Source organism: Cupriavidus basilensis (assembly GCF_000876015.1).
Lineage (GTDB): Bacteria > Pseudomonadota > Gammaproteobacteria > Burkholderiales > Burkholderiaceae > Cupriavidus > Cupriavidus basilensis_B.
Map to the genome: position 1 here is coordinate 222664 of NZ_BBQM01000022.1, position 56361 is coordinate 279024.

General features: G+C 69.2%; 48 protein-coding genes and 1 pseudogene (2 of these 49 cut by a window edge). 31 read left to right on the forward strand and 18 right to left on the reverse strand.

All coding sequences use genetic code 11. The features are described from left to right. Both KF708C_RS34835 and KF708C_RS24405 read right to left on the reverse strand, forming a co-directional pair. Nucleotides 1–194, reverse strand: the 5' portion of a protein-coding gene (locus tag KF708C_RS34835; protein WP_020201732.1) for a hypothetical protein. The gene continues 25 nt to the left of window position 1, outside the view; 194 of the gene's 219 nt are visible here — the first part of the coding sequence; it begins with the start codon at nt 192–194; the stop codon falls past the left edge of the window. A gap of 118 nt (nt 195–312) precedes the next feature. Next, the gene (locus KF708C_RS24405; RefSeq protein ID WP_020201731.1) at nt 313–972 is read right to left on the reverse strand and encodes a pseudouridine synthase; all 660 of its coding nucleotides are present in this window, start codon (nt 970–972) and stop codon (nt 313–315) included. A 320-nt stretch (nt 973–1292) separates the two neighbouring features. On the opposite strand from KF708C_RS24405, the gene icd reads away from it, so the two are divergent. Next, nucleotides 1293–2543: an NADP-dependent isocitrate dehydrogenase gene (gene icd, locus KF708C_RS24410; protein ID WP_020201730.1), complete on the forward strand. Its 1251-nt coding sequence runs from the start codon at nt 1293–1295 to the stop codon at nt 2541–2543. A 379-nt stretch (nt 2544–2922) separates the two neighbouring features. Here icd and KF708C_RS24415 read toward each other — a convergent pair whose 3' ends face one another. Next, a complete protein-coding gene (locus KF708C_RS24415; protein ID WP_020201726.1) occupies nt 2923–3132 on the reverse strand; it encodes a cold-shock protein in 210 nt (69 codons plus the stop codon). Between the two features lie 496 nt (nt 3133–3628). On the opposite strand from KF708C_RS24415, the gene clpS reads away from it, so the two are divergent. The 4 genes from clpS to KF708C_RS24435 all read left to right on the forward strand — a co-directional run bounded on the left by clpS (nt 3629) and on the right by KF708C_RS24435 (nt 8330). Further along, the gene (gene clpS, locus KF708C_RS24420; protein ID WP_006157525.1) at nt 3629–3955 is read left to right on the forward strand and encodes an ATP-dependent Clp protease adapter ClpS; all 327 of its coding nucleotides are present in this window, start codon (nt 3629–3631) and stop codon (nt 3953–3955) included. Beyond that, nucleotides 3952–6255: an ATP-dependent Clp protease ATP-binding subunit ClpA gene (clpA, locus tag KF708C_RS24425; protein WP_059413550.1), complete on the forward strand. Its 2304-nt coding sequence runs from the start codon at nt 3952–3954 to the stop codon at nt 6253–6255. Before clpS ends, clpA begins: the two co-directional genes overlap by 4 nt. Nucleotides 6256–6415: 160 nt before the next feature. After that, nucleotides 6416–7429: a Bug family tripartite tricarboxylate transporter substrate binding protein gene (locus tag KF708C_RS24430; RefSeq protein ID WP_020201724.1), complete on the forward strand. Its 1014-nt coding sequence runs from the start codon at nt 6416–6418 to the stop codon at nt 7427–7429. 58 nt (nt 7430–7487) lie between these two features. Then, nucleotides 7488–8330, forward strand: coding sequence for a VOC family protein (locus KF708C_RS24435; protein ID WP_059413551.1), 843 nt, complete (start codon nt 7488–7490; stop codon nt 8328–8330). A gap of 52 nt (nt 8331–8382) precedes the next feature. On the opposite strand, the gene dut is transcribed toward KF708C_RS24435, so the two are convergent. From dut to coaBC, 3 genes are all read right to left on the reverse strand, one after another. Beyond that, complete coding sequence (dut, locus tag KF708C_RS24440) at nt 8383–8883, reverse strand: dUTP diphosphatase (protein ID WP_059413552.1); 501 nt, start codon at nt 8881–8883, stop codon at nt 8383–8385. Between the two features lie 75 nt (nt 8884–8958). Continuing rightward, nucleotides 8959–9981 (reverse strand): LLM class flavin-dependent oxidoreductase, encoded by a 1023-nt coding sequence (locus KF708C_RS24445; RefSeq protein WP_020201721.1) that lies wholly within the window; start codon nt 9979–9981, stop codon nt 8959–8961. A gap of 53 nt (nt 9982–10034) precedes the next feature. Next, complete coding sequence (gene coaBC / locus KF708C_RS24450; RefSeq protein WP_020201720.1) at nt 10035–11228, reverse strand: bifunctional phosphopantothenoylcysteine decarboxylase/phosphopantothenate--cysteine ligase CoaBC; 1194 nt, start codon at nt 11226–11228, stop codon at nt 10035–10037. Between the two features lie 203 nt (nt 11229–11431). Between coaBC and KF708C_RS24455 the strand changes: the two genes are divergently transcribed. After that, nucleotides 11432–12025 carry a YdcF family protein gene (locus KF708C_RS24455; protein WP_081651342.1) on the forward strand — a complete coding sequence of 198 codons (594 nt, stop codon included), beginning with the start codon at nt 11432–11434 and terminating at the stop codon, nt 12023–12025. 23 nt (nt 12026–12048) lie between these two features. On the opposite strand, the gene lspA is transcribed toward KF708C_RS24455, so the two are convergent. The 3 genes from lspA to KF708C_RS24470 form a co-directional block, all read right to left on the reverse strand. Further along, nucleotides 12049–12576, reverse strand: coding sequence for a signal peptidase II (gene lspA / locus KF708C_RS24460; protein WP_020201718.1), 528 nt, complete (start codon nt 12574–12576; stop codon nt 12049–12051). Continuing rightward, the gene (gene ileS, locus KF708C_RS24465) at nt 12576–15455 is read right to left on the reverse strand and encodes an isoleucine--tRNA ligase (RefSeq protein WP_059413553.1); all 2880 of its coding nucleotides are present in this window, start codon (nt 15453–15455) and stop codon (nt 12576–12578) included. The genes lspA and ileS overlap by 1 nt, the downstream gene beginning before the upstream one ends. Before the next feature lie 142 nt (nt 15456–15597). Then, nucleotides 15598–16605: a bifunctional riboflavin kinase/FAD synthetase gene (locus tag KF708C_RS24470; protein WP_059413554.1), complete on the reverse strand. Its 1008-nt coding sequence runs from the start codon at nt 16603–16605 to the stop codon at nt 15598–15600. Between the two features lie 148 nt (nt 16606–16753). Between KF708C_RS24470 and KF708C_RS24475 the strand changes: the two genes are divergently transcribed. Continuing rightward, nucleotides 16754–18583, forward strand: coding sequence for a hybrid sensor histidine kinase/response regulator (locus tag KF708C_RS24475; protein WP_059413555.1), 1830 nt, complete (start codon nt 16754–16756; stop codon nt 18581–18583). Between the two features lie 50 nt (nt 18584–18633). On the opposite strand, the gene KF708C_RS24480 is transcribed toward KF708C_RS24475, so the two are convergent. Continuing rightward, complete coding sequence (locus tag KF708C_RS24480; RefSeq protein WP_020423701.1) at nt 18634–19293, reverse strand: response regulator; 660 nt, start codon at nt 19291–19293, stop codon at nt 18634–18636. A gap of 241 nt (nt 19294–19534) precedes the next feature. Between KF708C_RS24480 and purN the strand changes: the two genes are divergently transcribed. Then, on the forward strand, nt 19535–20191 hold the full coding sequence (purN, locus tag KF708C_RS24485; protein ID WP_029043323.1) for a phosphoribosylglycinamide formyltransferase: 657 nt from the start codon (nt 19535–19537) through the stop codon (nt 20189–20191). Continuing rightward, entirely contained in the window at nt 20188–21597 is a 1410-nt protein-coding gene (locus tag KF708C_RS24490) for an RsmB/NOP family class I SAM-dependent RNA methyltransferase (RefSeq protein ID WP_059413556.1), read from the forward strand. The genes purN and KF708C_RS24490 overlap by 4 nt, the downstream gene beginning before the upstream one ends. A gap of 32 nt (nt 21598–21629) precedes the next feature. Here the strand turns inward: KF708C_RS24490 and KF708C_RS35895 are convergent, their stop codons facing one another. Beyond that, on the reverse strand, nt 21630–21923 hold the full coding sequence (locus KF708C_RS35895; RefSeq protein ID WP_156173936.1) for a hypothetical protein: 294 nt from the start codon (nt 21921–21923) through the stop codon (nt 21630–21632). 215 nt (nt 21924–22138) lie between these two features. Here KF708C_RS35895 and KF708C_RS24495 point away from each other — a divergent pair, with 215 nt between their 5' ends. The 6 genes from KF708C_RS24495 to nadC all read left to right on the forward strand — a co-directional run bounded on the left by KF708C_RS24495 (nt 22139) and on the right by nadC (nt 30957). Then, nucleotides 22139–23782 (forward strand): amino acid adenylation domain-containing protein, encoded by a 1644-nt coding sequence (locus KF708C_RS24495; RefSeq protein WP_059413557.1) that lies wholly within the window; start codon nt 22139–22141, stop codon nt 23780–23782. 63 nt (nt 23783–23845) lie between these two features. Beyond that, nucleotides 23846–25615 (forward strand): serine aminopeptidase domain-containing protein, encoded by a 1770-nt coding sequence (locus tag KF708C_RS24500; protein WP_197090419.1) that lies wholly within the window; start codon nt 23846–23848, stop codon nt 25613–25615. A 178-nt stretch (nt 25616–25793) separates the two neighbouring features. Then, a complete protein-coding gene (locus KF708C_RS24505; protein WP_059413559.1) occupies nt 25794–27197 on the forward strand; it encodes a mechanosensitive ion channel family protein in 1404 nt (467 codons plus the stop codon). Nucleotides 27198–27568: 371 nt separating this feature from the next. Continuing rightward, nucleotides 27569–28759 carry a DesA family fatty acid desaturase gene (locus KF708C_RS24510; protein WP_020201708.1) on the forward strand — a complete coding sequence of 397 codons (1191 nt, stop codon included), beginning with the start codon at nt 27569–27571 and terminating at the stop codon, nt 28757–28759. Nucleotides 28760–28915: 156 nt separating this feature from the next. Continuing rightward, the gene (gene nadA / locus KF708C_RS24515) at nt 28916–30067 is read left to right on the forward strand and encodes a quinolinate synthase NadA (RefSeq protein WP_059413560.1); all 1152 of its coding nucleotides are present in this window, start codon (nt 28916–28918) and stop codon (nt 30065–30067) included. A 23-nt stretch (nt 30068–30090) separates the two neighbouring features. Further along, nucleotides 30091–30957 (forward strand): carboxylating nicotinate-nucleotide diphosphorylase, encoded by an 867-nt coding sequence (nadC, locus tag KF708C_RS24520; RefSeq protein WP_020201706.1) that lies wholly within the window; start codon nt 30091–30093, stop codon nt 30955–30957. 81 nt (nt 30958–31038) lie between these two features. Here nadC and nadB read toward each other — a convergent pair whose 3' ends face one another. The 4 genes from nadB to radC all read right to left on the reverse strand — a co-directional run bounded on the left by nadB (nt 31039) and on the right by radC (nt 34189). Further along, entirely contained in the window at nt 31039–32637 is a 1599-nt protein-coding gene (gene nadB / locus KF708C_RS24525; RefSeq protein ID WP_059413561.1) for an L-aspartate oxidase, read from the reverse strand. 216 nt (nt 32638–32853) lie between these two features. Beyond that, nucleotides 32854–33024 (reverse strand): 50S ribosomal protein L33, encoded by a 171-nt coding sequence (gene rpmG / locus KF708C_RS24530; RefSeq protein WP_017227115.1) that lies wholly within the window; start codon nt 33022–33024, stop codon nt 32854–32856. A 13-nt stretch (nt 33025–33037) separates the two neighbouring features. Continuing rightward, nucleotides 33038–33271, reverse strand: a complete 234-nt coding sequence (gene rpmB, locus KF708C_RS24535) for a 50S ribosomal protein L28 (RefSeq protein ID WP_006575661.1) — start codon at nt 33269–33271, stop codon at nt 33038–33040. Nucleotides 33272–33514: 243 nt separating this feature from the next. Then, on the reverse strand, nt 33515–34189 hold the full coding sequence (gene radC / locus KF708C_RS24540) for a RadC family protein (RefSeq protein WP_020201704.1): 675 nt from the start codon (nt 34187–34189) through the stop codon (nt 33515–33517). A 110-nt stretch (nt 34190–34299) separates the two neighbouring features. Between radC and KF708C_RS24545 the strand changes: the two genes are divergently transcribed. The 7 genes from KF708C_RS24545 (at nt 34300) to KF708C_RS24575 (ending at nt 41564) form a co-directional block, all read left to right on the forward strand. Continuing rightward, on the forward strand, nt 34300–34791 hold the full coding sequence (locus KF708C_RS24545; RefSeq protein WP_020201703.1) for an FKBP-type peptidyl-prolyl cis-trans isomerase: 492 nt from the start codon (nt 34300–34302) through the stop codon (nt 34789–34791). A gap of 48 nt (nt 34792–34839) precedes the next feature. After that, nucleotides 34840–35796, forward strand: coding sequence for a 4-hydroxy-3-methylbut-2-enyl diphosphate reductase (gene ispH, locus KF708C_RS24550; RefSeq protein WP_059413562.1), 957 nt, complete (start codon nt 34840–34842; stop codon nt 35794–35796). A 730-nt stretch (nt 35797–36526) separates the two neighbouring features. After that, nucleotides 36527–37732, forward strand: a complete 1206-nt coding sequence (locus KF708C_RS24555) for a branched-chain amino acid ABC transporter substrate-binding protein (RefSeq protein WP_020201701.1) — start codon at nt 36527–36529, stop codon at nt 37730–37732. Nucleotides 37733–37938: 206 nt separating this feature from the next. Then, nucleotides 37939–38874: a branched-chain amino acid ABC transporter permease gene (locus tag KF708C_RS24560; protein WP_020201700.1), complete on the forward strand. Its 936-nt coding sequence runs from the start codon at nt 37939–37941 to the stop codon at nt 38872–38874. 11 nt (nt 38875–38885) lie between these two features. Further along, on the forward strand, nt 38886–40043 hold the full coding sequence (locus KF708C_RS24565) for an ABC transporter permease subunit (protein ID WP_020201699.1): 1158 nt from the start codon (nt 38886–38888) through the stop codon (nt 40041–40043). Between the two features lie 13 nt (nt 40044–40056). Continuing rightward, entirely contained in the window at nt 40057–40833 is a 777-nt protein-coding gene (locus KF708C_RS24570) for an ABC transporter ATP-binding protein (RefSeq protein ID WP_020201698.1), read from the forward strand. A gap of 14 nt (nt 40834–40847) precedes the next feature. Continuing rightward, nucleotides 40848–41564 carry an ABC transporter ATP-binding protein gene (locus KF708C_RS24575; protein ID WP_020201697.1) on the forward strand — a complete coding sequence of 239 codons (717 nt, stop codon included), beginning with the start codon at nt 40848–40850 and terminating at the stop codon, nt 41562–41564. Between the two features lie 361 nt (nt 41565–41925). Here KF708C_RS24575 and KF708C_RS24580 read toward each other — a convergent pair whose 3' ends face one another. After that, nucleotides 41926–43113 (reverse strand): acetylornithine transaminase, encoded by a 1188-nt coding sequence (locus tag KF708C_RS24580; protein WP_029043321.1) that lies wholly within the window; start codon nt 43111–43113, stop codon nt 41926–41928. 317 nt (nt 43114–43430) lie between these two features. Beyond that, nucleotides 43431–44486, reverse strand: coding sequence for a CDP-6-deoxy-delta-3,4-glucoseen reductase (locus KF708C_RS24585; protein WP_029043320.1), 1056 nt, complete (start codon nt 44484–44486; stop codon nt 43431–43433). A gap of 9 nt (nt 44487–44495) precedes the next feature. Between KF708C_RS24585 and KF708C_RS24590 the strand changes: the two genes are divergently transcribed. From KF708C_RS24590 to hutG, 7 genes and pseudogenes are all read left to right on the forward strand, one after another. Continuing rightward, complete coding sequence (locus KF708C_RS24590) at nt 44496–45476, forward strand: NAD-dependent epimerase/dehydratase family protein (protein WP_020201694.1); 981 nt, start codon at nt 44496–44498, stop codon at nt 45474–45476. 338 nt (nt 45477–45814) lie between these two features. Then, nucleotides 45815–46000, forward strand: a pseudogene (locus KF708C_RS24595) (UTRA domain-containing protein); the annotation flags it as partial. Between the two features lie 78 nt (nt 46001–46078). Then, on the forward strand, nt 46079–47656 hold the full coding sequence (hutH, locus tag KF708C_RS24600; RefSeq protein WP_059413564.1) for a histidine ammonia-lyase: 1578 nt from the start codon (nt 46079–46081) through the stop codon (nt 47654–47656). Between the two features lie 213 nt (nt 47657–47869). Then, nucleotides 47870–48454 (forward strand): HutD/Ves family protein, encoded by a 585-nt coding sequence (locus tag KF708C_RS24605; RefSeq protein WP_059413565.1) that lies wholly within the window; start codon nt 47870–47872, stop codon nt 48452–48454. Continuing rightward, nucleotides 48451–49701 (forward strand): imidazolonepropionase, encoded by a 1251-nt coding sequence (hutI, locus tag KF708C_RS24610; RefSeq protein WP_059413566.1) that lies wholly within the window; start codon nt 48451–48453, stop codon nt 49699–49701. The genes KF708C_RS24605 and hutI overlap by 4 nt, the downstream gene beginning before the upstream one ends. Beyond that, complete coding sequence (locus KF708C_RS24615) at nt 49698–51098, forward strand: formimidoylglutamate deiminase (protein WP_020201689.1); 1401 nt, start codon at nt 49698–49700, stop codon at nt 51096–51098. Before hutI ends, KF708C_RS24615 begins: the two co-directional genes overlap by 4 nt. Before the next feature lie 189 nt (nt 51099–51287). Then, complete coding sequence (hutG, locus tag KF708C_RS24620) at nt 51288–52100, forward strand: N-formylglutamate deformylase (RefSeq protein WP_059413567.1); 813 nt, start codon at nt 51288–51290, stop codon at nt 52098–52100. Between the two features lie 102 nt (nt 52101–52202). On the opposite strand, the gene KF708C_RS24625 is transcribed toward hutG, so the two are convergent. Continuing rightward, nucleotides 52203–52988 (reverse strand): TetR/AcrR family transcriptional regulator, encoded by a 786-nt coding sequence (locus KF708C_RS24625; protein WP_059413568.1) that lies wholly within the window; start codon nt 52986–52988, stop codon nt 52203–52205. Nucleotides 52989–53340: 352 nt separating this feature from the next. Here KF708C_RS24625 and KF708C_RS24630 point away from each other — a divergent pair, with 352 nt between their 5' ends. Together KF708C_RS24630 and KF708C_RS24635 are read left to right on the forward strand one after the other, a co-directional pair. Then, nucleotides 53341–54633, forward strand: a complete 1293-nt coding sequence (locus KF708C_RS24630) for an MFS transporter (RefSeq protein ID WP_082079809.1) — start codon at nt 53341–53343, stop codon at nt 54631–54633. An 86-nt stretch (nt 54634–54719) separates the two neighbouring features. Beyond that, nucleotides 54720–56361: the 5' portion of a hypothetical protein gene (locus KF708C_RS24635; protein ID WP_059413569.1), read on the forward strand. The gene runs 593 nt beyond the window's last position; the window shows 1642 of its 2235 coding nt (coding positions 1–1642); its start codon is at nt 54720–54722; the stop codon falls past the right edge of the window.

A 56361-nucleotide genomic window follows, 5' to 3' on the forward strand; every position in this document is an offset into this window, starting at 1 on the left:
TTGGCAGCCGCAGCAGCCTTGGCCTTGCGAGCGTGCTTGGCGTGGCTCTTCTTGGCGCTCTTGGCCGGCTTGGCAGCCGGAGCTTCCGCTGCGGGCGCCGCGGCGGCCGGAGCAGCCGGTGCGGGAGCGGCGGCTTGAGCGAAAGCGCCGGTGGCGAACAGGCCGGCGACCAGAGCAGCGATCAGTTTGTTCATGCTATCTACCTCGGAAGGTTGAATCGATTCGAAAGAGTGACTCGTGTGCGACGTGTCACTGTCAAAAACGAAGCGCGGCGGCGGGCCGTTGACCCGCGATCTGTTAATTTTTGTAACTTTATCGCCGCGGGCGCCCCGGACTCCGGGTTTGCCGCCCGGCCGGCGCGCGTGCCGTGTCCGCGCGCGGGGAGGGATGCGGGCGCGGCGCGGCGGCGGCGGGCAGGCCCAGATCCGCGGCCGAGACCTCGCACCACTGCCCGGGTGCCAGCCCGAGCGCGCGCAGGTCGAGCGCGCCGATCTTCACGCGCACCAGGCGCAGGGTGGGAAAGCCGACCGCCGCCGTCATGCGCCGCACCTGCCGGTTCTTGCCCTCGCGGATCTCCATTTCCAGCCATTGCGTCGGGATGGCGGCGCGGAACCGCACCGGCGGCTGGCGCGGCCACAGGAAGCCGGGCTCCTCGATCAGGCGCGCCTGCGCGGGCCGGGTGCGGAAGTCGCCGAGGTCCACGCCCGCGCGCAGGCGCGCGAGCGCGTCCGCGCCGGGCACGTTTTCCACCTGCACCAGGTACGTCTTCGCCAGCTTGTGGTGCGGATCGGCGATGCGCGCCTGCAGGGCGCCGTCGTCGGTCAGCAGCAGCAGGCCCTCGCTGTCGGCATCGAGCCGGCCGGCCGGGTACACGCCGGGCAGCGCCACGCAGTCGGCCAGCGTCGGGCGCGACGGGTGCGCGGAAAACTGGCTCATGGTGCCGAAGGGTTTGTTCAGGGCGATCAGGGTCATGCGGAGGCTGGAAGACGATGCCGGCAACGCGCCGACGGGCGCCAGTATGCCGCAGCCGCGCGCCCGGCCGGCGGCCCGGCGCCGCGGCAGGGCGCCGTGGCGATGGCGGATCGCGGGATTTTGTTGCATAATGAAAGGCAGTCTTATGTCTTATATAAGACTGGAACGCATTTGGCGTGCCACCGGCCGGCGGCTGTGTGCAACGCACCATCGCAGCTTCGGCGATCCCGCTAAAATGCCCCCGCGCTTCCCCATATCCCGCCGCCCGGCCCGCGCGCCTGGCGGCCTGTCCCATCCCCCCGTTCCGTACTGGAGACGTCATGTACCAACACATCAAGGTTCCGGCCGGTGACAAGATCACGGTCAACCAGGATTTCTCGCTGAATGTTCCGGACAATCCGATCATTCCCTTCATCGAGGGCGACGGAACGGGCCTGGACATCACCCCGGTGATGATCAAGGTGGTCGACGCCGCGGTGGCCAAGGCCTACGCCGGCAAGCGCAAGATCTCGTGGATGGAGATCTACGCCGGCGAGAAGTCGACCAAGGTCTACGGCCCCGACGTGTGGCTGCCCGAGGAGACGCTGCAGGCCCTGAAGGAATACGTGGTGTCGATCAAGGGCCCGCTGACCACGCCGGTCGGCGGCGGCATCCGCTCGCTGAACGTGGCGCTGCGCCAGCAACTCGACCTCTACGTCTGCCTGCGCCCGGTGGCCTACTTCAAGGGCGTGCCTTCGCCGGTGCGCGAGCCGCAGAAGATCGACATGGTGATCTTCCGCGAGAACTCGGAAGACATCTACGCCGGCATCGAGTGGGAAGCGGAAAGCGAGCAGGCCAAGAAGCTGATCGCCTTCCTGCAGAACGAGATGGGCGTCAAGAAGATCCGCTTCCCGGAAACCTCGGGCATCGGCGTCAAGCCGGTCTCCCGCCAGGGCACCCAGCGCCTGGTGCGCAAGGCCATCCAGTACGCGATCGACAATGACAAGCCCTCCGTGACCATCGTGCACAAGGGCAACATCATGAAGTTCACCGAAGGCGGCTTCCGCGACTGGGCCTACGAGCTGGCGCAGAAGGAATTCGGCGCCGAGCCGATCGACGGCGGCCCGTGGTGCAAGTTCAAGAACCCCAAGACCGGCCGCGAGATCGTCATCAAGGACGCCATCGCCGACGCCTTCCTGCAGCAGATCCTGCTGCGCCCGGCCGAATACTCGGTGATCGCCACGCTGAACCTGAACGGCGACTACATCTCGGACGCGCTGGCGGCCCAGGTTGGCGGCATCGGCATCGCCCCCGGCGCCAACCTGTCCGACTCGGTGGCCATGTTCGAAGCCACCCACGGCACCGCGCCGAAGTACGCCGGCAAGGACTACGTGAACCCGGGCTCCGAGATCCTGTCCGCCGAAATGATGCTGCGCCACATGGGCTGGACCGAGGCCGCCGACCTGATCATCTCGTCGATGGAGAAGTCGATCCTGTCGAAGAAGGTCACCTACGACTTTGCCCGCCTGCTCGAAGGCGCCACGCAGGTGTCGTGCTCGGGCTTTGGCCAGGTGATGATCGACAATATGTAAGCGCTAGCTGCCAGCCGCCCCTTCTGGCTTGGGGGCGCGAGCTGGCTGGCCCCCGGGCTTCCGCGAGGAGGTGCCGGGGGTTTTTCATTGGTGCGCGCAGTCAGGATGAAACCGGATGGGATCGTGGCAGGCGGGGCTGTCGGCGGCGCTGCCGCGATGTGGCAGCCAAACAAAAAGCCCGGCATTGACCTGACCGGGCTTTTTGACGGATGCGTCGCGTACTGCTGTTCAGCCTGTCTTTCCGGACACGGCACGCCGGCAGCCAGGGCCGGGCGGTATCCGGGGGGCTACAGGCCGATCCCGTTCCGGGGAGGACTCCCCCGCATCCTTTCGTGGCCGCCGCGCGCTCTGCCGGCGGGTGCGGCCATGCACAGCGTCTTCAGGCAGCAGCGTCCTGGATATTGGTGGCTTGCTTGCCCTTGGGACCCTGGATGATTTCGAAGGATACGCGCTGACCCTCTTTCAGGGTCTTGAAGCCACTCATCTGGATGGCCGAAAAGTGCGCAAACAGTTCTTCTTCGCCGTCGTCCGGCTTGATGAACCCAAAGCCCTTGGCGTCATTGAACCATTTGACGATACCGCTTGCCATAAACTCCCCCAACAAAAAAAGCAGGATACGAGCGGGGGAAAGCGCCGCGGCCAGCCGGCGCCCGGCATGTGGCTTCGCGCCGGGCCGGTCAGACCGGGCCGGGCGCTGTGGCACGACTTGCGGGGCACCGCGTGGCGGCCAGTTTCTCGATGCTGACTCGCCGCCGCCGGATTCGTGGGCCTCCCTGCTCACGGATCACCCAGGTCCGGCATATTGCTTGGCTCGCGTAACCAGACTGAATGTGTGAACGATTCTTCTGGCAAACATGGTCACTGTCAAGCTGGCAGATTCCCCACTCGCCGTAGGGTGTGGCGGGAAAGGAACGGCGGTCGGTGGTATTTTGGAGGGGTTTGGGTCCTGGCGGCGCGCCCGCGCTTCCGGGTGTCCCCGGATGCATTCGGCATCTCCGGAATTTCGATGGCCGCTGCATCGGCCTCTTGAATCCCGTGTCTTTTCCCCAAATTGCAGAGTTGTGCGTAAGGGTTAGAATAAAGCCATGGCTACACGGCTGGCAAATGTCCCACAACGCGAAGCAGGCACCGTACTGGAGCGGAAAGAGCAGGCGCTCAAACCGCCCGCCATGTACAAGGTCCTGCTGCTGAATGACGACTTCACCCCGATGGAGTTCGTCGTGATGATCCTGCAGCAGTATTTCAGCAGGGACCGGGAGACGGCGACGCAGATCATGCTCACCGTCCACCGGGAAGGCAAGGGGGTCTGCGGTATCTATACCAGGGATATCGCGGCGACGAAGGTCGAGCTGGTGTCAACGCACGCACGGCAGGCGGGTCATCCGTTGCAGTGCGTGATGGAGGAAGCATGATTGCGCAAGAATTGGAAGTCAGCCTGCACATGGCGTTTGTTGAAGCGCGGCAGGCACGCCACGAGTTCATCACCGTGGAGCACCTGCTACTGGCGTTGCTTGACAACCCCACGGCAGCGGAAGTCTTGCGCGCCTGCGCAGCCAATATCGAGGACCTGCGCACCAGCCTGAAGAATTTCATCGCGGACAATACCCCGGTGGTGCCCGGCACCGACGAGGTGGATACCCAGCCCACGCTGGGCTTCCAGCGCGTGATCCAGCGCGCCATCATGCACGTGCAGTCCACTTCCAACGGCAAGAAGGAAGTGACGGGCGCCAACGTGCTGGTGGCGATCTTCGGCGAAAAGGACTCGCACGCGGTGTACTACCTCCAGCAGCAGGGCGTGACCCGGCTGGACGTGGTCAATTTCATCAGCCACGGCATCCGCAAGGACCAGGCCGAGCCCGCCAAGCATGGCGAGGGCGCGGCCGAGGGCGAAGGCGGCGATGGCAAGGAAAGCCCGCTCGAGCAGTTCACCCAGAACCTGAACGTGCTGGCCAAGGCCGGCAAGATCGATCCGCTGATCGGCCGCGAGAGCGAAGTCGAGCGCGTGGTCCAGGTGCTGTGCCGCCGGCGCAAGAACAACCCGCTGCTGGTGGGCGAGGCCGGCGTCGGCAAGACCGCCATCGCGGAGGGCCTGGCCTGGCGCATCACCAAGAACGAAGTGCCCGACATCCTCGAAAAGGCGGTGGTGTACTCGCTCGACATGGGCGCGCTGCTGGCCGGCACCAAGTACCGCGGCGATTTCGAGCAGCGCCTCAAGGGCGTGCTCAAGTCGCTCAAGGACAATCCGAACGCGATCCTGTTCATCGACGAGATCCACACGCTGATCGGCGCGGGCGCTGCCTCGGGCGGCACGCTGGATGCCAGCAACCTGCTCAAGCCGGCGCTGTCGTCGGGCCAGCTCAAGTGCATCGGCGCGACCACCTTCACCGAGTATCGCGGCATCTTCGAGAAGGACGCGGCGCTGTCGCGCCGGTTCCAGAAGATCGACGTGGTGGAGCCGTCGGTCGACCAGACCGTGCAGATCCTGCGCGGCCTGAAGTCGCGCTTCGAGGAGCACCACGGCGTCAAGTACGCGGCGGCGGCGCTGACCGCGGCGGCCGAGCTGTCGGCGCGCTTCATCACCGACCGCCACCTGCCGGACAAGGCCATCGATGTGATCGACGAGGCAGGCGCCGCGCAGCGCATCCTGCCGAAGTCCAAGCAGAAGAAGACCATCGGCAAGGGCGAGATCGAGGACATCGTCTCGCGCATCGCCCGCATCCCGCCGCAGAGCGTCAACCAGGACGACCGCAGCAAGCTGCAGACGCTGGACCGCGACCTGAAGTCGGTGGTGTTCGGCCAGGACCCGGCCATCGAGGCGCTGGCCTCGGCCATCAAGATGTCGCGCGCGGGCCTGGGCAAGACCGACAAGCCGATCGGCTCGTTCCTGTTCTCCGGCCCGACCGGCGTGGGCAAGACCGAGGTCGCCAAGCAGCTCGCCTTCATCATGGGCATCGAGCTGCTGCGCTTCGACATGTCCGAATACATGGAGCGCCACGCGGTGAGCCGGCTGATCGGCGCGCCTCCGGGCTACGTGGGCTTCGACCAGGGCGGCCTGCTGACCGAGGCCGTCACCAAGAAGCCGCACTGCGTGCTGCTGCTCGACGAAATCGAGAAGGCGCACCCGGACATCTTCAACATCCTGCTGCAGGTGATGGACCACGGCGCGCTGACCGACAACAACGGCCGCCGCGCCGACTTCCGCAACGTGATCATCATCATGACCACCAACGCGGGGGCGGAGACCATGAACCGCGCCACCATCGGCTTCACCTCGGCGCGCGAGCAGGGCGACGAGATGGCCGACATCAAGCGCATGTTCACGCCGGAGTTCCGCAACCGGCTGGACGCCATCATCAGCTTCCGCTCGCTGGACGAGGAAATCATCCTGCGCGTGGTGGACAAGTTCCTCATGCAGCTCGAGGAGCAGCTCCACGAGAAGAAGGTGGAAGCCAGCTTCAGCGAGAAACTGCGCAAGTTCCTCGCCAAGAAGGGCTTCGATCCGCTGATGGGCGCGCGGCCGATGCAGCGCCTGATCCAGGACCTGATCCGCAAGGCGCTGGCCGACGAACTGCTGTTCGGCAAGCTGGTCTCGGGCGGCAAGGTCGTGGTCGACCTCGACGAGCAGGACCAGATCAAGCTGGACTTCACCGAAGCCGCCGCGGAGCCGCCGGAACCCCCGGAGGCGCCCGAGAACGAGAAGGCGGAGGTGTAAGGCGCCCGCCGGGCGGGAAGGCTGGCGGCAGTCCTGCCGCCAGCAATTCGTGCTATCCTCGGGCAAAATACAGGGCGGCAGCAATGCCGCCCTTTTTTGTTGTGGCCGGGTGCGGCTGCCACGGTAGCTGCGTCGAGCCCGCCATTTGCCTGAGTACCCGATGTCCCTGACCGAACGCTCGCGGCTGCGCCGCCTGCTGCTCAAATCGCTGCCGCTGGGCGCGATGCCCCTGATTCCCGCGCCCGGCCATGCCGCCCAGGGCGGCGATGCCCCCGTCGGCGGCGCCGGCCGGCCCATTTCGATGGTGCTGCCGTTCCCGCCCGGCGGCAGCGTCGACATCGTCGCGCGCCAGTTGCAGCCCGGCCTCAAGAGCGGCCTCGGCCAGACCGTGGTGATCGACAACAAGCCGGGCGCCGGCGGGCTGATCGCCTCCAGCATGGTGGCGCGCGCCAAGCCCGACGGCACCACCCTGCTGATGGCGTTCGACACCCACGCCATCAACCCGTTTGCCTACAAGCACCTGCCTTACGACACCTTCCGCGATTTCACGCCGATCTCGCAGCTGGTACGCTTCCCGCTGGTGATCGCCGCCAATCCCTCGCTGCCGGCTTCCAACGTGAAGGAACTGGTGGCAATGGCGCGCGAGAAGCCGGAGAGCATCCACTACGCCTCGTCGGGCGTGGGCAGCCTCAACCAGCTGGCGGCCGAGGCGCTGGCGACCGAGGCCGGGGTGCGCTTTCTCCATGTTCCATACAAAGGCGGCGGCCCGGCGGTGCAGGCCGTGCTGTCCAACGAAGTCGACGTCTTTTTCTCGAGCTACGCGGCCGTGCAGGCGCACGTGGCGGCCAAGACGGTCAAGCTGCTGGGCGTGACCGGCAGCGCTCGGCTGCCCCAGTTCCCGCAACTGCCGACCGTGAGCGAGCAGGGCTATCGCGGCTTCGAGGCGTATTCCTGGATCGGCGTGTTCGGCCCGGCCGGCCTGCCCGAGCCGCTGGTGGGCCGCCTGCACGACGCGCTGGTGCGCGCGCTGCGGCAGCCGCGCGTGATGGACGCGCTGGCCATGCAGGGTTTCGAGGTCGTCGGCGGCAGCCCGGCCGAACTCGCCAGCCTGGTCCGCCATGAGCACGACAAGTGGCAGGCGGTGGCGCGCAAGGCCAACATCCAGTTCGACTGACCGGCCGATTGCGGCCGGTCGACCGATTCGATTGATTGCAGGACTTGCAGAGGTAGCGATGACGACGGAACCGCTAGACCATGCCGTGATGGTGTGCCCCGATCTCGACGCCGCCGCGCAGGCGTGGCGTGGGTTCGGCTTCACCCTGACGCCGCGCGGCTACCACACGCTCGGCTCGCAGAACCATTGCGTGATGCTGGAGCGCGACTACCTGGAGCTGCTGCACGTCACCGCGCCGAGTCCCGCGCGCCAGTATTACTGGGACGCCCAGCAAGCCGGCGGCGGCTGCGCGGCGCTGTCCTGCAAGAGCGCCGACAGCGCCGCGGCCGCGACGCAGCTGCGCGCGGACGGATGGCATGCCTCGGAGGCGGTCAGGTTCTCGCGCCCGGTGCGGCTGGACGACGGCAGCGAGCATCCCGCCACGTTCTGCGTCACCGCCATCGACGATGCGCCCGGCGCGCGCTTCTTCCTCTGCGAGCACGTCACGCCGGAGCTGCTGTGGCGCCCCGAGTGGACCGCGCACGCCAACGGCGCCACCGGCATCGCCACCATGTTCCTGGTGGTGGCGCCGGCGCTGGTCGACGCCGCCGGCCGGGCCTATGCCGAGCTCACCGGCGGCGAGATGACGCAAATCAACGAGCACATCTGCAGCCTGGCGCTGGACGGCGCGGCGCTGGTCGTGACCACGCCGCAGGCGCTGGCCGCGGCCACCGGCACCGAGCAGGTGCGGCGCGCGGTGCCCGGGTATGCCGCCATCCGGCTGCGCACCGCGGACCTCGCCGCGGCCCGCGCGCATTGGCGCGCCGCCGGCGTGGACGCGTTCGACCTGGGCCCGGCGCAGAGCCTGATCCCGGCCGCGCTGGCCGGTGGCGTGGCGCTGCTGTTCGAGCAGGCGCACTAACAGGCTTACCAGGAGGCGCGCCGCGCGCGCCTGCTTTCCCGGCCCGTGGCGCTCAGGCGCTCTTGCCGGCGTGGTGCACGCCGGTCGAGCCGAACCCGCCCGCGCCGCGCGCGCTGTCCGCGGAAAAATCCTCCACCGTCCTGAACACGGGCCGCAGCACCGGCACGAACATCATCTGCGCGATGCGCTCGCCCGGCTCGATCACGATCGGCGCGGTGCCGGGCGCGTTGCGGTTCCACACGCTGACCATGATCGGGCCCTGGTAGTCGGCATCGATCACGCCGATCGAATTGCCCAGCACCAGCCCCTTCTTGTGGCCCAGGCCCGAGCGCGGCGCGATGGTGGCCGCCATGTACGGATTGGCCATGTGCACGGCGATGCCGGCCGGCACCAGCTGCGCCGGCGTGCCGGGCGCGATCGCGAGCGGCGCGTCCAGGCAGGCGTGCAGGTCGATCGCCGCCGCCATGTCGCTCTGGTAGGCGGGCAGGCCCCATTCGTGCAGGCGTGCGTCGAGCACCTTGATTTCGACGGTCGGATTGGCTTCGATGGTCATGGCTGTCGGTCCCGGAAAACGAAAAACGTTGGCAACCCGGGATGATAGCCGAACGGGCCGCCGCGCCGGCCCGCCTCAGTCCGCCGAGAGATCGAAGGCCTGCGCCAGCAGTTCGTAGGTGCGCAGCCGCGCCGCGTAGCTGGCGGCCACGCTCAGCACCACCAGTTCGTCGGCCTGGAAGCGCTCGCGCAGGTCCAGCATGCGCTGCGCCACCTGCTCCGGCGTGCCGCAGATGGTGCGCGGGCGCTCGCGCTCGACGATCAGGCGGTCGCGCTCGGTGGGCTCGTGCTGCGCGGCCTGCTCCAGCGACGGGATCGGCGCGTTGACGCCATAGGCCATCTGCAGCCGGCGCAGGTCCACGGCGCGCTCCAGCGCCGCCGCCTCGGCCTCGGTATCGGCGCAGATCACGAAGATCGCCGCGGCGCTGTACGGGCGCGCGTCATACGCGGGCGCGAAGTCCTCGCGGTAGTGGCGCGCCACGGCGTGGCCCATGTGCGGGTTGATGAAGTGGGCGAAGGCGAAGCGCAGGCCGAGCCGGGCCGCCAGCGCGCCGCCGTAGTCGCTCGAGCCCAGCACCCACAGCTCGGGCCGGGTATCGATCTCCGGCTGCAGCACCACGCCCTCGGCGATGTGCCCGGGCGGCACCTCGCCGCGCAGCAGCCAGGACAGGTCCTGCACCTGCTCGGCGAAATGGTCGCCGCGATTGTAGTCGCCCATCGCCACGGCCTGCGCGGTGCGCAGGTCGCCGCCCGGCGCGCGGCCCACGCCGAGGTCGATGCGGCCCGGGAACAGGCCTTCGAGCATGCGGAACTGCTCGGCCACCTTGAACGGGCTGTAGTAGGGCAGCATCACGCCGCCCGAGCCCAGCCGGATGCGCCGCGTGACGCTGCCCAGGCGCGCCAGCATGACTTCCGGCGCCGGGTTGCACACGCCGCGCAGGCCGTGGTGCTCGGCGCACCAGTAGCGCGTGTAGCCGAGCGCGTCGGCGGCCTGCGCCAGCTCCACCGTGGCGGCCAGCGCGTCGCGCGCGCTGTGGCCGGCGATGACCGGGCTCTGGTCCAGCACCGAGAGGCGCAGCTTGGGTTTGCTTTCAGGCATGTGGGGTTCGTGCCAAGGGGAGGGGTCGCGTGAAAGGGACGCCGGCGCGGGCTTCAGCGCGCCGGCAGGCGCTGGCCGATGGCGGCCACCAGGTGGCGCGCCAGCGTGAGCTTGTCCGCGCGCGGCAGGCGCGTCACGCCCCTGGCGTCGAACAGCACGATCTCGTTGTCGTCGAGGCCGAAGGTCTGGTGGCCGATATTGCCGACCAGCAGCGGCACGTTCTTGCGCTGGCGCTTCTGCTCGCCGTATTGCTCGAGCTTCTCGCTCTCGGCGGCGAAGCCCACGCAGTAGGGCGCGTTCGCGCGCGCCGCCACGGCGGCGAGGATGTCCGGGTTCTGCACGAACCGCAGCGTCGGCGTGTCGGTGTCGTTGGCCTTCTTGAGCTTCTGCGTGGCCACCTCGGCCGGGCGCCAGTCGGCCACCGCCGCCACGGCGATGAACACGTCGGCGCCGGTCAGGTTCGCCAGCACCGCATCGAACATCTGCTGCGCGCTTTCCACGTCGGCGCGCGCCACGCCGCGCGGCGTCGGCTGCGCGGTCGGTCCCGCCACCAGGATCACGTCGGCGCCGGCCTCGCGCGCCGCGCGCGCGATGGCGAAGCCCATCTTGCCCGAGGAGCGGTTGGTGATGCCGCGCACCGGGTCGATCGCCTCGAAGGTCGGCCCGGCCGTGATCACCACGCGGCGGCCCGCCAGCGGCTTGGGCTGGAAGAAGGCGACGAGGTCCTCGACGATCTCCTCCGGCTCCAGCATGCGGCCGTCGCCGATCTCGCCGCAGGCCTGGTCGCCGCTGCCGGGGCCGAGGATCGCCACGCCGTCGGCGCGCAGTTGCGCGGCATTGCGCTGCGTGGCCGGCGCGCCCCACATCTGGCGGTTCATGGCGGGCACCACCAGCAGCGGGCAGTCGCGCGCGATGCACAGCGTGGAGAGCAGGTCGTCGCACAGGCCGTTGGCCAGCCGCGCGAGGAAATCGGTGGAGGCGGGCGCGATGACGATGGCGTCGGCCTCGCGCGACAGGTCGATGTGGGCCATGTTGTTGCCCACGCGCGCATCCCACTGGGACGTGAATACCGGCCGGCCCGACAGCGCCTGCATCGTGACCGGGGTGATGAAGTGGGTCGCGGCCTCGGTCATGACCACCTGCACGGTCGCGCCGGCCTTGGCCAGCAGGCGGACCAGCTCGGCCGACTTGTAGCAGGCGATGCCGCCGGTCAGGCCAAGGACGAGATGCTTGCCTCGCAGATCCATGATGCTCTTTGCTCGAAGGTGTGGTCCGGGTGCCGGGGCTCGGTTGCCTTGCGATTGTCCCGCAATGGCATGCCGCTGCGCCGGAGAAACGTCAATAATACCGGCTTGCCCGCGCGCGCGTTTGCCGCGCCGCCGCTCGCGGCCGCGCCGGCCTCCGCGGCCTCCCCATCCCGCTCATCCTCTCACCTTTGCCCGCCAACCTCATGTCGCCACGTCCCTTGTTTCGCCAGCACCGCACGCCGCGCCCGCTGCGCCCGCAGAACCTGATCCTGCTGTTGCTGGCGGGCGTGTTCGCGCTGGCCCTGCTGCTGCTGGCCTTCGCCAAGGTCTGGCTGCCGCGCGAGGACGTGCCGGCGCGGGCGGACTGGATCGTGGTGCTGGGCGGGGAATCGGGCGAGCGCGTGATCGGCGCGGCGGAGCTGTATCACGCCGGCGTGGCGCCGTTCGTGTTCGTCACCGGCGCCGGCGACTGCCTGCTCAACGTGCGGCGCCTGGTCATGGCCGGCGTGCCGCGCGGGCGCATCGGCTACGAATGCACTTCGCGCAGCACCTGGGAAAACGCCCGCATGACGCGGGCGCAGCTGGAGCGGTTCGCGCCGCGCCGGGCGGTGCTGGTGACCAGCTGGTACCACACCGGCCGGGCCCTGCAATCGTTCCGCCAGGCCTGGGGCGAGGTCGAGTGGGGCGCCCACGGCGTCCATCCCGGCGTGAGCCTGGACAGGTCGCTGGTGGTCTACGAAGCGGGCGCGGTGCTTGCCGAATATCTCAAGCACGCCTGGTACGCCGTGCGCCACTGAGCGCGCGGCGCGCCCGGCGCCGTTCAGTGCCGGCGCACGCGCCGCAGCTCGTCCACGATCAGCAGCACCGCGCCGACCGTGATGGCGCAGTCCGCCACGTTGAACGCGGGCCAGTGGTAGTTGCGCGCGTGGAAGTCGAGGAAGTCGATCACGTGGCCGTAGATCACGCGGTCCACCACGTTGCCGATGGCGCCGCCCAGGATCAGCGAGATGGCGAAGCAGAACAGGCGCTGGCCAGTATGGCGGTACAGCATCCACACGATGAACAGGCCCACCACCACGCCCAGCGCGGTGAAGAACCAGCGCTGCCAGCCGCCGGCGTCGGCCAGGAAGCTGAAGGCGGCGCCCTTGTTGTAGACCAGCACCAGGTTGAAGAAGCCGGTCACGGGGCGCGATTCGCCGTAGGCGAAGGTCCTGACGATGACGATCTTGAAGAACTGGTCGAGCACGATCACCAGCAGGGCGAACGCCAGCCACAGCAGCGGCGTGGTGTGGCTGGCCTTGCTGGCGCGCTTGCCGGCGCGCGCGCCGCGTGTGGTGGTGGCGGCCATCAGGCGTGGCTCCTGTGTTCGCCGGCGCCGAACAGGTTGCTGTCGCAGCGCCCGCAGAGGGTGGGATGGGCCGGGTCGCGGCCGACGTCGGCGCGGTAGTGCCAGCAGCGCTCGCACTTGGCGTGGGCCGACGGCGTCACCGTGACCATCAGGTCGCCGCCTTCCGGCGCCGGCGCCACCTTGGCGGCCGAGGTCAGCAGCACGAAGCGCAGGTCGTCGGCCAGGCTTTGCAGCGCGGCCAGCACCGGGCCGCCGGCCTGGATGGTGACTTCGGCCTGCAGCGACGAGCCGATCTCGCCGTCCACGCGCACCGCTTCGAGCTGCCTGGTCACTTCCGCGCGCACGTCGCGGATGGTCTGCCACTTCTGCAGCAGGTCGTCGGCGTCGTCGACCGCCGGCACCTCGTAGTAGGTGCTGGTGAAGATGGTGTCGCGGTGCTCGGTGCCGTGGCCGAAGATCTGCCACGCTTCCTCGGCGGTAAACGAGAGGAACGGCGCCATCCAGTGCAGCATGGCCTGGGTGACGTGGTAGACCGCGTTCTGCGCGGCGCGGCGCGCCTGCGAGCCGGGCGCCGTGGTGTAGAGGCGGTCCTTGAGCACGTCGAGGTAGAAGCCGCCGAGGTCTTCCGAGCAGAAGGTCTGCAGCTTGGCCACCACCGGGTGGAATTCGTAGGCCTCGTAGTGCGACAGGACCTCGCGCTGCAGGCGGCCGGTCAGCGCCACCGCGTAGCGGTCGATCTCCAGCCATTCCGACACCGGCAGCGCGTGCTGCGCGTGGTCGTAGTCGGCCAGGTTGGCCAGCAGGAAGCGCAGCGTGTTGCGGATGCGGCGGTAGCCTTCCACCACGCGCTTGAGGATCTCGTCGGAGATCGACAGCTCGCCCGAGTAGTCGGTCGAGGCCACCCACAGGCGGATGATCTCGGCGCCCATCTTGTTCGACACGTCCTGCGGCGAGACCGTGTTGCCGACCGACTTCGACATCTTGCGGCCTTCGCCGTCGACGGTGAAGCCGTGCGTGAGCAGCGCCTTGTAGGGCGGCTTGCCGTACAGCATCGAGGCGGTCAGCAGCGAGGAATGGAACCAGCCGCGGTGCTGGTCCGAGCCTTCCAGGTACAGGTCCGCCAGGCGGCCCTCGGGCAGGTCGGCCGACGGGTCGTACAGATCCGCGCGGTGCGAGCCGCGGATCACGGTCCAGTGCGTGGTGCCGGAGTCGAACCAGACGTCGAGCGTGTCGCGGTTCTTCTCGTAGAACGCGGCCTCGTCGCCGAGCAGCTCCTGCGGGTCCAGCGTCTGCCAGGCCTCGATGCCGTGCTGCTCCACGCGCCTGGCCACTTCCTCGAGCAGCGCCGGCGTGCGCGGATGCAGCGCGCCGGTTTCCTTGTGCACGAAGAAGGCCATCGGCACGCCCCACTGGCGCTGGCGCGACAGGGTCCAGTCGGGCCGGTTGGCGATCATGTTGTGCAGGCGCTGCTTGCCCCAGGCGGGGTAGAACTCGGTGGCCTCGATGCCGGCCAGCGCGGTCTCGCGCAGGGTCGGGCCGTCGTCGACCGGGTCCACGTCCATGCCCGCGAACCACTGCGAGGTGGCGCGGTAGATGATCGGCGTCTTGTGGCGCCAGCAGTGCATGTAGCTGTGGGTGTACTTGTGCGAGTTGAACAGGTTGCCCGAGGCTTCCAGCACCGCGACGATCTTCGGGTTGGCGTCCCAGATCTTCTCGCCGCCGAACAGCGGCAGCGTGCTGGCGTAGACGCCGTCGCCCATCACCGGGCTGATGATGTCGGCGTCGCTCATGCCGTGCGCCTTGCACGACTGGAAGTCCTCCACGCCATAGGCCGGCGCCGAGTGCACGATGCCGGTGCCGGTATCGGTGGTGACATACTCGCCCAGGTAGACCGGCGAGAGGCGGTCGTAGCCCGCGTCGGTCTTCGCCAGCGGATGGTGGAAGCGGATCTCCGACAGCGCCGCGCCCGTGGCGGTGGCCAGCACGCTGCCTTCGAGTCCGTAGACCTTGAGCTGCTCCTCGACGCGCTCGGTGGCCAGGATCAGGTGGCCGCGCGGCGTGTCGACCAGCGCGTATTCCACTTCCGGGTGCACGTTGAGCGCCTGGTTGGACGGGATGGTCCACGGCGTGGTGGTCCAGATCACGACCCAGCCCGGCCTGGCCGCCAGTTGCGCGGCCGGCAGCTTGAACGCATGGGCCAGCTTGTCGGTCTCGGCGAACGGGAAGCCCACGTCGATGGAGAGGTCGGTCTTGTCCTTGTACTCGACCTCGGCCTCGGCCAGCGCCGAGCCACAGTCGAAGCACCAGTTCACCGGCTTGAGGCCGCGGAACACGTAGCCCTTTTCCATGATCTTGCCCAGCGCGCGCAGCTCGTCGGCTTCGTTGCTGTGGTTCATGGTCAGGTAGGGATGGTCCCAGTCGCCGAGCACGCCCAGGCGCTCGAAGTCCAGCTTCTGGCGGGCGATCTGCTCGGTGGCGTAGGCGCGCGCCTTCGCCTGGACTTCCTGCACCGGCAGGCCCTTGCCGAACTGCTTCTCGATCTGGATCTCGATCGGCATGCCGTGGCAGTCCCAGCCCGGCACGTAGACGGCGTCCAGGCCCGACAGGCCGCGCGCCTTGATGATCATGTCCTTGAGGATCTTGTTCACCGCGTGGCCGATGTGGATGTCGCCGTTGGCGTACGGCGGGCCGTCATGCAGGATGAACTTCTTCGCGCCCTTGCGGGCGGCCCGGATCTTCTTGTAGATCTGCTTGTCCTGCCACTGCTTGACCCACAGCGGCTCGCGCTTGGGCAGGTCGCCGCGCATCGGGAACGGGGTGTCGAGCAGGTTGACCGGGTACTTGCTTTTTTCGGGCTTGGCGCGTTTGTCGTTGGACATGTCGATTCTCGGGGCAATTCGGTTGGCGCGCGGGGCGCCAGCTCGGCTGGCTGCGGGCGCGCGGTACGGCGTGGGCTGGCTGCGGGGAAGCCTCGGGTTTGAAGGGGTAGCGACCCGGGTCCCGCTGCGCGGGAACGGGGCGCTAGCTAATTCGGTCGGTGGCGGAGGTGGCGAAGTCGCGGCTGCCCGCGGCCGGGGGCGTGCCCGCGGGCGAGCCCGGCACGGTCAGGCCGAAGAACGCGCGCGCATCCGCGCAGTCCTTGGCGATGGCCGCGGTCAGCGCTTCCAGGCCGTCGAAGCGGGCCTCGTCGCGCAGCTTCTTCATGAACTCGACGCGCACCAGCTTGCCGTAGATGCTCTGGTTGAAGTCGAACAGATGCACCTCCAGCAATACCCGGCCGGCGTCCTCGATGGTCGGGCGCACGCCGATGCTGGCCACGCCGGGCACCGGATGCTCGCCCAGGCCGTGCACCTGCACCACGAAGATGCCGCTGACCGCCGGCCGCTTGTGCGAGATGCGCAGGTTGATGGTGGGGAAACCGAGGTCGCGCCCCAGCTTGCGCCCGTGCACCACGTGCCCGCTGATGGCGTAGCCGTGGCCGAGCAGGCGGCGCGCATGCTCGAGGTCGCCGCCGACCAGCGCCTGGCGCACCGCGGAGCTGGAGATGCGCACGCCGCCTTCGGAGACCGAGCCCATCTGCTCGACGTCGAAGCCGAACTGGGCGCCGGCCTGCTGCAGGTAGGCGAAGTCGCCGGCGCGGCGCGCGCCGAAGCGGAAATCGTCGCCGACCAGCAGCCAGCGCGTGTGCAGGCCGTGCCATAGCACGTTCTCGACGAAGGCCTGCGGCGACTGGGCGGCGAAATGGGCGTTGAAATGCTCGACCACCACGCGGTCGACCCCGTTGCGGCGCAGGCTCTCGAGCTTGTCGCGCAGCAGCGCGATGCGCGCGGGCGCCTTGTCCGGGGTGAAGAACTCGCGCGGGTGCGGCTCGAAGGTCATCACGCACAGCGGCAGGCCGCGCGCGTCGGCCGCCGCGCGCGCGCGCGCGAGCAGCGACTGGTGGCCGCGGTGGACACCGTCGAAATTGCCGATGGTCAGGGCGCAGGGCGCCCGGCTCTCGGCATTGGGCAGGCCACGGAAGACTTTCACGAGGACGGCGTCGAGCGTTTGGGTAAAGCGGGCATTATAAGGCGAATGGGGGACGAGTTTCGCCCGGCGGTACCGGGCCCGGCGCGCGGGCTGGCGTTTTTGTGCACGGATCGGCCCATCGGCGTGGCGCCACTCCCCAAAAGGCGGCATGATACGGCGGATCGCATCCGACGTCCCAGCCCTTCCTTTGAACGCGCTGCTCAACCGAATCCTGCCGCCGCCAGGGCCTCCGCTCGATACCGAAACGCGGGCCAAGCTGCTGGCGACCATCCATCGCGTCTCTCCCACCGCCACCGTGGCCTCGCTGGTGCTGCCGGCGCTGACCGCGGTCGCCTTCTGGTCCGCCGCCGACCATGCCGCGCTGCTGGGCTGGTGCGGCGTGATGCTGGTGTTGGCCACCGCGTCGACGTGGTTCTACTACGGCTACCTGCGCGACGGCGCCACCATGAGCCGCTCGGCCCATACGCGCAAGTGGTGGGCCAACATGCGCGCGCTCGCCTTCCTGACCGGGCTGACCTGGGGCAGCTCCGCGCTGCTGCACCTGTTCACCGGCTCCGCCGTGTTCTCCAGCGTGCTGTACCTGCTCGCGGTGGGCGTGCTGGCCGGCGGCGTCACCGCGCAGTCGCCGGTGCCGTCGAACCTGGTCTACGCCGGCATTCCGATCCTGGTGCCCAACATTTTGTTGGCCGACTACGCCTTTCCGGGCCACGGCACCTACGTGCAGTTGCTGCTGGTGGTCTACGCCATCATGCTCACGCGCCACGCGCTGAACCTGCAGCGCACGCTGGTGCGGGCCATCCAGCTCGAGAGCGACAGCCGCCGCCTGGCCAAGCAGTTCCAGGAGGAAAAGGAGCGCGCGCTGCATGCCAGCGAGGAGAAGTCGCGCTTTCTCGCCGCCGCCAGCCACGACCTGCGCCAGCCCGTGCATGCGCTGGTGATGCTGGTCGAGGCGCTGCGCGCGCGCAACAAGTCGTCCTCGCTCCATCCGCTGGTCGAGCAGGTGGCCGCCGGCACCCAGACCATCGACCTGCTGTTCCGCTCGCTGCTGGACCTGTCCAAGCTCGAGGGCCGCAAGGTGCTGCCGACGCTGGAGCCGTGCGAGCTCGGCCACCTGATCAACGAGGTGATGAGCCAGTTCGCCGCCGACGCGCGCGAAAGCGGCCTGACCCTGACCCCGCGCGTGCCCGAGGAACTGTTCGCGATGGCCGAGCCGGTGCTGCTGCGCCGCGCGCTGTTCAACCTCGTGCAGAACGCGCTGCGCTACACCCGCCGCGGCGGCGTGCTGGTGACGGCGCGCGAGCGCCGCAAGCATATCCGCGTGGAGGTGTGGGACACCGGCGCCGGCATCACGCCGGAGCACCTGCCCGACATCTTTTCGCCGTACTACCAGGTGCACAACCCCCAGCGCGACCCGTCCCAGGGCCTGGGGCTGGGGCTGGCCATCTTCAAGGAATGCGTGCGCCTGATGCGCGGCACCTACGGCGTGCGCTCGGTGCCGGGGCGCGGCTCGGTGTTCTGGTTCTCGCTGGCGCCGGTGGAGGCCGAGACCGTGGCCACCATCCGCGCGGTGCGCGCCTCGGCGGCGGCCGAGGACACCAAGCCGGACCATCTGCGCGGCACGGTGCTGGTGGTGGACGACGACACGCAGATCCGCAAGGCCTGGATCGCGCTGATGGAAGCCTGGGGCATCCAGGTCGCGTGCGCCGCGCACGGCGCCGATGCCGACCGCCTGTTCATGCAGGGCCTCAGGCCGGACATCATCTTCTGCGACCTGCGCCTGCCCGGCAGCGAGAACGGGCTGGACCTGCTCGAGCGCTGGCAGAACACCCAGCCGCAGGCGCGCAGCGCGCTGCTGTCGGGCGATCTCAAGTCCGACGCGCTGGCGGCGGCCGAGGAAGCGGGCTATTTCGTGCTGCCCAAGCCGGTCGATCCGGCGGCGCTGCGGCTGCTGCTGCGGCGCTGGCTGCGTCCCGCCTGAAGGCAGGCAGGTGGGCGGGCGGCAGGCGGCGGGCGGGGCCCGGCCGCGCCTTACTGGCGCAGGCGGAAACGCTCCATGCGCGACATCACCTGCATGCGCGTGCGCACGCCGAGCCGCTGCAGGATCGCCGAGACGTGTTCCTTGACGGTGTTCTCGGTCAGCCCCAGGCGCCGCGCGATGACCTTGTTCGGCAGCCCTTCGAGCACCAGCGCCAGCACCGAGCCCTGGCGCGGCGTCAGCCCCAGCTCCGCCGGCGTGACCGGGATGCCGTGGGCCGGCCCGAACGACTGCGCGCGGCCGTTGAGGGCCTCGTCGGAAGGAAACGAGGTGTCGCCCGCCAGCACCTTGCGCACGGCCGCGGTGAACGCGTTGGCGTCGAGGTGCTTGCCGACGAAGCCGTAGGCGGCGAGCGCGCGCGCGCGGCCCACGATCTCCGGCGTGGCCTCGGCGGACATGAAGATGAAGCGCGCCGCGGGCACCAGCGTCTTGAGCGCCTGCATGGCGTCGAAGCCGGTGCCGTCGGTGAGCCAGATGTCCAGCAGCACGATATCGGGCCTCAGCCCCTGCTGCAAGGTGTTGAGCGCCTCTTTGGCGCTGCCGGCGGCATGGACCGCAACGTCGGGCATCACTTCCGCCAGGAAGGCGGTGGTGCCGGACAGGGCCATGGGATGATCATCGACCACCAGCAAGGTCGGTGCAGCGTTCGACATGCGATTTCCCGTCTAATTTTCCACTTCGTCCTTGTTGTCACTTGAAGCCGCGTAAACGGTCTGCGCGTGGACGATAGCAGCCACTCTAGCAGAGCGGGCGAGGCGTCACAATCCGTGAACAAGCTAAGCACGTTGCGCGCAGGCCATGCCATCCGGCCTGCCAGCGGGGGTTTCGCGTGTTTTAAGTGCCTAATGCGCTCGCTTTGGCCGTGTACTGGCCCTGCCTTGGTAGAATTGCGCGATGAAAAATATCGTTATCCTGATTTCAGGGCGTGGCTCCAACATGGAAGCCATCGTCCGCGCGTGTGCCGCCGAGGGCTGGCCGGCGCGCGTGGCGGCCGTCCTGTCCAACCGGCCCGATGCCGAGGGCCTGCAGTTCGCCGCCGACCACGGCGTGCCCACGGGCGTGGTGGACCACACCCGGTATGCCGACCGCGCCACCTTTGACGCGGCCCTGGCCGCCGCCATCGACGCCCACGCCCCCGACGTGGTCGTGCTGGCCGGCTTCATGCGCATCCTGACGCCGGCCTTCGTCGACAAATACGCCGGGCGCATGCTCAATATCCATCCGTCGCTGCTGCCGTGTTTCCCTGGCATGTACACCCATCGCCAGGCCATCGAGGCCGGCGTCAAGGTGCATGGCGCGAGCGTCCATTTCGTCACACCCGAACTCGATCACGGCCCGGTCATCGTCCAGGCCGCGCTCGACGTGCTGCCGGGCGACACGCCCGAAAGCCTGGCCGAGCGCCTGTTGCCGGCCGAACACGCGATCTACCCGCGCGCTGTGCGCTGGTTCGTCGAGGACCGCCTGCGCGTGCATGCCGGCGTGGTCCGCGTCGAACCCCACGAATCCCAGTTGTTTACGGCCTTTGCTGCCGCTACGGAGGTGCAGTCATGAGCCGGAATACCGCAGGGGCGCGCCAGCCCGTCCGCAACAAGCGCAAGGCCACGCCGATCCGCCAGTCCGCGCGCAGCGGCGATCAACGCGACAGCCGCGACGGCCAGGCGCCGCAGCAGGGCCGTGCCGCGCACGGCGGGCTGCATGCCGTGCATATCCAGCACATCGACCGCCTGCTGGGCAAGGTGCTGATGTTCACGCGCCCGTCCGACGTGGTGGTGAGCTACTACTTCCGCGAGAACCCCAAGCTGGGCCACCGCGAGCGCGGCATCATCGCCGAGGCGGTGTTCGCGGTGTTGCGCCGGCGCGTCGAATTCTCGCAGTTCGCCGCCAGCGGCACGGGCACTTCGCAGCGCCGCCTGGCCCTGCTGGGCCTGGCCGCCACGCTCGGCCGCGATGTCCTCACGCCGTTCCTGCTGCCCGAGGAAGGCGAATGGCTGGACCGCCTGACCACCATCGAGCGCTCTAGCCTGGCGCCGCGCGTGCGCGCCAACCTGCCCGAATGGCTGTTCGACGAGCTCGCCGCCCGCCACGACCAGGCCTTCGTCGAAGCGCTCGGCGACGCCTGGCTGCGCCCGGCCCCGCTGGACCTGCGCGCCAACCTGGCCAAGACCTCGCGCGAGGCCGCGCTGGCCGAGCTGGAAGCCGCCGGCCTCAAGGCCGAGCCCACGCCGATGGCGCCCGCCGGCATCCGCCTGGCCGGCAAGCCCGCGCTCAACCAGTTGCCGCTGTTCGTCAACGGCCTGGTCGAGGTGCAGGACGAAGGCAGCCAGCTGCTGTGCAACCTGGTCGCGCCGAAGCGCGGCGAGATGGTGGTCGACTTCTGCGCGGGCGCCGGCGGCAAGACGCTGGCGCTGGGCGCGCTGATGCGCTCCACCGGCCGCCTCTATGCGTTCGACGTGTCCGAGAAGCGCCTGGCCAACCTCAAGCCGCGCCTGGCGCGCAGCGGGCTGTCCAACGTGCATCCGGTGCAGATCGATTCCGAGCACGACGCCAAGATCAAGCGCCTCGCCGGCAAGATCGACCGCGTGCTGGTCGACGCGCCGTGCAGCGGCCTCGGCACGCTGCGGCGCAACCCGGACCTGAAGTGGCGCCAGACGCCGCAGTCGGTGCTGGAGCTGACCGCCAAGCAGGCCTCGATCCTCGAGTCCGCCGCGCGCCTGGTCAAGGTCGGCGGGCGCGTGGTCTATGCCACCTGCAGCGTGCTGGAAGCCGAGAACGAAGGCATCGTGCGCGGGTTCCTGTCCACGCATGCGGGCTTCCGCCTGGTGCCGGCCGCGCAGGTGCTGGCCGAGCAGAAGATCGTGGTGCCGGGCTTGCCGGAAGACGCCGAGATGCTGGCGCTCTATCCGCACCTGCATCAGACCGACGGCTTCTTCGCCGCGGTGCTGGAGCGCGTCAGCTAAGACCGCCGCGGTAAAGCAAGGGGCGCTGCCGGTCAGCGCCCTTTTTTTTTGCGCCCGCTTTCTCGCGGTCGGCGCTGCCGCCGCGAAATCCTGCCCGGACTTCTGCGCCGCCGGCGCAGATCGCGGAAGGCGGCCGGGTCCTCCGGCCCGATCCGGTTGCGCGCTTCGATGCGCTGCGCAGCCGACACGGCAATTGTCTGCGCGCGCGCGCCATCCCGGTGGACTAGGCCTTCTGGCTGACGGGCGGGGATGCGCGGCGCGCCTGCCTTGTGCCGGCGCGGGCTCGCCGCCGCCAGCGTGCGCCGGAACACATCGCCGTCCGCCATTCGCACGGGCTGGCGGACGGCCGGAGTTCAATACATTGAAGCCGCCCCAACTTGTCTTGACATGCGAAGCAACCTACCTTGACAGGACAACGCAGCGCCGGCGAAGGCATCGGCGCGCGGCGGGCGCGGCCCATTCATTCTGGCCGGCGCGATTTCGATGGGAAGCCGCCGTTCCGGCTCGCGCCGCAGCGGCGCGCGGTGATGGGAGGGGGAGGATGCTGCATTCATTTTTCTTCGCGTCCGCGGACAGGCGGCCCGGCGACCACGCCTTGTGGGCCGACGGCCGCTACTACACCTACGAGGAAGTCCGCGCGCGCGCACGCGGCATCAGCATGGCGCTGGCGCCGTTCGCCGGCGGTCCCAATCGCAACTGCATCCTGTTCGCGCACCGCAGCGCGTGCGCCTACGCCGGCCTGCTCGGCGTGCTGGCCGCCGGCATGGCCTACGTGCCGATCCATGCGCGCTTCCCGCCGGCGCGCAACGCCGCCATCATCGCGCGCTCGGGCGCGCGCGTGATGCTGGTCGACCATGTCTGCGCGCCGCAGCTCGCGGCGCTGCTGCCGCTGCTGCCGCCGGACCTGCGCATCGTCATGCTCGACGCGCGGGCGTGGGACGCCGCCGGCGGCAACGCGTGGCCGCCGCCGTCCGCGCCCTTCGTGCACGATGCGCCGGCGGCGTGGCCCGCCGCCGTCGGACCGGACGACCTCGCCTACCTGATCTTCACCTCGGGCACCAGCGGGCCGCCCAAGGGCGTGATGATCCCGCACGGCAGCGCGGTGGCCTACGTCAATGCGCAGATGCGGCGCTATCCCTGCGAGCCCGGCGCGCGCTTCAGCCAGTTCGCCGACCTCACCTTCGATTTCTCGGTGCACGACGTGCACGTCTGCTGGGCCAACGGCGCGTGCCTCTACGTGCCGACGCTGCAGGACCCGCTCTACCTGGCCGGCTTCATCCGCGAGCACCACATCACCCACTGGGCCAGCGTGCCGTCCGTGCTGGCGCTGCTGCAGCAGTTCCGCAAGCTGGCGCCGGGCGCCTTTCCCAGCGTGAAGATGACCCTGATGGGCGGCGAGGCGCTGCCCAAGGGCCTGGCCGAGGCCTGGTCGCGGGCCGCGCCGAACACGCGCATCGTCAACGGCTACGGCCCCACGGAAACCACGGTGATCGTGCTGACCTTCGAGCTCACGCCCGCCTTTCTTGCCGATGCGTCGCGCCCGGTGGTGCCGCTGGGCCGGCCCTACCCGGGCACCGAGGTGGTGGTGGTGGACGAGCATCTCGCGCCGGTGGCGGCCGGCGCGCAGGGCGAACTGCTGATCGGCGGCGCGCAGCTCGCGCGCGGTTATCTGTCGGCGAACCCGCTCGACGGCGAGCGCTTCTTCGCGCGCGCCTATCCGGGGCGCGCCTGCCGCCGCTGGTACCGCACCGGCGACGCGGTGAGCGAATCGCCCGACGGCCTGCTGTACCACGGGCGCATCGACACGCAGGTCAAGATCCGCGGCAACCGCATCGAGCTGCAGGAGATCGAGCAGGTGGTGCAGGCCGCCAGCGGCAGCGCCCAGTGCGCGGTGCTGGCGTGGCCGCTGGACGAGGCCGGCAAGCCGATCGGCCTGGTGGCGTTCGTGCTGGCGCCGGCCGACGAGTCGCTGGGCGAGATGGGCGCGCGCGCGGCGCGCATCCGCCACGCCTGCAAGCAGAGCCTGCCGGTCTACGCGCGGCCCGACCGCATCGTCTGCCTCGACGGCTTTCCCATCAACGTGAACGGCAAGATCGACCGCAATCAGTTGCTGGCGCGCTGCGCGCATCTCGAGGCCGATGCCGACGGCGCGGCGCGCTGCCGCAGCGGCACGGCCGCGGCTTGAGCGCGGCGCGCGATGCGCCCGGGCCGCGCGGCATGGGGCCGCGGGCATGCACGGAGTTCGCCCATGAGGCCTTTGCACTTCGACGGATGTTTCGGCTGGTACCACGCGGCCACGGGCGCGCGCGCGGTCGTGCTGTGCAACGCGGTCGGCCATGAAGCCCTGTGGACCCACGCCGGCCTGGCGCGGCTGGCGGAGCGGCTCGCGGCGCAAGGCGTGCCGGTGCTGCGGTTCGACTATCCCGGCACGGGGGATTCGGCGGATGCGGTGGCCGCGGCGGACCGCGTGGAGGACGGCGCCGGGGCGCCGGCCAACTGCGTCGATGCCTGCGTGGCGTCGATCGGCCAGGCCGGCAACCTGCTGCGGCGCTTGTCCGGCGCGCGCGAGATCGTGCTGCTGGGCGTGCGCGGCGGCGCCGCGCTGGCCGCGCTGGCGGCCGCGCGCCGCGCTGGCGGGCTCGACGTCGCCGGGCTGGCGCTGCTCGCGCCGGTGGCGAGCGGGCGCATGCTGATGCGCGAGATGCGCATGATCGCCCAGACCTGGCGCTCACTGGCGGGGCGCGCGGTGACGGCGGCGGCCGATGCTGCGCCGGTTTCCGCGCCGGCGGGCGCCGACATCCTGGGCATCCACTTCACCGCGGCCGATCTCGAGGCGTTCTCCCGCATCGACCTGTGCGCTGCCGCGAGCGCGCCGGCGCCGCGCGTGTTCATCGCCGGGGCCGGGCCCGATGAGGCGCTGCCCCGGCACTACGCGGCGCTGGGCGCGCAGGTCAGCACCGTGCCGTTTCCCGAGGTGGTCGGCTGGCTGCAGGACCCGCTGCACGGCACGCCGCCCGATGCCACCTTCGCCGCCGTCGCCGGCTGGCTCGCCGGCATGGCGCCGGCCGCCGGCAGGGCCGAAGCGCGGGCGGGGGAGGGCATTGGCGCGGCGGGCGTGGCGCCGTGCCTGCGCGCGGCGGCCTGGGTGGAAACGCCGGTGCGCTTCGGCCAGGGGCTGTTCGGCATGCTGTGCGAGCCGCGCGGCGAATGGCCCGGGCGGCCGGCCGTGCTGATCAACAACGCGGGCGGCACGCACCACGTCGGCGCCGGCCGCGGCGGCGTCATGCTGGCGCGGCGGCTGGCCGAACGCGGCGTGGCGTCGTTGCGCATCGACGTGCGCGGCATCGGCGACGCCAGCATCGGCGCGCAGGCCATCAAGGACGCGGTGCCGGCCGACCCGGAAGGCTATCTCGACGCGATTGCCGCCTGCGACTGGCTGCAGGCCCGCGGCTATGGCGAGGTGGTGGTATTCGGCGTGAGCTACGGCGCCAACGTCGGCCTGCATGCGGCCGGCGCGCATCCCGGCGTGGTGGGCGCGGTGCTGGTCAACCTGCAGCGGCTGCTGCGCCGGGAGACCTTTACCCGCCCGCGCTGGCTGATCCACGGCCGCAGCGCGCCCACGGCGGAAGAGGGCGTGCCCGGCACGGACGCGGCCTCGGTGCTGCCCCGGCCGGCCCCGGCCGAGCAGCAGGAGATCGAGGCCCTGCTGCGCAAGCTCGAGGCGCGCGGCACCGTGCTGCGCCTGCTGTTCGGGCCGGAAGATCCCGGGCCGTACGAGCTGGCGCGTTTCTTCGGGCCGCGGCTCGAAGGCCTGGCCGGGTTCGGCATGCTGCAGATCGAGACCATCGAAGGGCTCGACCACGGCATGCTGAACCCGCCGGGGCGCGCGCGCGTGATCGGCTATTGCGTCGATCTGCTGAGCGGCGCGCTGCATCCCGGCGCGGACCTGCCGGCCCGGCTGCGCCGCGCCGCGCAGCCGTGGCGCGGCATGCCCGGCTGCCGCGGACGGTGCGGCTGAGGCCGGCCGCGCCACGGAGGTGGGTCCAGGAAGTGGGCCCAGGAAGTGGGCCCAGGAAGTGGGCCGCCACGCCGCGGGCGGCTAGAATGGCTGACCTTTCGCGGGTCGGGCGCCGGGCGCCCGTGCCGCCCGCCGGCCGCGCCGCTTGCCGCGCGTGCCTGGCCAGCCACATCCAAGCATGAACCCGAATTCCCTGACCGAACTCCATGTATCGCATCCCGCCTTTGGCCGCATGCTCAACGACCTGATCCTCGATGCCGGCGGCCCCGGCTTCATCTGGCAACTGGCGGTGCTGGCCGGCTGCCTGGCGGTGGCGTGGCCGCTGGCGCGGCTGGTGGTCAAGCGGCTCGAGGCCCGCTACGACGGCTCCAGCTTCGCGCTGCGCTTCGCCGCGACCAGCCTCGAGCGCGCCATGTTCCCGCTGTTCGGCTGGCTGCTGGTGACGGTCGGGCGCTTCGGGCTGGAGCAGCTGATGTCGGTCAGCGTGCTGCGGCTGGCGCTGGTGCCGCTGTCCGGCATCACGTTCCTGTATTTCGCCTTCTACATCCTGCGGCGCGTGCTGTCCGGCAATGGCCAGCTGCAGGGCATGCTGCTGCTGGTGGAGAAGGTGCTGACCACGCTGGTGTGGGCCGGCATGGCGCTGTACGTGCTGGGCCTGCTGTGGGACGTGGTCGGCTGGATGGAGTCGGTGCGCTTTTCCATCGGCGGCAAGCAGAAGATCAACCTCGCCGACACGCTGGCGGGGGTGGTGTGGATCCTGCTCACGGTGCTGGTGGCGATGTGGTTCGGCTCGTGGCTGGAAGAGCGCCTGATGCGCTCGGCCGGGCTGGACAGCAACCTGAAAGTGGTTCTGACCAGACTCTCGAAGGCGCTGCTGCTGCTGGTGTCGCTGCTGCTGAGCCTGTCGCTGGTCGGCATCGACCTGACCGTGCTGTCGGTCTTCGGCGGCGCGCTGGGCGTGGGCCTCGGCCTGGGCTTGCAAAAGATCGCCAGCAACTACATCTCGGGTTTCATCATCCTGCTGGACCACTCGGTCAAGCTCGGCGACCAGATCACGGTGGACAAGTACACCGGCATCGTCTCGCAGATCCGCACGCGCTACACCGTGGTGCGCAACGGCGACGGCGAAACCCTGGTGCCGAACGAGCAACTGGTGGCCCAGGCGGTGCAGAACCATTCGTTCTCGAACACCAATGTGCGCGTGGCCACACGCGTGCAGGCCGACTACGCCGCCGACCCGGAAACGGTGCTGGCGCTGCTGGCAGAAGCGGCGCAGGGCGTGCCGCGCCTGCTGGCCGAGCCCGCGCCGGCGGCATTTCTGGTGGCGTTCGCCGACAATGGCATCGAATACGAGCTGGCCGGCTACATCGCCGACCCGCAGAACGGCAAGCTGGGCGTGCAATCGGCGCTGAACCGGGCGATATGGCGCACGTTCCGCGAACATGGCATCTCGATCCCCTATCCGCAGCGCGAGGTGCGGATGCTCGGCCAGGCGGCGCCGGCGCTGGGCGGGGAAGGCGAGGAAGTAGTTGATAAGACGCTTTTGGCGGCCTCCGCCGCGCGCGAGGGCGGTGCAACATAGGCATTCGCGGGACGTTTGATGCACCTTGCGGAACGTTCCACGTTGCTTACCATCAAATTCGGGGAAAAACGGATGTTCCGTTGATGACGTTCCGGTAGAATTGTCATAGTTGCAGGTTCCGAATTTTCGACCTCCCGCCCCCACACCAGACAGCCGCCAGATTGCAGCGGCTCGTGCCCAGTCCCGCCGGCGGCAGAATCTGCCCAAGGCGCCAGACGCGCATGCCGGGGGCTCCGGCGAGCGCCGGGGTTTCCGGCAGGCGCCCTACGACGCAATCACTGATTTTGCAGTCCTTTTTCTGCACCTGTTTGCGGTCCGCCCTGTCGTGCCGCAATAGCGCAATAGCACCTGTTTAATCGACGGAGAACAGTTTGTTCGACACTATTCTTGACTGGGCCTCGAACGGCCTTGCCAACTGGTCCTGGTGGGAGATCGTCATCTACACGCTGGTGGTGACGCACATCACCATCGCGGGCGTCACCATCTACCTGCACCGCTGCATGGCGCACCGGTCGCTGGATCTGCACCCGATCGCCGCGCATTTCTTCCGCTTCTGGCTGTGGCTGACCACCGGCATGGTCACGAAGGAGTGGACCGCCATCCACCGCAAGCACCACGCCAAGTGCGAGACCGAGGAAGATCCGCACAGCCCGCAGACCCGCGGCATCCGCAAGGTGCTGCTGGAAGGCGCCGAGCTGTACCGCGCCGAGGCCAAGAACCGCGAAACCGTCACCAAGTTCGGTCACGGCACGCCGGACGACTGGGTCGAGCGCAATGTGTACTCGCGCTTCGGCTGGCAGGGCGTGGGCCTGATGCTGATCATCGACGTCGCGCTGTTCGGCGTGATCGGCCTGAGCGTGTGGGCCGTGCAGATGCTGTGGATCCCGATCCACGCCGCCGGCATCATCAACGGCCTGGGCCACTGGTGGGGCTATCGCAACTACGATTGCGAGGACGCCTCGACCAACGTGTCGCCGTGGGGCCTGATCATCGGCGGCGAAGAGCTGCACAACAACCACCATACCTACCCGACCTCGGCCAAGTTCTCGATCAAGTGGTACGAGTTCGACGTGGGCTGGGGCTACATCCGCGCCATGCAGGCGGTCGGCCTGGCCAAGGTCAAGAAGACCCCGCCTAAGGCGCGCCTGGTGGAAGCCCGCCCGGTGGACCACAACACGCTGGAAGCCATCATCGCCAACCGCTACGACGTGATGGCGCGCTATGCCAAGGCCGTCAAGAGCGCGTACAAGCAGGAACTGGAAAAGCTCAAGGAAGCCCGCGTGGCCGAGTACAGCAGCTTCAAGCCGGCGCGCAAGTGGTTCCACCGCGAGGAAGGCAAGCTGGCCGACCCGCAGCGCAAGCAGCTCGCGAACATCGTCGAGCAGAACAAGTCGCTGCATACCTTCGTGGAAATGCGCCGCGAGCTGGCCGCGATCTGGGGCCGCTCCAACCTGACGCGCGAGCAGTTGCTGCAGCAGCTGCAGGCCTGGTGCCACCGCGCCGAGGCCAGCGGCATCCAGGCCCTGCACGATTTCTCGCTGCGCCTGCGCCGCTACGCGTAAGGCCAGGCCCGTGGCGGGCCGCGGCCCGATCCGGCGCGGCCTGTTACAATGCACTGCGCCCGAAAGCCCCGCCCCTGGCGGGGCTTTTGTTTTCGCTAAACTCCCCCATGTCAGGGCCAGCAGCGAGGCACGCGGCGGCCAAGAGGAGTATCGGAGATGACCCCACAAACGATCAAGACCGTCGAGTTCGAGAAACCGAACCTCTCGGCGGTGTCCCCCGAGGGCGTGAGCTGCGTCGCCCACGCCTGGGCAAAAGTGCCGCCGGTGCTGTCCGCGCCGGAGCGCGACGCGCTCAAGGAGCGCATCAGGGCACTGCTCAAGGCCCGCGACGCGGTGCTGGTCGCCCACTATTACGTGGACGCCGACCTGCAGGACCTGGCCGAGGAAACCGGCGGCTGCGTGTCCGACTCGCTCGAGATGGCGCGCTTCGGCCGCGATCACCCGGCCAAGACGCTGGTGGTCGCCGGCGTGCGCTTCATGGGCGAGACCGCCAAGATCCTGAGCCCCGAAAAGACCGTGCTGATGCCGGACCTCGACGCGACCTGCTCGCTCGACCTGGGCTGCCCGGCCGACGAATTCACCGCGTTCTGCGACGCGCATCCCGACCGCACCGTGGTGGTCTACGCCAACACCAGCGCCGCCGTGAAGGCGCGCGCGGACTGGATGGTGACGTCCAGCATCGGCCTGAAGATCGTCGAGCACCTGCATGCCCAGGGCAAGAAGATCCTGTGGGCGCCCGACAAGCATCTCGGCAGCTACATCCAGAAGCAGACCGGCGCCGACATGCTGCTGTGGCAGGGCTCGTGCCTGGTGCACGACGAGTTCAAGGGCATCGAACTGGACCTGCTGCGCCGCGAATTCCCCAAGGCCAAGATCCTGGTGCACCCGGAGTCGCCGGCCCACGTGGTCGAGCAGGCCGACGTGGTCGGCTCCACCTCGCAACTGATCGCGGCGGCGGTGGCGCTGGACGCCGAGGAGTTCATCGTCGCCACCGACAACGGCATCCTGCACAAGATGCGCATGGCCGCGCCGGGCAAGCGCTTCATCGAGGCGCCCACGGCCGGCAACAGCGCCACCTGCAAGAGCTGCGCGCACTGCCCGTGGATGGCCATGAACGCGCTGACCAACCTGGCCGAGGTGCTCGAGCGCGGCCACAACGAAATCCACGTCGACGCGCAGATCGGCCGCCAGGCCGTGACCTGCATCGACCGCATGCTCGATTTCGCCGCGCGGCAGAAGGCCAATGTGCGCCCGCGCGGGGATCTCGCCGCGGAGCAGGCGCTGTTCAAGGGCATCGGCCCGGCATGAGTGACAGGAGCAAGGCAGGCAGCATGAGCATCAACAACCCGATTTTCGACAGTTTCGGCCCCGCGCTCGCCGAGGCGCTGCAGGCCAACGTGCGCGCGGCCATCGCCGAGGACGTCGGCAGCGGCGACCTCACCGGCCTGCTGGTGCCGGCGGACAAGCGCGCGCAGGCGCGCGTGATCGTGCGCGAAGAGGCCGTGCTGTGCGGCCAGCCGTGGTTCGAGGCGTGCATGCGCGCCGTCGACCCGGCGCTGGAAGTGCGCTGGCTGCAGGCCGAGGGCGCGCGCATGGCGCCCGATTCCGCGGTGTGCGAGATCGCCGGCCCGGCGCGCACGCTGCTGACCGCGGAGCGCCCGTCGCTGAATTTCCTGCAGCTGCTGTCCGGCGTGGCCACCGCCACGCGGCGCTACGCCGACCTCATCGCAGGCACCCGCGCGCGCGTGCTGGACACGCGCAAGACCCTGCCCGGGCTGCGCCTGGCGCAGAAGTACGCGGTGCGCGTCGGCGGCGGCGAGAACCAGCGCCTCGCGCTCTACGACGGCATCCTGATCAAGGAGAACCACATCGCGGCGGCCGGCAGCATCACCGCGGCGATGCGGGCCGCGCAGGCGCTCGAGACCGGCGTGTCGGTGCAGGTGGAAGTGGAGACCCTGGCCGAGCTCGAAGAAGCGCTGGCCGCCGGCGCGAAGTCGATCCTGATCGACAACTTCACCGTGCCGATGATGCACGACGCCGTGCGCATCAACGCAGGGCGCGCGCTGCTGGAAGTGTCGGGCGGGGTCAACGCGGACACCATCCGCGTGTTCGCCGAGACCGGCGTGGACCGGATCTCGGTGGGCGCGCTGACCAAGGATGTGCGCGCCACCGACTACTCGCTGAGGATCTCAGCCTAGCGCGGCGCAGCCGCGCTCCGTTCTCACTCTCTCCCCCGGCCCCTCTCCCGCAAGCGGGAGAGGGGAGCAAATCCCAAGATCCTACTTCCCGGCTTCCCGCTTGAACACCGGCTGCATGACGGTCGGCAATGCCTTGGGCAGCGTGTCGGGATAGTCCCGGCTGTAGTGCAGGCCGCGGCTTTCGTGCCGCGAGTAGGCGCTGTCCACGATCAGCGACGCCACCTCGACGAGGTTGCGCAGCTCCAGCAGGTCGCGCGTGACGCGGAAATTGGCGTAGTACTCGGCGATCTCCTCGCGCAGCAGGCTGATGCGGTGCTGCGCGCGCTCGAGCCGCTTGCTGGTGCGCACGATGCCGACGTAGTTCCACATCATGCGGCGCAGTTCGTCCCAGTTGTGCGAGACCACGACTTCCTCGTCGGCGTCCGCCACGCGGCTCTCGTCCCATACCGGCAGGGCGATGTCGGGCTGGCCGGCCTTGTCCTGCGATGCGATGTCGAGCGCCGCGGCGCGGCCGATCACCATGCATTCCAGCAGCGAGTTCGATGCCAGCCGGTTGGCGCCGTGCAGGCCGGTGCAGGCGGTTTCGCCCACGGCGTAGAGGTTCGCCAGGTCGGTGCGCCCGGCGGTGTCCGTCACCACGCCGCCGCAGGTGTAGTGCGCCGCGGGCACCACGGGGATCGGCTCGCGCGCGATGTCGATGCCCAGCTCCAGGCAGCGCGCGTGGATGGTGGGGAAGTGCTCGCGCAGGAACGACTCGGGCTGGTGGCTGATGTCGAGGTGCACGTAGTCCAGGCCGCGCTTCTTCATTTCGAAGTCGATCGCGCGCGCCACCACGTCGCGCGGCGCCAGCTCGGCGCGCGCGTCGTGCTCGGGCATGAAGCGCGTGCCGTCGGGCAGCTTGAGCAGGCCGCCTTCGCCGCGCACCGCCTCGGAGATCAGGAAGGACTTGGCGTAGGGGTGGTACAGGCAGGTCGGGTGGAACTGGATGAACTCCATGTTCGAGACCCGGCAGCCCGCGCGCCATGCCATCGCGATGCCGTCGCCGGTGGCCGTGTCGGGGTTGGTGGTGTACAGGTACACCTTGCCCGCGCCGCCGGTGGCCAGCACCGTGTGGGTGGCGGTGAGGGTGCGCACCTCGCCGCTGGCGTCGTCCAGCACGTAGAGGCCGTAGCAGCGGTTGCCCGGCAGGCCGAGCTTGCGCGAGGTGATGAGATCCACGGCGAAGTGGTCCTCGATCACGGTGATGTTCGGGTGGTTGCGCGCCTGCTCGGTCAGCGTGGTCACGACCGCGTGGCCGGTGGCATCGGCGGCGTGGATGATGCGCCGGCGGCTGTGGCCGCCTTCGCGCGTGAGGTGGAAGCCGAGTTCGGCCTGCTCGTCGCGCGTGAACGGCACGCCGCGGTCGATCAGCCACTGGATCGCTTCGCGCCCGTGCTCCACGATGAAGCGCGTGGCGCCGTCGTCGCACAGTCCCGCGCCGGCGACCAGCGTGTCCTGGGTGTGCTCGTCGTGACTGTCGCCGGAGTCGAGCACGGCCGCGATGCCGCCCTGGGCCCAGTCGCTGGCGCCCTGCGTCATGGCGCGTTTGCAGATAATGACAACCCGATGGGTGTCGGCCAGTTGCAGCGCGACCGTCAGACCGGCCAGTCCGCTGCCGACAATGGCGACATCGAAGTTCATGATGCGAAGGGGCGCGCGCGGCGCGCGGCCGGGTGGCAGGAAAGCTGGAAAGTGTACACCCGGCGCGCCGTCACGTGGGCATGCGGGTGCGCGCGGGCGCAGGCGGGATGCGGGTACGGAACGCAGCGACGGCCGGCCCGGAAAAGCAAAAACCCCGCATGAGCGGGGTTTTCACGGACATGCCGCGCGAATCGGCATGCGGAACGCAACGATCAATTACTTGATCTTGGTTTCCTTGTACGACACGTGCTTGCGCACGACGGGATCGAACTTCATGATCTCCATCTTTTCCGGCATGGTGCGCTTGTTCTTCGTGGTCGTGTAGAAGTGACCCGTACCTGCAGTCGACTCCAGCTTGATTTTGTCGCGTCCGCCTTTGCTGGCCATGATGTACTCCTAATTAGACTTCGCCGCGTGCGCGCAGGTCGGCGAGCACGGAGTCGATGCCTTTCTTGTCGATCAGGCGCAGGCCGGCGTTCGAGACGCGCAGGCTCACCCAGCGGTTTTCCGATTCAACAAAGAAACGACGATTCTGCAGGTTGGGCAGAAAACGGCGCTTGGTCTTGTTGTTTGCGTGGGAAACGTTGTTGCCGACCATCGGCGCTTTCCCGGTCACTTGACAGACGCGTGCCATGAAGCACTCCTAAATCTTCTATTCGTGGACAATGTTCGCAACAGATCAACAAAAGGCGCGCGGCCCGGACTGCAGCGGTTAAGACTTCAGCAAAACGGGCATTATAGACCGGAAAGCTCCGGCGGATCAATGCCTTCCGCAGTTTACCGTGCACAGGCGGGCCGTTCGTGCCGTTTCACGCACTATTGCACGGCTTCCGGTCCGGTCCGTGTGCGCCATGTACCGCATGTGGCGGCATGTGGCTCACAGTTCGCCATGCTCCGCGAACGAGTGGATCGTGGTGCCTGCCACGATGAAATGGTCGAGCACCCTGACGTCGATCAGCGCCAGCGAGCGCGTCAGCGAGCGGGTCATCGACAGGTCCGCGCTGCTGGGCATGGCGTTGCCCGACGGATGGTTGTGCGCCACGATCACGGAGGCCGCATTATGCAGCAAGGCCTGGCGCGCCACCTCGCGCGGATAGACGCTGGTCTGCGTCAGGCTGCCGCGGAACAGTTCCTCGCTGGCCAGCAGGCGGTTGCGCGCGTCGAGGAACAGGCACATGAAGACCTCGTGCTCGTAGGCCGACAGCGTCAGGCGCAGGTAATCGCGCACCGCGGCCGGCGAATCGAGCCCGCCGGGCAGCGTCAGGCGCTCGGCCAGCCCGCGCCGGGTCAGTTCCTGGGCCGCCTGCAGCTGGGCGTACTTGGCGGTACCCATGCCGCGGACGCGGGCAAATTCCTCCGCCTTGGCGGAAAACAGGCAACTGAGCGTGCCGAAGTCGTTGAGCAGCTCGCGCGCGAGGTCGACCGCGCTCTTGCCGGCCACGCCCACGCGCAGGAATACGGCGAGCAGCTCGGCGTCCGACAGCGCGGCGGCGCCCTCGCGCAGCAGTTTTTCGCGCGGCCGCTCGCTGCTGGGCCAGTCGGTAATGCGCATGACACGATCCCCCCGGAACAATGGCACTGCGTGGCGGCGCGCGCCGGCATGGACAAGGCGGCGCGCGGTCGAGTCGCTTACAATACGGGTTGTCGACTGGTTGAGCACCCATGAATCTGCAAACTTTTGCGTCAGGGCCGCAGGGCGGCGCCGCTGACGGTCGCAAGACCGTGCAGCCGGATTCCTTCCTGACCCTGCACTACAGCATCTCCCTCGAGAACGGCACGGAGATCATCAGCACGTTCGAAGAAAAACCCGCCACGCTGCTGCTGGGCCAGGGCCAGTTCGCGCCCACCCTGGAGCAGGCCCTGCTGGGCATGCCCGAGGGCGAGCGCATGACCTACCGGCTGGCGCCGGAGCATGCCTTCGGCCCGCGCAATCCGGAACTGCTGCAGCGGGTGTCGCTCGCCACGCTGCGCGAAAACAGTTCGTTCGAAGAGAACTACACGCCGGGCGACCTGGTCGAGTTCAATGCGCCCGGCGGCGGCAAGTACGCCGGTGTGCTCAAGGAGATCGGCGAGACCGCCGCGCTGTTCGATTTCAATCATCCGCTGGCCGGGCAGACCATCCTGTTCGATGTCCAGCTGATCGGCATTCTCTAGGCTGAACCAGGCCGGTCCCGCGCCGGCCGCATTGCACTGAATTTCCGCATGTCCGAACTCACCACAGCCGCCGAAGCCGAGATCCTGATGGCGCAGCCCCGCGGCTTCTGCGCCGGCGTGGATCGCGCCATCGAGATCGTCGAGCGTGCCCTCGCGCGCTACGGCGCGCCGATCTACGTGCGCCACGAGATTGTCCACAATGCCTACGTGGTCGAGGACCTGCGCCGCAAGGGCGCGATCTTCGTGCAGGAGCTGGAGGAAGTGCCGTCCGGCTCCACCGTCATCTTCAGCGCGCACGGGGTGTCCAAGGAAGTGCGCGCCGACGCGACCGTGCGCGGCCTCAACGTGTTCGACGCCACCTGCCCGCTGGTGACGAAGGTCCACGTCGAGGTGGGCAAGATGCGCGCCGAGGGCTGCGAGATCATCATGATCGGCCACGCCGGCCACCCGGAGGTCGAGGGCACGATGGGCCAGACCGAGGGCGGCATGCTGCTGGTGGAATCGGCCGAGGACGTGGCGAGGCTCGCCGTGTCCGACCCGAGCCGGCTGGCCTTCGTGACCCAGACCACGCTGTCGGTGGACGAGACGCTGGAGATCGTCGCCGCGCTGAAGGCGCGCTTCCCGCAGATCCGCGAGCCCAAGAAGCAGGACATCTGCTACGCCACGCAGAACCGCCAGGACGCCGTGAAGTTCATGGCGCCGCAGGTGGAAGTGGTGATCGTGGTGGGCAGCCCCAACAGCTCGAACTCCAACCGCCTGCGCGAGCTGGCCGAGCGCCTGGGCGTGCCGGCCTACATGATCGACTCGCCCGACCAGCTCCGCCCGGAATGGGTCGCGGGCAAGCGCCGCATCGGCCTGACCGCCGGCGCGTCCGCGCCGGAGGCGCTCGCGCAGTCCATCGTCGAGCGCCTGCGCCTGCTCGGCGTGCGCCACGTGCGCGCGCTCGACGGCATCGAGGAGAAGATGTCGTTCCCGCTGCCGCGCGGACTGGTGCCCTCGGCCTGATCCACGCGCGCCCGGCACCGGCCCGTTCCCCGGGCCGTGCCGCCGTGCCGGCGGCATGCGCCGGCCGCTGCCTTCCTTTCCGCTTTCCCGCCTGATTACCTGCGCCGGCGCCGCGTGCCGACGTTGCGCGTCGGCTCCACGCGCCCCCGCCCGTCCGTCCTTCCGTGCCCGCCCTTCGGCGGTGCGCCGCGCACCCGCATGCGGCCGTCCCGGACCGGCCGCGGCCATGCACCAGGATGCGGCATGAATATGCCGTGACCCCCCGCCAATAATGCACGGCGGCGGTGCCTATTCGCCTTTACGTGTCTGTCGCAGCAGACAAATAAGGGAATTCCCTAGAATTAGGAGTTTCCCTATTATGGTGCCGGGCTATTAGGCTCTTGTATTAGAAGGGACACGCTCCTATTAAATGAAACGCCTATTTAATACGGTCCCCTCGCGAGTGATGCAAGCGCAGCAAAAGCCGGGTCTGGATGGGGGTAGGCACGATTCTTGTTAGTAACGAAGGCTAGCCCGCGAGTAGGCGGGAATTGCCCCAATGTGTGCATTGGGGAAATTCCCTAGCTCACTTTGTGGGTTAATCCTTCAGGTTGTTGCGTCGCATATTGCATCCGCAAAAAAAGGGGATACAATTCGCGCGTTTCAAATTGAAACTAAACAAAGGCGGTTCAGGGGAAACGTCCGGGGGGCGTTGGTTTACCCTGATCATGTGAATCCTAGGAGATCACTCATGCAAATCACGTTTGCCAAGATTCTGCCGATCGCAGCCGCAGTGGCGCTGGTTACTGCTTGCGGCAAGAAGGAAGAAAAGCCGGCCGATGCGGCAGCGTCGGCACCTGCTGCCGCAGCCGCTCCCGCAGCCGGCAGCGGTGACACCGTAGTCAAGATCGGCCACGCGGCTCCGCTCACCGGCGGCATCGCTCACCTTGGCAAGGACAACGAAAACGGCGCCCGCCTGGCCGTGGAAGAAGTCAACAAGGCCGGCCTCGAAATCAATGGCAAGAAGATCACGCTCGAACTGGTCGGCGAAGACGACGCGGGCGATCCGAAGACCGGCACCGCCGTGGCGCAGAAGCTGGTCGACGAGAAGGTCGTGGCCGTGGTCGGCCACCTGAACTCGGGCGTGTCGATCCCGGCCTCCAAGATCTACAGCGATGCCGGCATCGCGCAGATCTCGCCGTCGTCGACCAACCCCGACTACACCAAGCAAGGCTTCAAGACCACCTTCCGCGTGGTGGCCACCGACGCCCAGCAGGGCCCGGCGCTGGCCAACTACGCCACCAAGAGCCTGCATGCCAAGTCCGTGGCCATCGTCGATGATGCCACTGCCTACGGCAAGGGCCTGGCCGACGAGTTCGAGAAGACCGTCAAGGCTTCGGGCGTGAACGTGGTGGCGCGTGAAGCCACCAACGACAAGGCCACCGACTTCAAGGCCATCCTGACCAAGATCAAGGGCAAGAAGCCCGACGTGATCATGTACGGCGGCATGGACGCCACCGGCGGCCCGTTCGCCAAGCAGGCCAAGGAACTCGGCATCGGCTCCAAGATCGTCGGCGGCGACGGCGTGTGTACCGACAAGGTGGCCGAGCTGGCCGGCGACGCGGTGTCCAACATCATCTGCTCGGAAGCCGGCCTGGCCCTGTCGAAGATGGAGCAGGGCGCGGACTTCGACAAGCGCTACCAGGCTCGCTTCAACGCCCCGGTGCAGATCTACGCGCCGTTCACGTATGACGCCGTGATGGTCATCGTCGACGCCATGAAGCGCGCCAACTCGACCGAACCGGCAGCCATCCTGGCCGAAATGCCCAAGACGAACTACAAGGGCCTGATCGGCAACATCGCCTTCGACGACAAGGGCGACATGAAGGAAGGCACGATCACGCTTTACGAATACAAGGACAAGAAGAAGACCGTCCTCGACGTCGTGAAGATGTAATCCGGGCTTACCGGCCCATCCGAACGGCACCGCGAGCATTTTGCGGTGCCGTTTTTTTAGCCTCGCCGAACATACGGCATCCTTACCAGGGGTGCACCAGGCAGGCCGCTTACCAGCACATAACACACTACCAAACCACTCACACATTACCGTCTGCCCGGCAACCACTCCACGCCGCGGAGCCTCGGACGGAGCAAGGAGTTTTCATGGATATCTTTATCCAGCAGATCGTGAATGGTCTGGTGCTCGGCAGCATCTATGCGCTGATCGCACTTGGCTACACCATGGTCTACGGCATTCTCGGGATCATCAACTTCGCCCACGGCGACGTGCTGATGATCGGCGCACTGACTGCCCTCTCGGCGATCCTCGGATTGCAGAAATTCGCCCCGGGCCTGCCCGAATGGCTCACGCTGGTCATCGCGACGCTGATCGCCATGCCCGTGTGCGCGGTCCTGGCCTACACCATCGAGCGGGTCGCCTACCGGCCGCTGCGCAACGCGCCGCGCCTGGCGCCGCTGATCACCGCCATCGGCGTGTCCATCATCCTCCAGACGATGGGCATGCTGATCTGGTCGCGCAATCCGCTGACCTTCCCGCAACTGCTGCCGTCCAGCCCGATCGACATCGGCTCGACCGGCGCCACCATCACCGGCAAGGAAATCGTCATCATCGGCATGGCGCTGATGGTCATGGCGGGCCTGCTGACGCTGGTCAACCGCACCAAGCTCGGCCGCGCCATGCGCGCCACCGCCGAGAACCAGAAGGTGGCCGGCCTGATGGGCGTGAACCCGAACTTCGTGATCTCCGCCACCTTCATGATCGGCGCCGCGCTGGCCGCGCTGGCCGGCGTGATGATGGCCACCAACTACGGCAACGCCCACTTCTACATGGGCTTCATCCCCGGCCTGAAGGCGTTCACCGCCGCGGTGCTGGGCGGCATCGGCAACCTCGCCGGCGCGATGGTCGGCGGCATGCTGCTGGGCCTGATCGAAGCGCTGGGCGCCGGCTACATCGGCGACCTCACCGGCGGTGTCTTCGGCTCCAACTACCAGGACGTGTTCGCCTTCATCGTGCTGATCATCGTCCTTGTGTTCCGTCCGTCCGGCATCATGGGCGAGCGGGTTTCCGAACGCGCCTGAGGAGAGAATCCATGAGTGCCCCGATTCCATCCACGGCGCAACCCGCGCCGCTGACCAAGACCCCGGCCAAGACCCTGGCCGCGCTGCTTGCCTTCCTGGTGGTCGCCCTGTGCGCGCCGTTCCTCGTGCAGACGCTGGGCGGCAACTACTGGGTGCGCGTGCTCGACTTCGCGCTGATCTACATCATGCTGGCCCTGGGCCTGAACATCGTGGTGGGCTTCGCCGGCCTGCTCGACCTCGGCTACATCGCCTTCTACGCGGTCGGCGCCTACCTGATGGCGCTGCTCGGCTCGCCCCACCTGGCGAACCAGTTCGAGTGGATCCACAACCTGTTCCCCAACGGCCTGCACCTGTCGATGTGGTTCGTGCTGCCGATCGCGGTGGCGGTGGCGGCCACGTTCGGCGTGCTGCTCGGCGCGCCGACGCTCAAGCTGCGCGGCGACTACCTGGCCATCGTGACGCTGGGCTTCGGCGAGATCATCCGCATCTTCATGAACAACCTCGACCGCCCGATCAACATCACGAACGGGCCGAAGGGCATCACCGCGGTGGACCCGGTCCATATCTTCGGCTTCGATTTCTCGAAGTCGCACGAGATCTTCGGGCTCAAGTTCACGCCGGTGTTCATGTACTACTACCTGCTGGTGTTCCTGGTCATCGTGATCGTGTTCATCTGCCTGCGCCTGCAGAACTCGCGCATCGGCCGCGCCTTCGTCGCCATCCGCGAGGACGAGATCGCCGCCAAGGCGATGGGCATCAACACCCGCAACGTCAAGCTGCTGGCCTTCGCGATGGGCGCCTCGTTCGGCGGCGCCTCGGGCGCGGTGTTCGGCGCGTTCCAGGGCTTCGTGTCGCCGGAATCGTTCGTGCTGTGGGAGTCCATCTACATCCTCGCCATCGTGGTGCTGGGCGGCATGGGCCACATCCCGGGCGTGATCCTCGGCGGCATCCTGCTGGTGGGCTTCCAGGAACTGCTGCGCGTGGTCGCCGAGCCGGCCCAGCGCATGGTCTTCGGCCACGCCATCGTCGACGCGGAAGTGCTGCGCCAGCTGCTGTTCGGCCTGGCCCTCGTGATCGTGATGCTGTACCGCCCGGCCGGCCTGTGGCCGTCGCCGCGCAAGGAAGACCGCCCGGTCGTGCGCCGCCCCGGCAGCGTCGGCCGTTTCTGACCAGGAGGACAAGATGAGCAACGAGAACTTCCTCCTGTCGGTACAGGGGGTCAACAAGCGCTTCGGCGGGCTGCAGGCCCTGTCCGACGTGGGCCTGCAGATCCGTCCGGGCCAGATCTACGGCCTGATCGGCCCCAACGGCGCCGGCAAGACCACCTTCTTCAACGTGATCACCGGCCTCTACACGCCGGACTCGGGCGAGTTCGTGCTGGGCGGCCAGGCCTACCAGCCGACCGCCGTGCACGAAGTGGCCAAGGCCGGCATTGCCCGCACGTTCCAGAACATCCGCCTGTTCGGCGAGATGACCGCGCTGGAAAATGTCATGGTGGGGCGCCACGTGCGCACCAAGGCCGGCATCTTCGGCGCCATCTTCCGCCCGCCGCACGTGCGGCACGAGGAAGAGGGCATCGAGGACATGGCGCATGACCTGCTCGAGTACGTGGGCATCGGCAAGTACGCCAACTTCACCTCGCGCAACCTCTCCTACGGCCATCAGCGCCGCCTCGAGATCGCCCGGGCGCTGGCCACCGAGCCCAAGCTGCTGGCCCTGGACGAGCCCGCCGCCGGCATGAACGCCACCGAGAAGGTGGAACTGCGCGGCCTGCTCGACAAGATCCGCAGCGACGGCAAGACCATCCTGCTGATCGAGCACGACGTGAAGCTGGTGATGGGTCTGTGCAACAGCCTGACCGTGCTCGACTACGGCAAGGTCATCGCGCAGGGCCTGCCGCAAGACGTCCAGAACAATCCAGCGGTGATCGAGGCTTACCTCGGTACCCCGACGCACTGACGGGGAAAGAGACGATGAAAGATACGCTACTGAAGATTTCCGGCCTGAAGGTCGCCTACGGCGGCATCCAGGCCGTCAAGGGCATCGACCTCGAGATCCGCGACGGCGAGCTGGTGACGCTGATCGGCGCCAACGGCGCCGGCAAGACCACCACCATGAAGGCCATCACCGGCCTGCAGGGCTGGGCCGGCGGCGACGTCGAGTACATGGGCAAGTCCATCAAGGGCGTGCCCAGCTACGTGCTGCTCAAGCAGGGCCTGGCGATGGTGCCGGAAGGCCGCGGCGTGTTCGCGCGCATGACCATCACCGAGAACCTGCAGATGGGCGCCTACACGCGCAGCGACGAGGCCGGCATCAAGGACGACATTGACCGCATGTTCGGCATCTTCCCGCGCCTGAAGGAACGCGCCAACCAGCTCGCCGGCACCATGTCCGGCGGCGAGCAGCAGATGCTGGCGATGGCGCGCGCGCTGATGAGCCAGCCCAAGCTGCTGCTGCTCGACGAACCCTCGATGGGCCTGTCGCCGATCATGGTGGCGAAGATCTTCGAGGTGGTGCGCGACATCTCGGCGCAGGGCGTGACCGTGCTGCTGGTCGAGCAGAACGCGCGCCTGGCCTTGCAGGCCGCGCACCGCGGCTACGTCATGGAGTCCGGTCTCGTCACCATGAGCGGCGACGCCAAGCAGATGCTGGACGACCCGAAGGTGAGGGCGGCCTACCTGGGCGAGTGACGGCGCCGCGACCGCGCCGGCCGAAGCCCGCGAACGGGCCCACGCCGCCCGAGCTAGCCCAAGCAAGGTGTTCTCCCTCTCCCCTCAGGGGGAGAGGGCCGGGGAGAGGGGCGGTTTAGCTAGGAGCCACAGGAAGCGGGGCCAGCGGTTTTTTCCAGCACAACAGCATTCGCCAGCCCCCGCCCTCTCCCCCCGACCCCTCTCCCGCACGCGGGAGAGGGGAGCAAAGCGGCGGTGGCGCGGACCATGCGGTAATGCGGCAATCGACGCGGCGCCCGGAAAAAAAGCCCGGTGCAGGTTCAACCTGCACCGGGCTTTTTCACGTCCTCCTGGCCCCGCGGGGCGGAGCCGGCAAGGCCGGTCAGGCCAGCTTCTTGAGCAGCGTGCGCAGCATGCCGATCATCTGGTCGATCTCTTCCCGCGTGACGTTCAGCGCCGGCATGAAGCGCAGCAGGCTCGGGCGCGGCGCGTTGAGCAGCAGGCCTTCGGGCTGCATCTCGCGCGCTTCCTCGACCAGCTGCGGGCCGATGTCCTTGTTTAGCACCAGCGCGCGCAGCAGGCCTTCGCCGCGCTCGCCACCGAGGCCGAACTCGGCCGACAGCGCCAGCAGTTGCTCGCTCAGGTAGGCGGCCTTTTCCTGCACGCCCTGCAGGAAGCCCGGCTTGGTCAGCTCGCCGATCACGGCGCTGCCCACCGCGGTCATCAGCGGGTTGCCGTTGTAGGTGCCGCCCTGGTCGCCGGCCTCGAAGCTGGCCACCTCGGCCTTGCACAGCAGCGCGGCCAGCGGCACGCCGCCGCCGATGCCCTTGCCCAGCGTCATGATGTCCGGCTCCACGCCCGACAGCTCATATGCGAACAGCGTGCCGCAGCGCCCGCAGCCGGTCTGCACTTCGTCGACGATGAACAGCAGCTTGTGCTGGTCGGCCAGCTTGCGCAGGCCCTGCATGAATTCGCGCGTGGCGGGGATCACGCCGCCTTCGCCCTGCACCGGCTCGAGCATGATGGCCACGGTCTTGTCGGTGATGAGCTTTTCCACCGAGGCTAGGTCGTTCAGGTCGGCCTTGGGGAAGCCCGGCACCTGCGGCGCGAACAGCGTGTCCCAGCCGGCCTTGCCCGACGCGCTCATGGTGGCGAGCGTGCGGCCGTGGAAGCTGTGGTCCATCGTGATGATCTCGTAGGCGCCGCCCTTGTGCTTGCGGCCCCATTTGCGCGCCAGCTTGATCGCGCCTTCGTTGGCCTCGGCGCCGCTGTTGGCGAAGAAGACCTTGTCGAAGCAGCTATGGTCGGTGAGCTGCCTGGCCAGCCGCAGCATGGGTTCGTTGTAGAACGCCGGGCTCGGGTTGAGCAGCTTGCCGGCCTGCGCCGTCAGCGCGTCGATCATGACCTGGCTGGAGTGGCCCAGGCAGTTGACCGCCCAGCCCTGCACGAAGTCCAGGTAGCGCTTGCCGTTATGGTCCGTGAGCCACGAGCCCTTGCCTTCGGTGAAGACCAGTTCGGGCCGGTTGGTGATGTACATCAGGGATTGGACGGGATACTCAGCAAATGCCATGGCGGACTCCAGGGGTCGGCGTGAAACGGGGGAGAGGAGAGCGGTTGGTCGCGCGCAAGGGGGGCGCGCAAAAAAAGGGACTGCAAAAAAGGGACTGCAAAAACAAAAAGCCACGGGGGTTGCCCGTGGCTCGTCGACCTGAACAAAAGCGATGGACGGTCAGCCGCGCGGCACCCCGGTGGGGAGCATCGTACGGTAGCTGCGTCGGACCATTGCGTAGTTCATGGCGGCAAATATAAGGCGCACGCGCCCGGCTGTCAAAACGAATTTTGGACGGGCCGGGCATTGTTGCGGCAACAGGACGGTCCGCGCGGCGCTCAGGCCGCCGGGGCCGCGTGCATGTCGGCCTCGGAGGTGAACGAGTCGGCGAAGAAGGCGTCTTCGTGCAGGTCGCAGCGCAGCGTGAAGTCCTTGCGCGCGGCGTTGACCATCACCGGCGCGCCGCAGGCGTAGACCTCGAAGCCGGCCAGGTCGGGATGGTCTTCCATCACCGCCTCGTGGACGAAGCCGGTGCGGCCGTCCCAGTCGTCGGCGGGCTGCGCGTTGGAGATCACCGGCACGTAGCGGAAGTTGGGCAGTTCGCGCGCCCACTGCTCGCACAGCGCGTGCATGTACAGGTCGGCCGGGCGGCGGCCGCCCCAGTACAGCGTCATCGGGCGCGTGATGCCGGTGTAGGCGGCATGCTCGACGATGGCCTTGATCGGCGCGAAGCCGGTGCCGGAGGCCAGCAGGATGATCGGCTTGTCGGAGTCCTCGCGCAGGAAGAAGCTGCCGAGCGGGCCTTCGAAGCGCAGGATGTCGCGCTCCTTCATGGCGGGCTGGCCTTCCCTGGCGCCGAACACGTAGTCGGTGAAGGTGCCGCCGGGCATATGGCGGAAGTGCAGCTCGATCGGGCCTTCCTGGTGCGGCGGCGTGGCGATCGAGTAGCTGCGGCGCTTGCCGTCGCGCAGCAGGAATTCCACGTACTGGCCGGCCAGGTACTGCAGGCGCTCGGTGGCCGGCAGTTGCAGGCGGGCCACGATGACGTCGTCGGCCACGCGCTCCAGGCTGGCCACGCGGCACGGCACCTTCTTGATCGGGATGTCGCCGGCGCCCTGCACCTCGCGGCATTCGATGGTGATGTCCGAGGCGGCCCGGGCGCAGCAGAACAGCGCGCGGCCCTCGGTTTCCTCCTGCGCGGACAGCGCGGAGGCGGCGTGGTCGCCCTGTACGATGCTGCCGGCGGTGACGCGGCCCTTGCAGGAACCGCACGCGCCGTTCTTGCAGCCGTAGGGCAGGCCGATGCTGTGGCGCAGCGCCGCGGCGAGGATGGTCTCGTCGTCGGCGGCTTCGAACTGGCGCCCGCTGGGCATGACGGTAACTTGGTAAGCCATAATCACTCTATGAGCAAAAAACTGTCGCGACGCCGCCTGGGCCGGCCGCGCCTGCTGATCGTAGGCTGCGGGGACGTGGGCACGCGCTGCCTTCGTATTCTGTCGACGCGCTGGCGCGTCTTTGCCACCACTTCGCAGCCATCGCGCCGCAGTGAGCTGCGCGACGGCGGCGCCGTGCCGCTGCTGGCCGACCTGGACCGCCCGGCCACGCTCGCGCGCCTGGCCGGACTGGCCAGCCGCGTGCTGCACCTGGCGCCGCCGCCGGCCGCCGGCGAGGGCGACCCGCGCACGCTGGCGCTGCTGCGCGCGCTGCGGCGAGGCGCCTGGCGGCGCTCGCCAGCCCGTGCCGCCGGCTGGTCTGCCAAGCCCGCCATTCTACCCGAGCAGGACGACAAACGGCCCGGGCGCCGGCCCGCGCGCCCGGCCCTGGTCTACGCCAGCACCTCGGGCGTGTACGGCGACCGCGCCGGCGCGCGCCTGCGGGAGTCGCACCCGGTGCGCCCGCAGACCGCGCGCGCGCGCCGCCGCGTGGCCGCCGAGCGCGCCGTGCGCGGCTTCGGGCGCGACAGCGGCTGGCGCGCCTCGATCGTGCGCATCCCCGGCATCTACGCCGAGAACCGCCTGCCGCTGGCCCGCCTGGCCAAGGGCACGCCGGCGCTGGCGCCGCAGGACGACGTCTACACCAACCACATCCATGCGCTGGACCTGGCGCGCACGATGGTGGCCGCGCTGTTCCGCGGGCGCGCCCAGCGCGTGGTGCACGCCAGCGACGACACCGAGATGCGCATGGCCGACTATTTCGACCTCGTGGCCGACCGCCGCGGCCTGCCGCGCCCGCCGCGCCTGAGCCGCGCGCAACTGCGCGAGGCGGTCGCGCCCAACCTGCTCAGCTTCATGAGCGAATCGCGCCGGCTGGAAAACACCCGTCTCAAGCGGGAGCTGCGCCTGCGCCTGCGCTATCCCACGGTGGCGTCCTTCTTCGACGCCTGATCCTGACCTTGCCCCTGACAGCCTGAACCGGGCTGAACCGGCCGTCCCGCCGCGCGCCATGTGCCGGCGGCGCCGGTTTTCCCCGCGCCTCGGGTTAACCGCGCGTTGACTTGTATATACAGGATTGCTAAATTGCCGGGAAACAACCGGCGACCGGCGACCGGCGCCGCCATCGTTCGCCTCGCACCAAGGGAGCCAGGGAAGATGGAATTTCGCATGCGGGGACGTGGATTGCCCGCCTCCGCGCCACGGCACCGGCGGGACCGCGCCCGTGTTTTCCGGGCGCAAGGCCGTGCCGGCGGCGGCGATCCGCGCCGGGCACCGACGCCATGAAACCCGCCATCGCCGCCACGCCCGAGCAGGCCGCGCAACTGGAAATGCCCGGCAGCCAGCCCTGCCTGCTGCTGACGCGCCGCACCTGGACCGGCGGCACGCCCGTCACCTTCGTGCGCTGCCTGCATCCGGGCAGCCGCTACCGCCTCGGCAGCCGCTTCCGCGCCGACGGCAACCCGGCCTTCGGCTGATCCGCCGGACGCCGGCTTTTTCGCAGGTCCAACCGGACGACGCTTGCCGAACATGGCTGTATAGACAGGGAAAGACAAATGACCGATACCAGCACCCAGCCCGCCACCGCCCGCCCGCTGCTGATCCTGCGGCCCGGCGCCGTGGCGCTGGCCGACCTGCGCCGCATCCACCGCGGCGAAGTGCGCCTGGCGATGGACGATGCCGCGTGGGCCGGCGTGCGCGCCGCGCAGGCCACCGTGCAGGACATCATCGACGCCGACGCCGTGGTCTACGGCATCAACACCGGCTTCGGCAAGCTGGCGCAGACGCGCATCGCGCACGACAAGCTGGCCGAGCTGCAGCGCAACCTGGTGCTGTCGCACAGCGTCGGCACCGGCGCCGACCTCGCGCCCGACACGGTGCGCCTGATCCTCGCGATCAAGGCCGTGAGCCTGGCGCGCGGCCATTCCGGCATCCGTCCCGAGATCATCGCGGCGCTGCTGGCGCTGGCCAACCACGGCGTCACGCCGTGCATTCCGGCCAAGGGCTCGGTCGGCGCCTCGGGCGACCTCGCGCCGCTCGCGCATCTGTCGTGCACGCTGATCGGCGTGGGCGAGGTGATGATCGGCGGCCGGCGCCGCCCCGCCGCCGAAGGGCTGGCCCATGCCGGGCTGGCGCCGTTCACGCTCGGTCCCAAGGAAGGGCTGGCGCTGCTCAACGGCACCCAGGTCTCCACCGCGCTGGCGCTGGCCGGGCTGTTCGCCGCCGAGGACCTGCTCGCCGCCGGCCTGGTGGCGGGCGCGCTCTCGCTCGAGGCCATCAAGGGCTCGGTCAAGCCGTTCGACGCGCGCATCCACGCCGCGCGCGGCCAGCCCGGCCAGATCGCCGTGGCCGGCGCGGCGCGCGCGCTGCTCGACGGCAGCCGCATCGTCGATTCGCACCGGCAGTGCGGCCGCGTGCAGGACCCGTACTCGATCCGCTGCCAGCCGCAGGTGATGGGCGCGTGCCTGGACAACCTGCGGTACGCCGCGCGCGTGCTCGGCATCGAGGCCAACGCCGCCTCCGACAACCCGCTGGTGTTCCCCGAGCAGGGCGACGTGATCTCCGGCGGCAACTTCCACGCCGAGCCGGTGGCCTTCGCCGCCGACATCATCGCGCTGGCCATCGCCGAGATCGGCGCCATCTCCGAGCGCCGCCTCGCGCTGCTGCTCGACACCGGGCTGTCCGGCCTGCCGCCGTTCCTGGTGCGCGACGGCGGCCTGAACTCCGGCTTCATGATCGCGCAAGTCACCGCCGCCGCGCTGGCCTCCGAGAACAAGTCGCTGGCGCATCCGGCCAGCGTCGACAGCCTGCCCACCTCGGCCAACCAGGAGGACCACGTGTCGATGGCCACCTACGGCGCGCGCCGCCTCGGCGAGATGGCCGAGAACACCGCGGTGGTGGTCGGCATCGAAGCGATGGCCGCCGCGCAGGGCATCGAGTTCCACCGCCCGCTGCAATCGTCGCCGCTGCTCGAAGGCGAGATCGCGCGCATCCGCGCGCGCGTGGCTTTCGTGGAGAGCGACCGCTATCTCGCGCCCGACATCGAGGCGATGAAGCAGTGGGTCAGGCAGGGCGACGCGGGCGCGGGCTGGCCGGAGGCGGTGCGGATGGTGCTGCCTTCGCATGCCTTGTAGAACCCCTGGCGTCGGCGCATCCGGCGGCCCCGTTCGATGCCCCCGGTTTGCTCCCCTCTCCCGCGCGCGGGAGAGGGCCGGCGCCCCCGCAGGCGACACGCGCCAAATCACCGCTGCCCGGCCCGAGACCCGACCAACAGGAGAACCAGAGATGAACGCCAACGAACACCAACTCACCAAGGCGGCCCGCGCGACGCCGAAGGCGCGGCACGCATGAACGGCGCGCAACGCTTCTCGCTCGCCGCGCTGGCGCCGCGGCCGTGGAAGAACGGCGGCGGCGTCACGCGCGAGATCGCGGCCTTTCCGCCCGGCGCCGGCATGGATGCCTTCCAGTGGCGCGTGAGCGTGGCGGACATCGGCGCCGACGGCCCGTTCTCGGCCTTCCCCGGCATCGACCGCCAGATCGTGCTGCTCGGCGGCGCGGGCGTGCGCCTGCTGGCCGACGACGGCAGCTTCGACCACCGGCTCGACAAGATCGGCGCGCCGTTCGCGTTCGCCGGCGAGCGCGGCGTGCAGGCCACGCTGATCGACGGCGCCACGCGCGATTTCAACGTGATGACGCGCCGCGGCCAGTGCCGCGCGAGCGTACTGGCGCAGCGCGGCGGTTTCACGCTCGCCGCCGGCACGGATGCCGTGCTGCTGTTTGCCGTCGAAGGCGCGTGGCACGTCGGCGACCAGACTCTTGCCGCCGGCGACGGCCTGCTGTTCGCCGCCGGCGTGCCCGCCACGCCGGCGCGCGCCGCGGCCGGCCCCGCGCTCTGCCTGACCGTCACCCTCGTCATGGAGAATCCCCGATGAATCAGAATCCGGCGCAGGCCACCTCGGCCGACGGCGTCTGGCACCGCTGCCACCTGCTGCCCGATGCCGATCCCGCCAACGCCATCCGCGACGCGGCGCTGGCCGTGCAGGATGGCCGCATCGCCTGGCTCGGCCCGCTCGCCGGTTTGCCGGCGGACTACGCCGGCCTGCCGCGCCACGACGCCGGCAATGCGTGGATCACGCCCGGGCTGGTCGACTGCCACACGCACCTCGTCTACGGCGGCCAGCGCGCCGACGAATTCGCCATGCGCCTGGCCGGCGCCGGTTATGAAGAGATCGCGCGCGCCGGCGGCGGCATCGTCTCCACCGTGCGCGCCACGCGCGCGGCCGACGAAGACACGCTGTTCGCGCTTGCCGCCGCGCGCCTGGCGCCGCTGCTGGCCGAAGGCGTGACCGCCATCGAGATCAAGTCCGGCTACGGCCTCGACCTCGCCACCGAGCGCAAGCAACTGCGCGTGGCGCGCCGCCTCGGCGCGGCCTTCGGCGTCACGGTGCACACCACCTTCCTCGGCGCGCACGCGCTGCCGCCCGAATACGCCGGCCGCGCCGACGACTACATCGCGCTGGTGTGCGACACCATGCTGCCCGCGCTGGCCGGCGAAGGGCTGGTCGACGCGGTGGACGCGTTCTGCGAATCGGTCGGCTTCAGCCTCGCGCAGACCGCGCGCGTGTTCGAGGCCGCCGCGCGCCACGGCCTGCGCGTCAAGCTCCACGCCGAGCAGCTCAGCAACCTCGGCGGCAGCGTGCTGGCCGCGCGCCACCGCGCGCTGTCCGCCGACCACCTCGAACACCTCGACGAAGCGGGCGTGGCCGCGCTGGCCGCGTCCGGCACGGTGGCGGTCCTGCTGCCCGGCGCCTATTATTTCCTGCGTGACACCAACCTGCCGCCGCTGGCGCTGCTGCGCCGGCACGGCGTGCCGATGGCGATCGCCACCGACCACAATCCCGGTACCTCGCCGGTCACTTCGCTGCTGCTGATGATGAATATGGCTTGCACCCTGTTCCGGATGACCGTGCCGGAAGTGCTGGCCGGCGTCACCCGCCACGCCGCGCGCGCGCTCGGCGCGGCCGACCGGCACGGCCTGCTGGCGGCCGGGCGCGGCGCCGACTTCGTGCTGTGGCAGGTCGATTCCCCCGCCGAACTGGCCTACTGGTTCGGCCGCAATCCGGCCGCGGCGGTGGTGCGGCAAGGCCGCGTGTACGGGGCGGCGGGAGCACGCGCATGAACGCCGGAACCCTGTTCGCCACCGCAGCGCTGCTGCCCGATGGCTGGGCGCGCAACGTCCTGTTCCAGTGGGATGGCGCGGGCACGCTCGTGACCGTGCGGCCCGATGCCGGCGCGGTCGATGCCGCCGGCGTGCCGCATGCCGCCGGCCCGCTGCTGCCCGGCATGCCCAACCTGCATTCGCACGCGTTCCAGCGCGGCTTCGCCGGCCTGACCGAATACCGCAGCGACGGCGGCGGCGGCGAGGCCGACTCGTTCTGGAGCTGGCGCAAGCTGATGTACCGCTTCGCGCTGCGGCTGTCGCCCGACACGCTCGAAGCCATCGCCACCCAGCTCTACGTGGAGATGCTGCGCGCCGGCTACACCAGCGTGTGCGAGTTCCACTACGTGCACCACGGCGAAGACGGCAAGCCCTACGCCGAGCCGGCCGAGATGTCGCTGCGCCTGCTGCGCGCCGCGCGCAACGCCGGCATCGGCATCACGCTGCTGCCGGTGCTGTACCAGACCGCCGGCTTCGGCGGCAAGCCCGCGCTGGCCGACCAGCGCCGCTTCCTGCACCAGACCGGCGCCATGCTCGACCTGCTCGCGCGGCTGGCGCCGCACTGCCACGGCCAGGCGCGCCTCGGCCTCGCCCCGCACTCGCTGCGCGCGGTGCCGCCGGAAAGCCTGGCCGAGGCGGTGGCCGGCCTGCACGCGATGGACGCGCTGGCGCCGGTGCACATCCACATCGCCGAGCAGCAGCGCGAGGTGGACGAATGCATCACGCTCACCGGCACGCGCCCGGTGGCGTGGCTGCTCGACCATGCCGAGGTGGACGGGCGCTGGTGCCTCGTGCATGCCACCCACATGGACTGGGACGAGCGCCGCCGCCTCGCGCACAGCGGCGCGGTGGCCGGCATCTGCCCGACCACCGAGGCCAACCTCGGCGACGGCGTGTTCGACGCCACGCCCTATCTCGCGCAGGGCGGCGTGTGGGGCATCGGCTCGGACAGCCACGCCAGCGTCAGCGTGGCGGAGGAGCTGCGGCTGTTCGAATACGGCCAGCGCCTCGGCCTGCAGCGCCGCAACGTGCTGGCCTCCGATACCCATCGCCAGGTGGCCGACCGCCTGTACCTCGACGCCGCGGCCGGCGGCGCGCGCGCTTCCGGCCGCGCCATCGGCGCGCTGGCGGTCGGGCAGCAGGCCGATTTCGCCGTGCTCGACGGTGCCCACCCGGCGCTGGCGGGCCTGTCCGGCAGCCAGGCGCTGGCCGTCCACGTGTTCGCCAACCACGGGCATGAGACACTAGCGGAAGTCCGCACCGCCGGCCGCGTGCGCGTGCAGCACGGCGTTCACCCGCTGCAGCCGCAGGCGGGCGAACGCTTCGCCGCCGCCCGCGCCAGCCTGCTGACCGACTGAATCCCGGCGCCGCCATGCGCCGCGATGCTTGACATGGCAAGCATCGGGCGCGGCGGCGCAAGGATGGCAGCGCCGCGGTGGCTGCGCGCTGCCGTCGCGTTACCACCGCATCACCGCATCACCGCACCACCATCGCGCCATCGCCGCAATACCGTGGCTACCGCCGTACCCCGTCGCAAACAGAACGATATGTCCTTCTCTACCGATACCCCCGCCTTCACGCTCCATCGCGGCACGCGCCCGCTGCTGGTGTCGATGCCGCACGTCGGCACCTACCTGCCGGCCTCCGTCTCCGGCCGCCTCACCGCCGAGGCGCGCACCGTGCCCGACACCGACTGGCACCTCGCGCGCCTCTACGATTTCGCGCGCGAGCTTGGCGCCTCCATCCTGGTGGCCACGCACTCGCGCTACGTGGTGGACCTGAACCGCCCGCCCGACAACGCCAACCTCTACCCCGGCCAGGACACTACCGGCCTGTGCCCGGTCGACACCTTCGACAAGACTCCGGTCTACGCCGACGGCAGCCTGCCCGCCGACGACGAGATCGCCGCGCGCCGCGACGCGGTCTGGCGCCCGTACCACGCCGCGCTGGCCGAGGAACTCGCGCGCCTGCGCGCCGCGCACGGCACCATCGCGCTGTGGGACGCGCACTCGATCCGTTCGGTGCTGCCGCGCTTCTTCGAGGGCAAGCTGACCGACTTCAACCTCGGCACCGCCAACGGCGCCAGTTGCGACGTGGCGCTGGCCGACCAGCTGCTGGACATCGCCAGCGCGGTGCCGGATCACACCGCGATCCTGAACGGGCGCTTCAAGGGTGGCTACATCACGCGCCAGTACGGCGCGCCGGCGCAGGGCGTGCATGCCGTGCAGCTCGAGCTGACGCAGTGCGCGTACATGAGCGAGGTCTATCCGTTCGCCTACGACGAGGCGCGGGCCACGCGCATCCAGCCCGCGTTGCGGGCGATGCTGGAGACGGTGCTGGGGTTTGTCGAAGCGCGTTGAGTTGCGCCGCCGCCCACGGTTGCCTGGCCAGGGGACCGTGCCCTGACCGGGGACGGCAGCGGGCGGCCCGCCGGCGGGCTTCGCGCCGCCGGCGGCATCCGCTCAGGCGGTCTTTGTCTTTGCCGGCCTGGCGCGCGCGGCCCGTGCCGGCTTCGCGCCGTCCCGCGGCCATGCGTCGATGCCGTCCAGCAGCAGGCGCAGCCCCTTCTCGAACGTCGTCGGCGTGTCGATGGCGGCGAAATCGTCGAGCATGAAGGCGCAGCCGGGATAGTCCCCGGCGGGGAACTGCCCGACATGGCCGCGCAGGTACTCCCGCTTCGCGCTCGGCTCCTGCTGGAAGACCTGCGCGCTGGCGACCGAGACCAGGAACAGCATCAGCAGGTGATGGGCGCTTGCCGCCTGCGCGCCGCTGAAGCCGCCGCTCTGCAGGATGCGGCCCATGCGGTCGAAGAACACCAGCCCGTAGTCCTTGCCATCCAGTAGCTGGTGCTGGAACAGCCGGTACCGGCTGGAGGTGGCGATCTGCGCGGTGATGCCCTTCCAGCGCGACTGCATCTGCTGCACTTCGCGCAGCAGCGCCTCCGCATCGGCGCGCCATTGCCCGGTGAGCGGCGGCGCGCGGTCGCAGACTTCCTTCAGCGCATAGTTGAGCATCAGGCTCAGGATGTCGTCGCGGCTTCCCAGGAAATAATGGATCAGCGAAGTCGCGACCCCGAGCTCGTTCGCCAGCCGGGCGATCGTGATCTCGGCGAACGGCTCCTTCTGCGCGAGCTGGACCACGTGCTGGACGATGGCATCGCGCGACAGCCCGCCCGGGCTTGCGCCGGTCGCGTTTCTCGGCCTGCGCCCCGGCCGGCGCGCCTGCGCCGCATTGGCCTTCTCCGACAAGATTTTCCCCGCCACTAAGTCATTCATCTTCGTTGTCAGCGCGCGCGGCGCACTGCCGGCATCCTCTCGCGGCACGCAATTCCGCGCCAGTATAGCGTCTCTGCCTGCGCCCCATCGCCGCCGACAGCGGCTGTGCGGCCCGCGCCGGGGCGCCGCGGCCGGGCAATCGCGACGGATCGCCGGCCGCGCCCGGCAGGGCCGGCCACGGCGCCCGGCGGCGTCCGCGCCCGATCTATTTGACTATACGTCAATTCGAAGATAGAGTAATTGGCGTTACGTCAAAAAAGGGGCGCGGCAGCACGCGGCGCACCCGGACATCAGCCACCCTCGCCATCTCATCCGAAAGGCAACCATGTCGATCCACCTTGACCAGGATGTCGCCGCGCCCCCGCCGGCAGCCGCCTTTGCCGCGCCGCCGGCCGGCGGGCTTTCCGCCCCGCATCGGGCCCTGATCGTGTTCGGCGCGGCGCTGGGCCTTTGCGCCGGCTTCGCGCCGCTCTACTTCGGCACGATCTCGGTCTTCCTCCAGCCCATCGCCCACGAGTTCGGCTGGGGCCGCGCGCAGACCTCGGCGGCGGGCGTGCTCTCGATGCTGGGGCTGGCCGCGGGCTCGATCGTGGTCGGCCAGCTGATCGACCGCTTTGGCGAGACCAGGGTCATCGGCGGCTCGGCCTCGGTGATGGCGGTCTTCATGGCGATTCAGTCGCTCTGCGGGAATTCGCCCTGGCTGTTCGCCGCGCTCAGCTTCGGCATCGGCGTGGCGGGCGCCGGCACCACGCCGCCGGGCTATCTCACGGTATTGGCAAGATGCCTGCGCGACAGGCTCGGCGTCGCGCTGGGGCTGGCGGGAATCGGCATGGGCGTCGGCACGATCTCCATGCCGGTCATCGCGCAGACGCTGATCGCGCACTACGGCTGGCGCAGCGCCTACGCCGGGCTCGCGGCCGGGGCGCTGCTGCTCGGCTGGCTGGCCTGCGCCATCATCTCGCGCGGCGCGCGTGGCCTGCGCGGGCATGCGCGGCAGCGCCGCCTGCCCGCGGGCAGCATGCCGGTGCCCGGATACACCGTGCGCGAAGCGCTTGCCGACCGGCGCCTGTGGCTGATCCTCGCCGTCACGCTGCTGGTATCGATGGCCACGCTCGGCATGTCGGTGCATTTCGTGTCGCTGCTCGTCGACGGCGGCATCACGCCGCAGCTGGCGGCGCGGGCCGTGGCGGTGAGCGGGGCGGGGGTGGTGCTGGGGCGGGTCGTCAGCGGTTATCTGATCGACCGGTTCGCGGCCAGGAAGGTGGCGGCGGCCGCGTTCTGCCTGGCCGCCGCGGGCGCGGTGCTGATGGCGTCGGAGCTGTCGCGCGCGATCCAGTTCTCCGCCTTCGCCGGCCTGCTGCTCGGCTTCGCGCTCGGCGCGGAAGGCGATTTCCTGCCGTTCTTCGTCAAGAAATATTTCGGCCTCAAGTCCTTCGGGCGGATCTACGGGGTCCTCTTTTTCGTGCATGGCCTGGGCGGCATCGCCGGGCCGGTCCTGTTCGGCCTCTCGTTCGATCACTTCGCCACCTACAAGTACGCGCTGCTGTGTGCGTCCGGCGCCCTGTGCGCCGCGATGCTGCTGGTGCTGCGCCTGGGTTCCTACAGGTTTTCCTCGTAAGGGCGGACCGGCGGTCCGCGCCCGAGCGATGCATCGATCCGCAAGCGGTCATCGGAATATCGACCGAGTTTTCTGAAAGAATGGAAATGAGCACCAACCAAGAACACAGCGCAGCCAGCCTGCAAACGACCCATACCCCGGCCAGCCTTGCCGCGCAGGCGGTGGCAGCGCAGTACGCGCTGTACGACGCGCATCGCGCGCTCAACCAATGCAGTCTGGCCGACGCGCACGCGGTGAAGGCGCGCGCGGCCCTCGATGCCGCGACGCTGATGATCGCCAAGGCGAAATGGTATGCGGGCCGCTTTACCGGCAGCAATATGTATTTCGCGGCGTTCACGCAGAGCGCGCAGGACGCCGCGGAGGCCGCGCGGCATTTCGACGGCGCCGTCGAGGCGTGCCGGCGGGTGGAAGCCCTGCTCGATGGCACGGAACCGGACCCGGCCGCGCTGGCCGGAGAGGGCCTGCCGGCGATCGAGCTGTCGCGGCGCGGCACGGAGATCGAGTTCGCCGGCGACGTGCCCATCGTTCCCGCGATCTGCCCGATCGTGGTGCTGCGCGGATCGTCGCACGAGATGGGGCGGCAATACATCCAGCAGATCATCGACATCTTCGGCAAGTGGCCCGTGGAACGGCTCGCCGCGCGCCGGTTCCGCGCGCACGAGATCGAGATCGTCAAGAACTGGCACGTCCACATGCAGGAGAACACGCCGGAGATCGGCGAGATGGTGCGCGGCTGGATCGATGCCGCGAAAGAGCACGGCATCGAACTCAACTACTGGACGGCCATTCAGCTCTGGACCGGGCACTTCGAGCCGATCTGGAGCGGCATCCGCGGCCACGGCGTGCGCGACCTCACCGCCGACAGCCTGGACGAAGGCGAAGGCCAGGCCGACTCCTCCTACCTGGGCGGCCAGAGCATGAGCTCGGCGCACGCGGACCGTTCCGTCGACCTGTGCAGCGGCGCCTGCGCCTGGGGCGAGGCAACGTCGGACGGCGCGCTGGTCTCGGGCTCGACCACCGACCACGACTGCACATTCCAGGTGACGATCGCCGCGTTCCCCGACGACGGGCACGCGTTCATCTACACGCCGTTTTCCATCAACGGCTTCATCCCGGGCCTGGGGCAGTATTTCTTCGCCGGGCATCCGGGCATGAACAGCAAGGGCGTGGCCTACGTCCACCACGGCGGCGGGCTGCACGGCATCGAGGAAACGAGCGACCGCGGCTACGGCCTGCGGCGCGGCGCGTCGGTGTTCCACAACCTGCGCTTCGCCGATACGGCCGCGGACGCGCTCGGCAACGAGATGGGATGGCCGATCGGCGACGTGGGCACCATTCTCGGTTCGGTGGGGGGCTTCTACGCGGACGGGCGCTATGCATACGTGTGCGAGGCGAGGCCGTCGAACGCCGTGGGCAGCGACCCCATCCTGCGCGAACTCTCGTTCGACGAGCAGGGCCGGTCCTACGAGTTCCTGTATGCGAACAACAATTCCATGCACCCGCGCTCCGCCGCCGGGTTCCTGGCCCCGGACCAGGGATATGCCTTCAACCCGGTCGAAGGCTGGGTCCAGAACCGGCCGGCGGACCTCGCCTATCTCGGCGACCGGCAGCTCGCGCCCGCGCTCTCGACCAAGAGCTCGCAAGGACGCAACCGCTACCTGTTCGAGTCGCTCAAGGCGGCGCATGGCCGCATCGACGTCGACGTGATGGCGCGCATCTATTCGACCA

What these genes read in the sequence shown, in the direction of transcription:
- KF708C_RS24405 (WP_020201731.1), bottom strand. Translation starts at nt 972, where the DNA reads ATGACCCTGATCGCCCTGAACAAACCCTTCGGCACCATGAGCCAGTTT.
- icd (WP_020201730.1), top strand. Translation starts at nt 1,293, where the DNA reads ATGTACCAACACATCAAGGTTCCGGCCGGTGACAAGATCACGGTCAAC.
- KF708C_RS24415 (WP_020201726.1), bottom strand. Translation starts at nt 3,132, where the DNA reads ATGGCAAGCGGTATCGTCAAATGGTTCAATGACGCCAAGGGCTTTGGG.
- clpS (WP_006157525.1), top strand. Translation starts at nt 3,629, where the DNA reads ATGGCTACACGGCTGGCAAATGTCCCACAACGCGAAGCAGGCACCGTA.
- clpA (WP_059413550.1), top strand. Translation starts at nt 3,952, where the DNA reads ATGATTGCGCAAGAATTGGAAGTCAGCCTGCACATGGCGTTTGTTGAA.
- KF708C_RS24430 (WP_020201724.1), top strand. Translation starts at nt 6,416, where the DNA reads ATGTCCCTGACCGAACGCTCGCGGCTGCGCCGCCTGCTGCTCAAATCG.
- KF708C_RS24435 (WP_059413551.1), top strand. Translation starts at nt 7,488, where the DNA reads ATGACGACGGAACCGCTAGACCATGCCGTGATGGTGTGCCCCGATCTC.
- dut (WP_059413552.1), bottom strand. Translation starts at nt 8,883, where the DNA reads ATGACCATCGAAGCCAATCCGACCGTCGAAATCAAGGTGCTCGACGCA.
- KF708C_RS24445 (WP_020201721.1), bottom strand. Translation starts at nt 9,981, where the DNA reads ATGCCTGAAAGCAAACCCAAGCTGCGCCTCTCGGTGCTGGACCAGAGC.
- coaBC (WP_020201720.1), bottom strand. Translation starts at nt 11,228, where the DNA reads ATGGATCTGCGAGGCAAGCATCTCGTCCTTGGCCTGACCGGCGGCATC.
- KF708C_RS24455 (WP_081651342.1), top strand. Translation starts at nt 11,432, where the DNA reads ATGTCGCCACGTCCCTTGTTTCGCCAGCACCGCACGCCGCGCCCGCTG.
- lspA (WP_020201718.1), bottom strand. Translation starts at nt 12,576, where the DNA reads ATGGCCGCCACCACCACACGCGGCGCGCGCGCCGGCAAGCGCGCCAGC.
- ileS (WP_059413553.1), bottom strand. Translation starts at nt 15,455, where the DNA reads ATGTCCAACGACAAACGCGCCAAGCCCGAAAAAAGCAAGTACCCGGTC.
- KF708C_RS24475 (WP_059413555.1), top strand. Translation starts at nt 16,754, where the DNA reads ATGATACGGCGGATCGCATCCGACGTCCCAGCCCTTCCTTTGAACGCG.
- KF708C_RS24480 (WP_020423701.1), bottom strand. Translation starts at nt 19,293, where the DNA reads ATGTCGAACGCTGCACCGACCTTGCTGGTGGTCGATGATCATCCCATG.
- purN (WP_029043323.1), top strand. Translation starts at nt 19,535, where the DNA reads ATGAAAAATATCGTTATCCTGATTTCAGGGCGTGGCTCCAACATGGAA.
- KF708C_RS24490 (WP_059413556.1), top strand. Translation starts at nt 20,188, where the DNA reads ATGAGCCGGAATACCGCAGGGGCGCGCCAGCCCGTCCGCAACAAGCGC.
- KF708C_RS35895 (WP_156173936.1), bottom strand. Translation starts at nt 21,923, where the DNA reads ATGGCGGACGGCGATGTGTTCCGGCGCACGCTGGCGGCGGCGAGCCCG.
- KF708C_RS24495 (WP_059413557.1), top strand. Translation starts at nt 22,139, where the DNA reads ATGCTGCATTCATTTTTCTTCGCGTCCGCGGACAGGCGGCCCGGCGAC.
- KF708C_RS24500 (WP_197090419.1), top strand. Translation starts at nt 23,846, where the DNA reads ATGAGGCCTTTGCACTTCGACGGATGTTTCGGCTGGTACCACGCGGCC.
- KF708C_RS24505 (WP_059413559.1), top strand. Translation starts at nt 25,794, where the DNA reads ATGAACCCGAATTCCCTGACCGAACTCCATGTATCGCATCCCGCCTTT.
- nadA (WP_059413560.1), top strand. Translation starts at nt 28,916, where the DNA reads ATGACCCCACAAACGATCAAGACCGTCGAGTTCGAGAAACCGAACCTC.
- nadC (WP_020201706.1), top strand. Translation starts at nt 30,091, where the DNA reads ATGAGCATCAACAACCCGATTTTCGACAGTTTCGGCCCCGCGCTCGCC.
- nadB (WP_059413561.1), bottom strand. Translation starts at nt 32,637, where the DNA reads ATGAACTTCGATGTCGCCATTGTCGGCAGCGGACTGGCCGGTCTGACG.
- rpmG (WP_017227115.1), bottom strand. Translation starts at nt 33,024, where the DNA reads ATGGCCAGCAAAGGCGGACGCGACAAAATCAAGCTGGAGTCGACTGCA.
- rpmB (WP_006575661.1), bottom strand. Translation starts at nt 33,271, where the DNA reads ATGGCACGCGTCTGTCAAGTGACCGGGAAAGCGCCGATGGTCGGCAAC.
- radC (WP_020201704.1), bottom strand. Translation starts at nt 34,189, where the DNA reads ATGCGCATTACCGACTGGCCCAGCAGCGAGCGGCCGCGCGAAAAACTG.
- KF708C_RS24545 (WP_020201703.1), top strand. Translation starts at nt 34,300, where the DNA reads ATGAATCTGCAAACTTTTGCGTCAGGGCCGCAGGGCGGCGCCGCTGAC.
- ispH (WP_059413562.1), top strand. Translation starts at nt 34,840, where the DNA reads ATGTCCGAACTCACCACAGCCGCCGAAGCCGAGATCCTGATGGCGCAG.
- KF708C_RS24555 (WP_020201701.1), top strand. Translation starts at nt 36,527, where the DNA reads ATGCAAATCACGTTTGCCAAGATTCTGCCGATCGCAGCCGCAGTGGCG.
- KF708C_RS24560 (WP_020201700.1), top strand. Translation starts at nt 37,939, where the DNA reads ATGGATATCTTTATCCAGCAGATCGTGAATGGTCTGGTGCTCGGCAGC.
- KF708C_RS24565 (WP_020201699.1), top strand. Translation starts at nt 38,886, where the DNA reads ATGAGTGCCCCGATTCCATCCACGGCGCAACCCGCGCCGCTGACCAAG.
- KF708C_RS24570 (WP_020201698.1), top strand. Translation starts at nt 40,057, where the DNA reads ATGAGCAACGAGAACTTCCTCCTGTCGGTACAGGGGGTCAACAAGCGC.
- KF708C_RS24575 (WP_020201697.1), top strand. Translation starts at nt 40,848, where the DNA reads ATGAAAGATACGCTACTGAAGATTTCCGGCCTGAAGGTCGCCTACGGC.
- KF708C_RS24580 (WP_029043321.1), bottom strand. Translation starts at nt 43,113, where the DNA reads ATGGCATTTGCTGAGTATCCCGTCCAATCCCTGATGTACATCACCAAC.
- KF708C_RS24585 (WP_029043320.1), bottom strand. Translation starts at nt 44,486, where the DNA reads ATGGCTTACCAAGTTACCGTCATGCCCAGCGGGCGCCAGTTCGAAGCC.
- KF708C_RS24590 (WP_020201694.1), top strand. Translation starts at nt 44,496, where the DNA reads ATGAGCAAAAAACTGTCGCGACGCCGCCTGGGCCGGCCGCGCCTGCTG.
- hutH (WP_059413564.1), top strand. Translation starts at nt 46,079, where the DNA reads ATGACCGATACCAGCACCCAGCCCGCCACCGCCCGCCCGCTGCTGATC.
- KF708C_RS24605 (WP_059413565.1), top strand. Translation starts at nt 47,870, where the DNA reads ATGAACGGCGCGCAACGCTTCTCGCTCGCCGCGCTGGCGCCGCGGCCG.
- hutI (WP_059413566.1), top strand. Translation starts at nt 48,451, where the DNA reads ATGAATCAGAATCCGGCGCAGGCCACCTCGGCCGACGGCGTCTGGCAC.
- KF708C_RS24615 (WP_020201689.1), top strand. Translation starts at nt 49,698, where the DNA reads ATGAACGCCGGAACCCTGTTCGCCACCGCAGCGCTGCTGCCCGATGGC.
- hutG (WP_059413567.1), top strand. Translation starts at nt 51,288, where the DNA reads ATGTCCTTCTCTACCGATACCCCCGCCTTCACGCTCCATCGCGGCACG.
- KF708C_RS24630 (WP_082079809.1), top strand. Translation starts at nt 53,341, where the DNA reads ATGTCGATCCACCTTGACCAGGATGTCGCCGCGCCCCCGCCGGCAGCC.